A 53,712-nucleotide genomic window follows, 5' to 3' on the forward strand; every position below is an offset into this window, starting at 1 on the left:
AAGCCACGGCTGGCCTTGTTATGATTTTTGGACTGTTCAAGAGAAAAAGCGGCAACATTGCGATTGTGGAGCGCCAGTACGGACTTCTAACCGCGGCGGCGCGCCAGCCATTTCTCTATACTGACCTCGATGTGCCCGACACGGTGATGGGGCGTTTCGAGATGTTGTCGGCGATCCTGATACTTTATTTCCGCCGTACCCGCGCCTCGGCACGCACCGGCCAGGAAATCGCGCAGGAGATCGTCGATGCCTTCTTCGAGGATGTCGACCACTCGATCCGCGAACTCGGCGTCGGCGACGTTAGCGTGCCGAAGAAGATGAAGAAGTTTGCCGGCATGTTCTATGGCCGTCTGGAGTCCTATGCGGCGGCGCTTGAGAACGGCGACAGGCAGGCACTCGCCGACGCACTGCGGCGCAATTTTCATCCGCAGCAAGAAGACGCGCCGCCGATGATCGGCTTGGCACGCTACCTCATTTCCGCCGAAGCCGCGCTCGCGGAAGTCTCGGAAGACCTGGTCGAAACGGGACAGTTGCGCGTTCCGCCGGCAGCGGGCCAGTAGGCGCTCGGCAACGCAGCGGCATCTGCGCATCGGTAAGGACGCGGCGCTGCAGGAAGGATCATTGTCATGACGCAGGAAACCAAACCGGCATTTTCCTACCCGGTAAGGATAGGGCATATTTCGGCCAACCCGGTCAGTGTGCATCTGTCCGCCAACGAGGCCGAGCGGCGGGCGCTTGCGACACTGTGGAAGGTCAATGAGGTCCGCTCGCTTGTCGCCGACCTGCAGATCGGACGCTGGAAGAAGGACGGCGTCAAGATCAAGGGCGAGTTGCGGGCGGAGCTCGTCCAGAGCTGCGTCGTCACGCTGGACCCCGTCGAGGCGGAGATATCCGAACCGGTCGAGGCGATCTTCGTGCCGGAGGGCTCCCGCCTGGCGCGGCAAGCCGACAATGACGGCGGCGAGATGATCCTCGATCCCGGCGGACCGGACATTCCCGATACCTTCTCAGGCGATACGATCGACGTGGGCGTGGTCGTCAGCGAGCATGTGGCGCTTGCGATCGATCCCTATCCCCGCAAGGAGGGCGCTGTCTTCGGCGAGCGCATTGAAAGCACGGCGGCAGATGACAAGCGGCCCAACCCGTTCGCCGTCCTGAAGGATTTGAAAAAGGATTGAAACGCGGTCGGCCGGGCTTACAATTCGGTTGTCACGCAGGCGAAAAGCAGTATTTTGGCCCGACTTCAGCCGAGGGGGCCGTGGTGCCGACGCGCTGCATGCTGGCCAAGTGTCAGAAGGTAGGACGAATCGCCGTTGCGTAAGGATTGCGCAGGGGCGGAATGCGTCGCGTGGCGGGAAGAAGGGATAAGACACGCGTGGTCAGAATTTCACTTGACGTTATGGGGGGCGACTATGGTCCGGAGGTCGTCATCCCGGGTGCTGCCAGGGCACTCGAACGTCACCCGGACATAAAGTTCGTCCTGTTCGGCCAGGAAGCGCGCTGCGCCGAACTCTTGGCCAAGTACCCGAAGCTTCAGGCAAGCAGCACCTTTTATGATTGCGAAATCGCCGTCGGCATGGATGAGAAGCCGAGCCAGGCGCTCAGGCGCGGCCGCGGCAAGTCGACCATGTGGAAAGCGATCGACGCCATCAATGCCGATGAGGCGGATGTGGTGGTCTCGGCCGGCAATACCGGCGCGCTGATGGCCATGTCGGTCTTCTGCCTTCGCACCATGCAGGGCATCCAGCGCCCGGCGATCGCCGCCATCTGGCCGACGCTCAAGGGCGAGAGCATCGTGCTCGATGTCGGCGCGACGATCGGCGCGGACGCACAGCAGCTCATGGACTTCGCCTTGATGGGCGGCGCCATGGCCCGCGCCCTCTTCGAAGTCGAGCGTCCCTCCGTCGGTCTGCTGAATGTCGGCGTCGAGGAGATCAAGGGCCAGGAAGAGGTCAAGGAAGCCGGCAGGCTCATCCGCGAGGCCAATATCGAGGGCATCGAATATTACGGTTTCGTCGAGGGCGACGACATTGGTCGCGGCACCGTCGACGTCGTCGTCACCGAGGGCTTTTCCGGCAACATCGCGCTGAAGGCGGCCGAAGGCACGGCCCGCCAGATCGCCGAGTATCTGCGTTCCGCCATGTCGCGCACCCTTCTTGCGAAGATCGGCTATATCTTCGCCAAGGGGGCCTTCGATCGGCTGCGCGAGAAGATGGACCCGCGCAAGGTCAATGGCGGCGTGTTCCTCGGGCTCAACGGCGTGGTCATCAAGAGCCACGGCGGCACGGATGCCGAAGGCTTCGCCGCCGCGATCGACGTCGGCTACGATATGGTAAAGAACGGCCTGAAGGCCAAGATCGAGGCCGACCTGGCACGCTATCATGGCGCCGAGCCGACCGAAGCCCTGCCGCCGGCATGATTGAAGAGGTTTGATTAGATGATCCGTTCTGTCGTTCGCGGCTTCGGTGCAGCGCTGCCGAAGCGAGTGCTGACCAATAAGGAAATGGAATCCAAGGTCGACACGTCCGACGAATGGATCGTGCAGCGGACCGGCATTCGCCAGCGCCACATCGCCGGCGAGGGCGAGACGACCGCCTCGCTCGGCGAGAAGGCGGCGCGCGCGGCGCTCGAGAGGGCCGGCCTGACCGCCGATGACCTCGACCTGATCATCGTTGCGACCTCGACGCCCGACAACACCTTCCCGGCGACGGCGGTCAATATCCAGAACCGCCTCGGCATGCGCCATGGGGCAGCCTTCGACCTGCAGGCAGTCTGTTCCGGCTTCGTCTATGCGGTCGCCACGGCCGATGCCTATATTCGGGGCGGCCTTGCCAAGCGTGCCCTGGTCATTGGTGCCGAGACATTCTCGCGCATTCTCGACTGGTCGGACCGCACGACCTGCGTGCTCTTCGGTGACGGCGCCGGCGCAATCATCCTCGAAGCGCAGAAAGGCGAGGGCACCACCGCCGATCGCGGCGTGCTGACGGCGCAACTGCGCTCCGACGGCATGCACGGCGACAAGCTCTATGTCGACGGCGGCCCTTCGACGACCGGCACCGTCGGCCATCTCCGCATGGAGGGGCGCGAAGTCTTCAAGCACGCCGTCGGCATGATCACCGACGTGATCGAGGCGGCATTCGAAGCAACGGGAACGTCGGCCGACGATGTCGACTGGCTGGTTCCGCACCAGGCCAATCGCCGGATCATCGACGGTTCGGCGAAGAAGCTCGGCATTCCGAACGAAAAGGTTGTGGTGACCGTTGACCTGCACGGCAATACGTCCGCCGCTTCCATTCCGCTGGCGCTCGACACCGCCGCCTCCGACGGCCGCATCAAGAAGGGTGACCTCGTGATGCTCGAAGCCATGGGCGGTGGCTTCACCTGGGGTTCCGTTCTCATCCGCTGGTAAAAAAATTGAATGACCGCAGGCGCTTGACCGAAAAAGACAAGGGCAATAGTCTTCAATCGCTGATCGGCATGCCAGACATCGGTGGGGGAAGATGAGCGGAAAAACAGTAACGCGAGCAGACTTGGCTGAGTCGGTTTTTCGCAAAGTCGGTTTGTCTCGGACGGAGTCTGCCGAGCTAGTGGAGACTGTTATCGACGAGATCTGCAACGCAATCGTGCGTGGCGAGAGCGTGAAACTGTCTTCTTTCGCAACCTTCCAGGTGCGCGACAAGAACGAACGCATCGGGCGAAACCCGAAGACCGGCGAGGAGGTGCCGATCTCGCCGCGCCGGGTGATGACGTTCAAGGCCTCCAACGTGCTGAAGCAGCGGGTCTTGAAGGCGCATCTTAGCCGAAGGGCCAAGCAGAAGCAGACAGGCACGGCCTCCTGAGGAACGGCCGCAACCACAAATGTGGTTGAAAACCCATCCATAAGCCATTGAAATGGGCCTGATTCGTGCGATCATCGCGCATGATCCAGTCATTGCGACTCGTCACTTCGCTATGGAAATGGGGACGACATGGAAAAGAGCCCGGACGCCTTCCGCACCATCAGCGAGGTCGCAGACGAACTCGATTTGCCTCAGCACGTGTTGCGGTTCTGGGAGACGCGTTTCCAGCAGATCAAACCGATGAAGCGTGGCGGCGGCCGGCGCTACTACCGGCCCGAAGACGTCGATCTGCTCAAGGGCATTCGCCACCTGCTCTATGATCACGGCTACACGATCAAGGGCGTGCAGAAGCTTCTGAAGGCCAATGGCAACAAGTTCGTCGCCGCGATCGCGAGTGGCGATCTGGCCACCGTCGAGGCGCTTGCGGCGTCCAGCCATGAAGAACCGCCGGCGCCGAAGATCGGTGTCGCGGATGAGGATCAGATCGTCGGCCGCGCCAAGGCCCCGGCAAGCCGACGCTTCTTCTCATTTGGCGCCGGCAGCGACGATGCGGAAATTTCGATCGGCAAAGCCTCTGTCGGCAAAGAGGACCGGGCGCTCCTGCAGGAAGCGCTCTATGATCTTCTGGAGTGCAAACGGCTGCTCGACCAAGTGCGGTAACACTTTAGATCACGATGATTTTGGGCCTGATCGCCCCAAAATCATAAACGTGATCAATTCTAAAAACTTAGAGCGGGATGCGGGCGGAAAACCGCCCACACTTTTCCTCATCCCGCTCTGGCGGAGGACGGTCATCGCACCATCAATACCGGGACAACCGGGACGTCGATCATCGCCTTCGTCACACCACCGAATATCTTCTCGCGCACACGCGAATGCCCATAGGCGCCCATCACCATCAGGTCGGCCGACATGTCGAGCGCATGCTGATTGAGAACCTCCTCGACCCGGCGTCCGGCACCCGGAAGCCGATCGACCGTCACTTTGACGCCGTGACGCGCGAGATAGGCGGCAATATCGGCGCCTGGCTCTCCGCCGCTCCTGCCCGAAGCTGCCCCCGAAGCCGGTTTTGGATCGACCAGGACGACATTCACGCCCTCGGCATTTCTCATCATATCCAGCGCTTCGCGGGCCGCCCGTGCCGACTCGATGCTCGCGTTCCACGCCAGGAGAACTTTTCTCGGCCGCAAGGTCGCCGATTGGAGATCGGCGGCGAGCAGGACCGGTCGCGCTGAATGGAAGAGAGTGCCCTCGACGACGCCGGCCCGCAGTCGCTCGTCGCTTCTCAAGCTCGAGCCGATCACGGTGAGATCGGCATACCGCGCCCGTTCTCCGATGTCGTGCTCGAGCCACATCGACTCGGCGTATCGTCCAACCACATCGTAAGATACTCCAAGGCCGTCGAGCACGTTCCTGGCTTCCTTGACCGCCCTGCCAAGGTCCTCGATGTCGCTGGCCCTTTCGTCGAGCCAGGCCGCCGACATGGCGGCAAAGTCTCCCACCGGAGGCAAGGTGGCGATCTTGATAGGCAGAACCGAGAGATGCGCACCGTCCGATGCGCAAAGATTTGCTGCTGCCCGAAGGTCACTTTCGAACTGGCTGACGCCAACGACAAGGAGAATGGTTTTGTAGGACATGGTTGGGTCTCCCGAAGCCTGAGCCTGGAATGCAATTTACTTCCCGGTAACGACGTCGACATTGATCGGGGTCAACAACGCCCATTGGTCGCTGTTACAGGCGAGACCGGAGAGGCGGGATCCTGTCGTGAAAGACCACGGATCGTCCGTCGCCGCATGCCGGCCGTCCCGCATCCTCCTGCAACGCGTCGAGGAGGAAGCTCATCTCGCCGAGCCCAGGGGATTGCGACATGACGACATCCAACGCCGCGTCCCGCCAACGATTGCGCTTCGAGCGGTCCATGGAAAACACCCTTTCACCGTTCAGTCTTCGCTCGTCGGCGGCTGGTGCGCGCCGGCGGCTCGATCGATCTCCGACTGAGTCTCCGGAGCCAACTGCAACTGACGCGCCTGTTTCAGCAGATTTGACGCCAGCTCCGCTGCGCGATATCGCCGAAAAGCAGTCCGGCTTCCGCGATCATGCCTTCGTCGAGTGCGCCGGGTTCGTTCGGATTGAAATCGCCGAGCAGCACAAGCAGCGCCTCGATTCGTCGCCGCTGGTTGTCCGCGAGACCGAGGAGGCGCTCCGTGATTCGGGCACCTTCAAGTCTCTCGAGGTCGCGCAGCGCCTCCTCCATTCGGTCGCGGCATTCGCAGTCGGCCGCGCCGTTCAGCATGACGCCACGCATCCGCTTGACTGCGCGACTGATTTCTTCGCTGGTTTGGGCGAAAGCCGATGCGATCGCGGTTGCAGCGTCGTTCGGTCTCATTCCGCCCCCCGGTGTCCAATGTTGCGGGCGCGGGCCACCCAGGCGGCGCCCTCCTGGCCGTGGTGAAATCCGTTTGAAAGCGGGGCCGCGGGATAGAGCTGCCGAAGCCGGGCAATACCGCCTTCGGCATCCGTGCGGCCGTGTAGAACGTCATCGTAGAGGCTGGCGACCGCCACCATGTCGCAATCCTGCGGCGACAGCCGGAAGCGGCTGACGCCCATTGAGACGAGGTCCAGCAACTCGGTAAGGAGGGACTGGCAGGTGAACGAAACTGTCTGCACCCCATTAAGGGCGAGGAAGGACTGACGGTCGAGAGTCTTCACCGGCAAACCGTCGGGGTCCTCGGCGCAGACGAACTGGCAATTGTCCTTGATGTGCCCTTTGGCGCGGGCATGCGCACAGCGCGCGGAAATGGCGAGCGGCATTCGCCCGAAGGCGTGCACTTCGAACGCGGTGTCCGGTGTCCCGGCGGCGATCTCGGCGATCGAGCTCGCCGGCAGTTCGGGCGGCAAGCATATGCTCGACGCACCCCGCCTTGCCAGCAAGCGGGCCGTCGCTGCGTTATAGATATTGATGAGCGGCCCGATCGAATGGGGTCTGCCTTCGAGCAAAGCGAGGGCGGAAAGGTCGTTCGCCTCGATCGGAAAGTGGCTGTCGGCGACCAGGGAACGCACATATTGGCTCTCGCGTTCGAGCGTCACGAGGGCGAGGGTGGAAAGGACGACATGCTTTCCTGCCGCCTCCAGCCGCTCGATCACTGCCGGCAAATGCGGTTCGGTGAAGTGCAGCCGCTTCGAACAGACGGTTTCACCGATGATCACATGGTGCACCGGCGCCTCGTCGGCAATGCGGTAGTAAAAGTCTCGCCACTTGTCGCCCTCCCAAAGATAGAGGACCGGGCCGAGGCTGAGTGTGGGAGGACCGGAATTCACCATCGCGTTACCTCCAGCGCTTTTCGTAGGCGCCGGACGTCGTGCGCTGCCCCTCGCTCAACAGCCTGAGGCGGGCAAGCAGGGGCCGGCGGTGCTCGGGTTTAGCATCGAGTGCCTTGCGCAGCGTCGAGACGACTTCGGCGACATAGGCCTTGCCGCGCTGCCGGCCCTCGATCTTGAGCGCGCTGACGCCCGCCTCTCTCAGAGCGTCGATCTGGTCCATGACGTCGAGGGAAACCGGATCCTCGAAGGCATAGCCGCTAGCATCGGCGATATCGAAGCGGCCCTTGCAGAGCGTCGGGTAGCCGGCCGCTTCCTCGCGCGGAAAGCGGTTGATCGTATAGGACCCGAGCTCCGAGACGAGGTCGCCGCCATCCTGCCGATAGCGCACATGGCTGGCCGGCGAGCACACACCGTTCATGTTGGGCGATTTGCCGGTAGCGTAGGAGGAGAGCGAGCAGCGGCCCTCGGCCATCACGCAGAGCCCGCCGAAGACGAAGACCTCGATCTCGCAGCGAATCTGACGGGCGAGGCGGCCGATGTCGGAGATCGTCAGCGTGCGCGGCAGCACGACCCGCTTGGCGCCGAAGGCTTCGACCAGAAAATTCACCGCGTCCGGGTTCGATGCAGAGGCTTGCACCGAGACGTGCAGCCGTTGCTCCGGATAGGTCTCGGCGACATGGGCCATCAGGCCGAAATCGGCAAGGATGAGCGCGTCGGCGCCAAGGCGAACGGCATCCGCCGCAGCCTCGTACCACAGGCTCTCGTGGCCGGCGCGCATGAAGGTGTTGAGCGCCACGAAAGTCTGGGTTCCCTTGCGCCGGGCATAGGAAATCGCGTCCTGAAGCTCCTCGCGCGAAAAGTTGAGGCCGGGAAAATTGCGTGCGTTTGTTTCGTCACGGAAGCCGCAATAGACCGCATCGGCGCCGGCATCGACCGCTTCGCGGAAGGCGGCCGGGGTTCCGGCCGGGCAGATCAGTTCCATGCGACCGTCTCCCCGGCAAGCGCGCGCCGACGGATCGCAGCCGCCGTTCGGCTGATAAGCGGGGCGAATGGTCCGGTGGCCGCGCCGAGATCGCGCGGCAGGTCGATGTCCGAGCCGTCGAGGGCATTGCGCAGCGCCAGCATCGCCTCCATGTCCCCGGTGACGGTGAGCGCCCGTGAAAAGAACAGCGCATCGGCGTCGCAGCGGCCTTCGAGAAGCGCCAGCAGCAGGAACAACGGTCCTTCCACTGCGGCATCGGTCGAGGGATCTGCGGCCCGGCGCAATACGGAGATTGCCGGCCGCGCCGGCTCGACCAGGAAGACGAGCGCCAGGTCGGTAGGCCGGAAGGCATAACGCTTCGGTTTGTGCTCGCCAAGGCGCTCGAAGAGCGTCGGATGCCGCTTGAGCAAACTCTTGAACATGAGCTTCACCGCCCCCTCGATCAGGGGAATCGGCACGACGGCAAGGGGCGCGGCCAGCGGGCGTGGGACTTCCATAACTCTCGCCTTTCGCGAAATGACGATTCGGCACTGAGCCTAGCGCGATGTCCGCTGCACAATTTGAGCCAGCGCAAAGACAGAAGTGGTTTCGCGGGCGAGACAGCGCGCATGAATCGCGCAGAGTCACCCATTCGCCGCTTTTCCGGGCTTCAGGAATTCGCCGCCATGCTCGAGCAGCGCGGCCGGTTGCGCCGCATATCGCGACCCGTTTCGCTCGTGCATGAGGTGACGGAGATCCACCGGCGCGTGCTCAAATCAGAGGGGCCGGCATTGCTCTTCGAGAACCCGGTCGATGCCTCCGGCCGCCTTTGCGACATGCCGCTTCTCGTCAATCTCTTCGGCACGCAAGAGAGGATCGAGTGGGGATTCGGCCTTCCGACAGGCGGGCTGCCGGCGCTGGCGGATATGCTGGCGGAGCTGCGCGAACCGAGACCGCCGCAATCGGTGAAGGATGCCTGGAGCAAGCTGCCGCTGTTGAAAGCCGCGGTCGCGATGCGGCCGCGAAGCGTGGCACGGCCGCCGGTGCAGGAGATGGTGTGGCGCGGTGCGGAAGTGGACCTGGCGCGTCTGCCGATCCAATGGTGCTGGCCGGGCGAGCCCGCGCCGCTCGTCACCTGGCCGCTGGTGATCACCCGTGCGCCGGACGATCCGAGCGACGTCAATGTCGGCATCTACCGCATGCAGGTGCTCGGCCCGAACCGGCTCGTCCTGCGGTGGCTGGCGCATCGCGGCGGCGCCCGCCACCATCGCTTATGGCAGCAACGCGGCGAGGACATGCCGGTGGCGGTCGCGATCGGTGCCGATCCGGCGACGATCCTTGCGGCGGTGATGCCCTTGCCCGAGAATATGAGCGAGCTCAATTTCGCCGGACTGTTGAAGGCCGAGCGGCCGCAGGTCGCCCCGGCGATCACCGTTCCGCTGTCGGTCCCGGCCACGGCCGAGATTGTCTTGGAGGGCATTGTCTCGGCTGAGGAGACTGCCGAAGAAGGTCCCTACGGCGACCACACGGGCTATTACAACTCCGTCGAGCGCTTTCCGGTGATGACGCTGTCGGCCATCACCATGCGCCGCAAGCCCTACTATCTTTCGACCTATACGGGCCGCCCGCCGGATGAGCCGTCGAAGCTCGGCGAGGCGATGATGGAGCTCTTCCTGCCGCTGGTGAAGCGGCAATTCCCGGAAATCGTCGACCTCTACCTGCCGCCGGAGGCGTGCTCGTACAGGGCCATGGTGGTCTCGCTCGACAAGCGATATCCGGGTCAGGCGAAGCGGATCATGATGGGCCTGTGGTCGATGCTGCCGCAATTCACCTACACCAAGCTGATCATCGCCGTCGACCCGGATATCGACGTCAGGAATTGGGCCGACGTCATCTGGGCGCTTTCGACCCGCTTCGACGCCAGCCGCGATGTCACCATCCTCAACGACACGCCCATCGACTATCTCGATTTCGCCTCGCCAAAGCCCGGCCTCGGCGGCAAGCTAGGGCTGGATGCGACCCGCAAGCTCGGGGCCGAGACGGAGCGCGAGTGGGGACGTGTTCTCGAAATGCCCGCGGAGATCGTCAGCCGGGTCGATCGCCTGTGGGGGGAACTGGGCCTCGGGCAAAGTTCATGAGCAGCCGGAAGCCCGCAATTTGCGGTTAGAAAGCAGTCGCCAAAAGCAAGGGGTCGGCATAGAACAGCGCAGCATGGCCGCCCGCGAGCAGCCACAGCGTGAGGGCCGCGGTCGCCACGGCTGCGAAGGCGAGCGGCCGATCGCCTCTGATGCGAGTGCGTCCGGAGAGCACCGCCGCGAAAGGCAGGATCGACGTCGCCGCGGCCTCTCGTGACCATTTTTCCCCGAGCCGTCGGCGCGCACGCTTCTCCAGCATCGGTATGCTGGCGAGCGCGAACAGCGCGAAGCCCCCGAAGAGGATCAGCGAGCGCAGGTCACCATTGGCGACCAGATGGCCGAGCGCCCAGATGGCGAAGCCCCAGAGAACAGGATGTCGGGTGATCGCCACGATTGCGCCAGGCATCGCGCCCTGGCGGATCGAGGCCGACAGCGGGTTGACGCTGAAGAGCCCAGCGACCACGAGAAAGACACCGGTCGGGGCGGCGATCAGCGTGACCCAGGCCTGCCAGGCCGCCGGGTCCCAAAGAGGAATGTAGTCGACGTTCAACGCCGAGTAGAACACCCAGCCGAGGACGAGGATAGAGACGAGCGAATAGAGCGAGAAATAGGTCGCCCTGCCGAGGCGTGCTATCAGCCGCTCGCGAATGGCGGGCATCGCCGGAATGGAGTGGAGGAGCAGAAAAACGAACAGCGCCAGTAAGAATTCAGCCATCTGAATTTGCCTCGGAGCTGACCAGAAATGCCCCGCTCCATTCTAGTGTGATGTCTTCGACCGCCGCATCGCTTCGATCGTCGCCTGGTCCGCAGCGACGTGGCGGCGCAGCCCATCGAGAAAGACGCGCAGCATAGAGTCGATCGCCTCCCAGGCAAACTTGCTTCTCCCCGATGCAGCCCCCTGGAGCGTCGCGGCGAGATGCTTGTGCGAGGGCTTTTCGACCGTCTCGACAAGATGCAAGGCCGATATCTGCGTCGCGGTCGCGATGCAATGCGCCCGGTCCATGCGGCCGGCGATCGAATCGACGATGGCCTCTACTGCATCACAGAGGGCGAGCAACTCGCGATATCTTGCCTGAAGGCTGTCGAGCGGCGCGGGCGGGACCAATGATCTTTACTCCCTCATCGGTCGATGAACAGGACGGCGGCGCAGGCGACGGATGCCAGCACGGCGGCGACGGTGCCGGTGCGTTGCAGGACGCCCATCCGGTAGAGCACCAGGGAGAAGATGATGATGATCGGGGTGGCGACCGAGAGGCCGATCTGTGCGTCGTTCATGGCGATCTCCGTTTTCACGGAACATAGCGGGACGGCTGGACTGGTCTTTGATCAAGAGCAAAGAACCGGCCGCTCCTTTTTCCTATCCGCTCAGTAACCGATGCGGAGACGCGGCATGGAAAACGCAACGATGGCCGGCGCCGCCGGCGAAGAGGAAACCGACACCTTCATTCTGTGGGTGCTGATCTGGAGCGAGCTTGCCGCCTTCGGCATTCTCATCGGCGCCTTCCTGGTGGCGTCGATGATCGCGCCGGAGGATTTCGCCGTCGCACGGCTGCACCTCAAACCGGGAATTGCCGCTCTCAACACCCTCGTGCTGCTGACCAGCGGCTGGCAGGCGGCGATCGCGGCGGGGCAGCGCGCGTCCGTCAGCAGGCGGCGCCGGGCATTGGTGCTGGCGGCGCTTCTTGGCTTCGCTTTCGTTGCCATCAAGATCTACGAATACAGCACCGAAATCCGCTTTGCCGGCGAGGCGGCGTTTCATTCCTTCTTCGAACTTTACTTCATCCTCACCGGCTTTCATCTCGTCCACGTTGGCTTCGTCGGCATCGTGCTGCTCATCGTCGCCTGGAGACCGCGTCCGGCCAATGTCGTTCTCGTCACCACCCTCTGGCACGTGATCGATCTCGTCTGGATCGTCATGTTCCCGATACTCTATCTGGTGTGAATAGGATGACCGATCGCACCCCCCGACAGTTGACGAACACCTGGATCATCCTCGTCCTGATGGTTCTTGCTGGTCTGCTGCTTTCGCTTAAAGTCCAGAACTCTGCCGCCCCACTGGTTCTCACGCTCGGCTTCCTGATGCTCGCGGTCCTGAAGGCCCGTCTCGTCGTGCTGGATTTTCTCGGCCTGCGTTCCGGCCCGCGGGTCTTGCGGGTCGGCCTTATCGCCTGGCCGCTCTTCTTTTCGCTTGCCGCTGCGGCAAAAGCTCTCATCGCATCCGTTTCTCACGTCGGTTGAACGGCTCTTCGCCGCTTGTTTGCCGAAACGCAAAGACCGGCCGCGTGCAAACCTTAGAAGGGATCGCGTTTACCGGTGGGCGGGGGACTCCGCGGCCGACCGGCGGGAATTGCGCAGGTCCGCGTGATTGCGGCCTCCGGGAATCGAAAGGACCATGGGATGGCAGAACGCCTTACCAAGACAGGGGCACGTAACGTCTTCTACGGCGGCTCCATCTTCTTCTTCGCAATCTTTGTCGGCCTCACGGCCCACAGCCACTACTACATGAAGACCGAATCCACTGACGAGTCGACGCTGACCGACTCCGTGGCGCGCGGCAAGCACGTCTGGGAGAAGAACTCCTGTATCAACTGCCACACCCTGCTCGGCGAAGGCGCCTATTTCGCGCCGGAGATCGGCAACGTGTGGAAGCGATGGGGCGGCGAGTCCGATCCCGAAGGCGCGCGCGAGACGCTCAAGTCATGGATGGCCGCACAGCCCTCCGGTGCCGAGGGGCGGCGGCAGATGCCGCAATTCAATCTCACCGAGCAGGAACTGAACGACCTTGCCGACTTCCTCGAATGGACGAGCCGCATCAAGACGCAGAACTGGCCTCCGAACGAGGCGGGCTGAGACGGCGGGACAAGGAGAAAAGACATGAAATATCAAACCCAAAAGGTCGCGATGCTGTATTTCTACGGTGCGCTCGGCCTGTTTCTTGCCCAGGTCCTGTTCGGCGTGCTCGCCGGCACCATCTACGTGTTGCCCAACACGCTCTCCGAACTGCTGCCCTTCAACATCGTTCGCATGGTGCATACCAACGCGCTGATCGTTTGGCTGCTGATGGGCTTCATGGGCGCCACCTATTATCTCTTGCCGGAAGAAGCGGAAACCGAACTCTATAGTCCGAAGATCGCGATCGCCCAGTTCTGGATCTTCCTGATCGCCGCGGCCGTTGCCGTCGTCGGCTATCTCTTCCACATCCACGAGGGCCGGGAATTCCTCGAACAGCCCTTTGCGATCAAGGTCGGCATCGTTGTCGTGGCGTTGATGTTTCTCTTCAACATCACCCTGACGGTCCTCAAAGGCCGCAAGACGACGGTCACCAACATCCTGATCTTCGGCCTCTGGGGCGTGGCAATCTTCTTCCTGTTCGCCTTCTACAACCCGATCAATCTCGCACTCGACAAGATGTACTGGTGGTATGTCGTGCATCTTTGGGTCGAAGGCGTGTGGGAGCTGATCATGGCCTCGGTGCTCGCCTTCCTGATGATCAAGCTCAACGGCATCGACCGCGAGGTCGTCGAAAAGTGGCTCTACGTCATCGTCGGCCTGGCGCTCTTCTCCGGCATCCTCGGCACCGGCCACCATTATTACTGGATCGGCGCGCCGGGTTACTGGCAGTGGATCGGCTCGCTGTTCTCGACGCTCGAGGTCGCGCCCTTCTTCACCATGGTGGTCTTCACCTTCGTGATGACCTGGAAGGCCGGCCGCAAGCATCCGAACAAGGCGGCACTGCTCTGGTCGATCGGCTGCTCGGTGATGGCGTTCTTCGGTGCCGGCGTCTGGGGCTTCCTGCACACGCTGTCGTCGGTCAACTACTACACCCACGGCACGCAGGTCACCGCCGCCCACGGGCACCTCGCCTTCTTCGGTGCCTATGTGATGCTCAACCTTGCGATCATGGCCTATGCAATTCCGGAGATCCGCGGGCGGGCGCCCTATAACCAGTGGCTGTCGATCGTCAGCTTCTGGGCCATGTGCAGCGCGATGTCGGTAATGACCTTCGCACTCACCTTCGCCGGCGTCGTTCAGGTTCACCTGCAGCGGGTCCTCGGCGAGAGCTTCATGGCCGTGCAGGATCAACTGGCGCTCTTCTACTGGGTGCGCCTCGGCTCCGGCGTCGTCGTCCTGATCTCGGCGCTGATGTTCATCTGGGCGGTCCTGGTCCCCGGCCGAAGCCGGAGTCTGGCTCCCAGCCAGGCCGTTCAACCTGCCGAATGAGGTCCAGCGGGCGGTCCGATGACGGGCCGCCCGCCCTTTCTCCTCTCAATTGATTTCGGAGTCTCCCCCCATGAACATCGCCTTGAAAAGCCCGCTGACTGCGGAACACGACATCCCGGCCTATTCTCCCTCGGGTCAGGAATGTGCGCTCTTCGAAAGCGCCTGGGTTCGCCAGCTGCCGCTGCTCTTGAAGGGGCCGACCGGCTGCGGCAAGACGCGCTTCGTCGCCCACATGGCCGCAAGACTCGGCCTGCCGCTCGCAACCGTATCGTGCCATGACGACCTTGCCGCCGCGGACCTGACCGGCCGCTATCTCCTCAAAGGCGGTGATACCGTGTGGGTCGACGGGCCGCTGACGCGCGCCGTCCGTGAGGGCGGCATCTGCTATCTCGACGAGATCGTCGAGGCCCGCAAGGACGTCGCCGTCGTGCTCCATCCGCTCACCGACGACCGGCGCATCCTGCCGCTGGAACGCACCGGCGAGGTGCTCGAGGCGCCGCCCGGCTTCATGCTGGTCGTCTCCTATAACCCCGGCTACCAGAACCTCCTGAAAACCCTGAAGCCGAGCACGCGCCAGCGTTTCGTCGCCATCGAGTTCGACTTCCTGCCGCGGGATCGCGAGATCGCCGTCGTCTCTGAGGAAAGCGGCCTCGACGAAGCCCGGGTCGCGCCGCTCGTCGATCTCGCCCACCGGCTGCGGGCCTTGAAAGGCCACGACCTCGAGGAAGGCGTGTCGACGCGCCTCATCGTCTACTGCGCGAGCCTGGTCGATAGCGGCCTGTCGCTGCGCGACGCGGTGATCGCGACGATGATCGAGCCGTTGGCGGACGAGCCGGACGTCAAGGCGGCGCTGATCGAGGTCGCCGACGCGATCATCCGCTAGAGCGGGATGAGGAAAGTGTGCGCGGTTTTTCGCCCGCATCCCGCTCCAATTCTCTAAAGGACCGACGAATGCTGGATTTTCTCGAACTCGAAGAAACCGTCGGCCGCGCCTGGCACCGCCTCGTCGGCAATACGCGCACCTGGCCGCGATTTCCGGACGAGGCCGTCAGGCTCGAAGAGGTTCAGGCCGTCCTTGCCGTCTACTTCCGCGGTCTCGGCGGTGAGCGGGCGGTGCAGATCGCGCCTGCCCGCGGCCGCACCTCGACGCATCGTCTGCGGTTGCGCCAGCGCATGGGGCTCGGCGAGGAAAAGCTTGTGCAGCCGGCGCGCGACCACGCAACGCTGATGCTACCGGCGGAAATCGATTTCTTGCCTCTGCGTCGGCTCAACCGCGATCTCTACTTCTGGCTGGCGGCGACGATGGCGGTCATGCCGCTCTCGCCGGTCCGTGACGGCGATCCTCTCGCCCGTGATCTGTCAAGCCTCGCTCGGGCAGAAGAGACGGTGAGGGCAGTACTCACGACCTTCCCGGCGCTGCGTCCGCGCTATCGGCGTCTCTGCAGGGCAGTGCTCGACGTACGGCAACGGCGGTCGCTTCCGGCGGTCGAGCAGCATGTCGAAAATCGAATCCTGGACATGCTGAAAAGAGGTGCCGGACGGATCGAGGAGGTGATGCCGGTGATCTTTCCCAGTCGTGCGCCGCCCGGCTACCTGCCGATGCTGCCGGTGCCGCTTTGGCCCGACGCGCTGCTGCGTGAAGAGACGGAGCGGCGAAACGGCGAAGACGAGCCGGCGCGCGGTGGCGGCAGGGCGGAGGGACCGGAGACGACGCGCCATGTGGCGACGCGCGAGGCGCAGCGGCAGTCGGAGCGGAGCCCCTTCATTCTCAATCGCTTCGAGAAGATCCTCGCCATGGCCGAGATGGTCAATGTCGATCGCCCCGCGGACGACAGCGACGATCACGACGCCAGCGCGGCCGACGAGCTCGACGACATGACGCTCGGCGAGCGTCATGGTCGTCCGGCGGCGCGCTTTCGCTTCGACCTCGACCTGCCGCCAGAAGCGCTCGACCGGACCCCGCTCATGGCGGAACTTACCTATCCCGAATGGGACTATCGCAGCGGCAGCTACCTCAAGGATCATTGCCGAGTGCTTGCCGCGCCGGCTTCGGCAGCAGGCACGGTCGGCGAAGCGGACCCGGCGACGAAGAGCCTGATCCGGCGCGTGCGTCGCCAGTTCGAAGTCTTGCGGCCGCGTCACGAGATGCTGCGGGCACAGATCGACGGAGCCGATCTCGATCTCGATGCGGTTGTGCGGGCTCGAACCGACCTTAGGGCCGGGGGGCAGGGCAGCAACCGCATCCACATGATGAGCCGTCCGCAGGCGCACGATCTCGCAGTGACGATCCTTGTCGACGTGTCGCTTTCAACCGACGCCTGGTTCGACGATCTGCGCGTCCTCGACGTCGAGAAGCAGGCGCTTCTGGTTCTGGCGCACGGGCTCTCCGCCTGTGGCGATGCCCACGAAATCCTCACCTTCACCTCGCGGCGGCGGGACTGGGTGCGGATCGAGACGGTCAAGGCTTTCGACGAGGCGATGAGCGCAACGATCGAGGCACGCATCGCGGCGCTGAAGCCCGGTTACTATACCCGCATCGGCACCGCCATCCGGCACGCAGCAGCGGGGCTTGTCGAACGGCCGAACCGCCGCAAGCTCCTGATCGTCCTCACCGACGGCAAGCCGAACGACGTCGATCACTACGAGGGACGCTTCGCGCTCGAGGACAGCCGCCGGGCTGTCGGCGAAGCACGCCGCTCGGGGATCAGCGTATTCGGGGTGACGGTGGATCGCGAGGCGAAATCCTATGTCCCGGTGATCTTCGGGCAGAACGGCTATGCCGTCGTCAGCAATATCGGCCGGCTGCCTCAGGCCCTGCCGGCAATCTATCGCGGCCTCGTAAGATAGACGGGGGCAGGTCGCGAGGTGGAAGGCCCGGCATGCGCGTACATGCCGGGCCTTTCTGTCTGAGGCGACATCTCATCCGACTGCAGCGTTCGGGCCGACTGGGTATGCACGCCGAAACATGACGCCACCGATGCCGCAGGGAGCACCTCTGGGAACACCCCCCTCTGGCCTGCCAGCCATCTCCCCCACAAAGGGGGGAGATCGGCTAAAGCACCGATCTGCCTTGCAAAATTCAACTTCGCCCAAGGCGAAGCGTGGATGATGGGCGAGACATTGCCGGTGTCGAATCTCCCTCCTTGTGGGGGAGATGCCCGGCAGGGCAGAGGGGGTATCAACGCCCGCCTTTCCTGGCAGGCTACGCCGCCTTGCTGTGGGTTCGCGCCGATTGCTCCAGATAGGCGTCGAAGGCGGCGGCGACGGCTCGAATCAGGAATCGTCCTTCGTCGTGCAACCGTATGACCCCGCCGACGTTTTCGAGGACGCCGTCGCTCTCCAGCATTGCGAGCTTGGCGTTGCCGTGGAGCAGCATCTGCGGATCGAAGCCGTGTGCGGCGGCGATGGCGGGCACGTCGACGCGGAAGTCGCACATCAGCCGCTCGATGACATTTGCCCGCAGCCGGTCCTCCGCCGTCAGGCTGTAGCCCTTCACGGTAGCAAGACGGCCGGAGGCGATCCGCTGTGCGTAGACACCGGGGGGTATCTCGTTCTGGACATAGCCGGCCGTCATCCGGCCGATTGCCGAGGCGCCGAAGCCGATGAGGGTCTCGCAGGCATCGGTGGTGTAGCCCTGGAAATTGCGGTGCAACTGCCCATTTTCCTGCGCGAGCGCCAGGCTGTCGTCCGGCCGGGCGAAATGGTCGAGGCCGATACGGCGATAGCCGGCCGCAATCAGGGTTGCGGCGATCGCCTCCGCCTGGGCAACGCGGCCTTCCGCGTTGGCGAGCGCGGCCTCGTCGATCAGCTTCTGATGCTTCTTGAAGGAAGGAATATGGGCATAGCCGAAGACGGCGAAACGGTCCGGCCCCATGGCGATTGCGGCTTCGGCCGTCGCGATGCAGGACTCGACCGTCTGGTGCGGCAGGCCGTAGATGAGATCGAAATTGATGCTGTCGACACCGGCCCGCCGCAGCCGGGAAACCGCCTCCAACGTTTGCTCCTCGCTCTGGACCCGGTTGATCGCCATCTGGACGACCGGGTCAAAGCTCTGCACCCCGAGACTTGCCCGGCGGACCCCGGCTTCTCCGAGAGCCGTCGCCATCTCCTGCTCGAGCGTCCGGGGATCGATTTCCACCGCGATCTCGGCGGTATCGGCGAAGTCGAAACGCTCGCGCAGAAGCCGGACAAGCGCCAGCATTTCCTCCGGCCGCATGATTGTCGGCGTTCCCCCGCCGAAATGCACATGGTCGATGTTGAGTGGTGCCTTCGTCCTTGCGGCGACGACGCCTATCTCCTCGCGGAGCATGTCGAGATAGTCGAGGATCGGCTGGTCGCGCTGTGTGATCGTCGTGTGGCAGCCGCAGTACCAGCACATCGAGCGACAGAAAGGTATGTGCAGGTAAAGCGATGCCGGCTTGTCGAGCGGCGTCGCGGCAAGCCAGTCGCCATAGGTGCCGACGTCGATCGCGGGCGAGAAGCGCGGCGCCGTCGGGTAGCTCGTGTAACGCGGCAGGCGCGCCTCGCCATATTTCGCGACTAGGGACGGTTGCATGAGAAATTCCTTCCGGTGCGGGAGAACGGTTCGAGCGCCATCCTAGAGGTGCACCGGGTTCCTCTCTTTGACCAATGTCAAGGAGCGGGACGAAGGCGTTCTCGCGAATTGTTTGCTCGGCGTCAAAGTCGCGGAGCAGGTCCGAGGCTACGGTCAGCCAAGTTCCTGTATGGTGAAGCCGCCGCCGTACCGGAACGAACGAGGGGCGGCCACCAAGAGAATTGCCAGGAAAATGACGGACACAAAGCCATCCATCGACGTTCGCACCGTTCCGCCGCGCGAGCGTCATCCCCGGATTTTCGGTATGCTCGGCGCGCTCCTTCCGGGGGGGGCGATGCAGATCACCAGTGACCACGATCCGCGCCCCCTTCACTACCAGTTGGAGACGAATTTTCCGGGCCAGTTCGGCTGGGATTATCTGGAAGAAGGGCCGGAGGTATGGCGCGTTGAGATAGCCCGCCTGGAAGATGGGGCAGGCTGCGAATGCTGCTGCGGGTCGGATCATTGATCCGCTTCATTTGAATGCGGTGATCTCGTAACCAGAGCGGAATGAGGAGAAATGTGCGCGGTTTTCCGCCCGCATCCCGCTCTAGCTTTTTAGAATTGATCACATTTTATGATTTTGGGTCGAACAGACCCAAAATCATCGTGATCCAGGGGTGAGGCGAAATGCCAGGCGCCACGCTTTCCCGATGGACGATGTCCTACTTCGCTGCCGCCTGCCTCTTCCTGGTGATCGGCCAGGGCATAATGGTGGCCGGTTACGGCTATCCGTTTGCGGACGTCGATGCCCCGGAAACGCTGGCGCTGGTCCACGTTCTCGCCATCGGCTGGCTCGGCCTGCTGATGGTCGGAGCACTCCTGCAATTCGTGCCGGTGCTGGTCGCCGCGCCGCTTCGTGGCGGGCGGCTTGCCCTGCCGGTGCTGCTTCTGCTTGTCAGCGGACTTCTCTTGCTCGTCGGCGGCTTTGGTACCATGGCCGACCTAGGCGAGCTTTCGCCCGCCATGCTGCCGCTCGGCGCGTTGCTCCTGGTCACCGGCTTCGGGCTTGCGGCCGCGATGCTTGCAGCGACGCTCGTTGCAGCGCGGCCGCTGCCGCTGCCGGCCCGTTTCGTCGGGCTTGGCCTGCTTGCGCTGGTGGCGACGGTTCTGATCGGCGCCGTCTTCGCACTCGTTCTTTCAGGCACCGTCGCGAGTGATTTCGCTACCACGCTGCTCATCCACGGCGTGCCGTCGCACGCAGCCCTCGGTCTCGGCGGCTGGCTGACCCTCACCGCCGTAGGGGTCAGCTACCGGCTGCTGCCGATGTTCATGCTCGCGCCCGAGGAGGCGCGCGGCACGTCGCGCCTCGTCTGGTGGGCCGGCAGCGCCGCATTGGCGCTGGTCGTGGGCCGTATCACCTGGCTTGTCCTTGATGACTCGGCCGCGCAGGGACCGCTCGCGTTTGCAGCGCTTCTTGCTGGTATCGCCACTCTTCTCTACTGCGCCGATGTGATCCGTCTGTTTCGCGAGCGCCGGCGCAAGGCGGTGGAGCTCAATATTCGCGCAAGCTATGCAGCATTTGTGGCTCTCTTTCTGTCTGTGGTGTTGTTTATCGTTCCGGGTGCCAGGGCGGCGGCCGGTGAGGGGGGCGCGGCTCTTGTCTATCTCTTCGTCTTCGGCTGGCTCACCGGACTGGGGCTCGCGCAGCTCTACAAGATCGTTCCCTTCCTGACCTGGCTCGAATGCTATGGCTCGGTTCTCGGTCGCGTCGCGGTTCCGCGTGTGCAGGATCTCGTCCGCGAGCGCCGATCGAGCCTGTGGTTCTGCCTCTATTACGGAGCCGTCGCGGCGGCCACGGGTGCGCTTTTTGCCGAGAGCGCCCTATGGTTTCGCGCGGCGCTGCTGCTGCAACTCATCGCAACTGTCGGCCTGATCGCGGAACTCGTCCGCGCCCGGATGCTTTCATCCGTTGCCGAGCCGCTGCGTTTCCCGATCGGGGCGCCCAGACCCCATCTCTTTCTTCCAATCGCTCGACAACAGGAGTGACCGATGAACCCTGCACCCCGAGAACTCGACGTTCGCCCCATTTTGAGGAGCGGCGGCGAACCGTTCCAGGCCATCATGGAGGCCGTAAGCGGGCTGAAGCCCGGGCAGGGCTTGCGGCTGTTCGCCCCATTCCGCCCGCTACCGCTCTTCAAGGTGATGGAGAGCCGCGGCTTCGGCCACGCGGCGAAGGAGATAGAGGGCGGCGACTGGGAGGTTCTGTTCACGCCGAACGCGACGGGCACGCCGGTGGAAGCGTCCGCCGACGCTGAGAATGCGGACACCTGGCCCGACCCGGCCGAACACCTCGACCTGACCGAGCTGGACCCGCCGGAGCCGATGGTGCGCATCCTGGCCGCCGCCGAACGGCTCCAGCCGGGCGAGGTTCTGTTCGCCCTGCTTTCGCGCGAGCCGATATTTCTCTTTCCGGAGCTTGCGAAACGCGGCCACCAGTGGGCGGGAAATTTCGACGAAACGCGCACGACCTTCCGCATATTCGTTCGCGCCGGAAAGAAAGGCTGATGCCATGACCGAAGCGACGAACGAGACCGTCTGCGGCGCGATCCGCGACGCGCTGCGCATGATCATCGATCCCGAACTTGGCCGCAACATCGTCGATCTCGGCCTCATCTACGACGTTTCCGTCGATGATGGCGGCATCGCCCATGTGACGATGACGACGACCACGAGGGGTTGCCCGGCCAGCGAATATCTGAAGGAGGCAGTCCGGAATTGCGTCTGGTATGTGCCGGGTGTCGAATATGCCGAAGTGCGGCTGACCTACGAGCCGGCCTGGACGCCGGAGATGATGGCGAACTGAGGCTTCACCAGTGCGGAGAAACGGAAACGGCCCGGAATTCCGGGCCGTTTTTGCTGTGGCAAACGTATCGTAATCAATGCAACGCGCGGCGCTTGCGCACCAGAATAGGCCCGTATTCGAGGCAGAACAGCGCGAAAGCCAGGATCCAGAGGCCACCGGATGCGGCGTAGAGCATAGTCGCGGCCTCAGGCAGCATTTCTGCCAGCGGCCGCAGCACGGCCGCGAGCAAGACCGCGGCGTAGGAGGCGACCGTCGGGCGCGAAGCCGTCAGCGCATGGCCGGTATGGCCGCGGCTGGCGCGGGTCATCACCGCGAGCATCATGGAGGCGATGGCGCCGACGGTCAGCACATGCATGACGGAGTGCTCTTCGACGAAGCCGAGCGCGGCGAAGCCGATCGCGGCAAAGCCCAATGGGATGAAGGCATAGGCAACGTGCAGGACGACGAGCAGCATTTCCGGCCAGGTGGCCCAGCCCCGCCAGCGGCCGAGCCGGATGACGTGCAGCAACGCGGCGACAAGGCCGGTAAGCGCTGTGGCCGGATGCTCGGGAAAGAGCGTCCACGATGCGAGCGCGGCAATGCCTGCGAGGATGGCCACCGTGTCGAAGCCATTATAAGGAACGGGAAAGTCGGTGCGGCCGAAGCGGTTCAACCAGTTGCGGGTGAAGCTCGGCAGAATTCGTCCGCCGACGATTGTAACGAGGACAACATAGGCGGAGATGCCGAGGCGCATGGCAATATGCGCATGGTCTCCGGTGATCACCGCCACGTGAAAGCAGGCATTGGCGAGGGACAGTGCCAACAGCCCGCCAAGCACCTTCAGGTCCTTCCACTTGCGGCCGGCGATTACCTCGCGGGCGCAGATGAAAAGCAGCGCAGGAAGGAAGAGGCTATCGATTGCGGCAGCGGCCGGAACGCCGATCGTATCCGGGGAAAGCAGGGCCGCGCGCCCCGCCAGCCAGAGCGCGAACAGTCCGGCGAGCGGCCAGCCGGAGACCGGCAGCCGGCCCGTCCAGTTCGGCACCGCCGTCAGGAGAAAGCCGGCAAGAACGGCGGACGCGAAACCGAACAGCATCTCGTGCGCATGCCAGGCGTGAGCGCCGTAGCTGCCGCCAGGTTCGACATGGCCGGCGAGCGCGGCGATCCACAGGCCCATGGCGGAGACAGCCCAAAGCGCCGCTCCGAGGAAAAACGGCCGGAAACCGTATGAGAAAAGCACGGGCCCCGTCCGTCCCAGGCCCCGCGGCACGTGGCCGGGCCGCTCCGCCACCTTCGATCCATTCATGATTCAACTCCTGAGGTTTAGCTCGCATCTGAGTACCGGAGTTGCGAAGGGTCTTCTTTGACAATTGGCAAAGACACGGCCCGGTGCATGCCGCGCCTGCCGGGAGATCTGTCGCTGCTGCCCGTCAAAATGTCGCACCCGTGCAATCTGACTATTTGTTCCACCTCAAAGAGGATGGCCGCGACCCTCCTAGGATGAGAACGACCGGGCGATATTCGCTCCGTCCTTTTCAAGGAGAGGTTCCATGTCTGAGCAATTCCAGATGACACGCCGCAGCATGCTGGCCGGCGCGGCGATTGCGGGCGCGCTGACCCCGCTCGTCGGCGCAGCCTCCGCACAGGCGGAAGAGGCGGTCGCCAAGATCGCCCCCGTAGACATTGCTTCGCTGCCGCGCGTGAAGGTCGATCTCGTCAAGCCGCCCTTCGTCCACGCCCACACGCAGAAGGCCGAAGGCGGTCCGAAGGTCGTCGAGTTCACCCTGACGATCGAGGAGAAGAAGATCGTCGTCGACGACCAGGGCACGGAAGTCCAGGCGATGACCTTCGACGGCTCGGTTCCCGGTCCGATGATGGTCGTGCACCAGGACGACTATGTCGAACTGACCCTCATCAACCCCGAAACCAATACGTTGCAGCACAATATCGACTTCCACTCGGCAACCGGCGCGCTCGGCGGCGGCGCGCTGACGGTCGTCAATCCGGGCGAGTCCACGGTCCTGCGCTTCAAGGCGACCAAGGCGGGCGTCTTCGTCTACCACTGCGCACCTCCCGGCATGGTCCCGTGGCACGTCACCTCGGGGATGAACGGCGCGATCATGGTGCTGCCGCGCGAGGGACTGACCGACGGCCAGGGCAAGTCGCTGACCTACGACAAGGTCTATTATGTCGGCGAGCAGGACTTCTACGTGCCGCGTGACGCGCAGGGAAATTACAAGAAATACGAGAGCGCCGGCGATGCCTACGCGGATACGCTGGAAGTCATGCGGACACTGACCCCGACCCACATCGTCTTCAACGGTGCGGTGGGGGCGCTCACCGGCGACAACGCGCTGAAGGCAGCCGTCGGCGAAAAGGTTCTGATCGTCCATTCGCAAGCCAACCGCGACACCCGCCCGCATCTGATCGGCGGCCATGGCGACTATGTCTGGGCGACGGGCAAGTTCCGCAATCCTCCGGATCGCGATCAGGAAACCTGGTTCATTCCCGGCGGCACGGCGGGCGCGGCCTTCTACACTTTCGAGCAGCCCGGCATCTACGCCTATGTGAACCACAACCTGATCGAAGCCTTCGAGCTTGGCGCCGCTGCCCACTTCACCGTCACCGGCGACTGGAACGACGATCTCATGACCTCCGTTCGCGCGCCGTCGGGCACCTGAGACCGCCGCGCGCGGCCTGCGCCGGCGGGAATTCCGCCAGCGCAGGCCCTGATATCGCCGCATGATCCTTGGGCGGAAACGAGCAAAGAAGGATCGTCGCAAGGAGGCCGTCATGGCCGCGCTTTCAGAAAAACGAGACGCTACGTCCTTATCGCTGGCAATCCCTTCCGTCCTCTTCCTGCTTCTCGCCGGCCTTCTCGCAAAGCAGACGGGCCTCGTGTTCGACGCTCCGGTCGGCACGCCGCTCGACGAGCCGCCGATCGTCGTTATCGCTCCGCGGGATTTCAGCTACCGCGTCGCCGGCGAATTCTTCAAGAATGGTTATGCGGTCGACGGGCCGATGATGACGGTGCGCATGAGCGTGCCGCTCACCATCATGAAATACCAGGTGACGGCCGCCGACTATGCGCGCTGTGTTACGGCAGGGGCCTGTCCGCCCGCTGAACCTGAGCATGTGCCGGCGGATCCGGCGCTGACACCGGCGACGGGCGTCAGCTTCGATGACGCGGAGGCCTACGCCGCCTGGATCAGCCGCAGCACCGGAGCGGTCTGGGTGCTTCCGACGGACGAGCAACTCGCCTTTGCGGCCGGCAGCCGTTTCCCCGACGATGCGCTCGGCGTCGATTCCGACACATCCAACCCGGCCCTGCGCTGGCTCGCCGATTACCGGCGCGAGACGGCCCGCAAGGCTTCACGCGAGCCGAAACCGCAGTCGCTCGGACACTTCGGGGAAAGCGAGACCGGACTTTCTGACTTCGCCGGCAATGTCTGGGAATGGACGACGACCTGCAGCCGCCGCGTCACTCTGGATCGCTCCGGATCCGTCATCAGCGATGCCGCCTCCTGCGGGATCTACATCGCGACCGGCAAGCACCGTGCCGCGCTGAGCTCCTTCGTCCGCAATCCCAAGGGTGGCGGCTGCGCCGTTGGCGCTCCTCCCGACAATGTCGGCTTCCGCCTGGTGAAGGATAGCCGCTGGTATGCGCCGCTTCTCCAGACGCTGAGGGCGAAGGGCCTGAGCATATGATCTCCGTTATGCGCGGCCGCCGTGAACCTCGGCTTTCTTCCTCCTGCCTGCCATGATAGGACCTTCAAGGGGTGCAGGTGAGCGAGCGCGTGGCGCTCCGATAGGGGAGATGGAATGAAGATCGACCGGAGCGTGGTGAGGTCGCTTCCCCTGTTCGACAGGATGACCGACGCCGATCTGGACAGGTTGCTGGGTCATGCCACGGCGAAACGGCTTCCGCCGGGCGACGCCGTGTTCGAGCAGGGTCAGACGGCCACCAGCTTTTTCCTTCTCCTGCATGGGCGGCTGAAAGTGACCCAGGTCACCGAGGATGGCCAGCAGATCATTGTGCGCGTCGTCCATCCGGGCGACCTCTTCGGTTTCGCCAAGGCACTGCAGCGTTCGGACTATCCAGGCACCGCGACGGCGGTCACCGAAAGCGTCGCCCTATCCTGGCCGACGGACCTGTGGCCGCAATTCGTCGAGCAGAATCCGCGTCTGGCCATCAGTACCATGCAGACGATCGGACAGCGGCTGGAAGAGGCACACACGCGAATCCGCGAAATGTCCACGCAGGAAGTCGAACGGCGCGTCGCCCATGCGGTGCTGCGCCTTTCCCGTCAGGCGGGCAAGCAGGAAAAAGGCGGCATCCGCATCGACTTTCCGATTTCACGTCAGGATATCGCCGAGATGACCGGCACCACGCTCCACACCGTGTCGCGCATCTTGAGCGCCTGGGAGGCGAAGGGTCTGGTCGAAGGCGGGCGCCAGAAGCTGATCATCTGCGATCTGCCCGGACTGGCGCAGCTTGCCGACGGCGGGCGGGACTGAGCCGAACAACATCGCAGTTGTTTGACAGACATCAAAGACCGGATGCCGTTGCTGTCTTATCTCCTTTCTGCAGGAACCGAACAGGGTTCTGAAACCTAAGGAGAATTTCAGTGCGCATAATCGCAAAGGGCGCTGCAGTCGCCGCCATTCTTGCCGCCTTTACCGGTACCGCATTCGCCGCCGACTTCGAGGTTCATATGCTGAACAAGGGCGCGGAAGGGTCGATGGTATTCGAGCCGGCATTCGTCAAGGTCAATCCGGGCGACAGCGTCACTTTCGTGCCGACCGACAAGGGGCACAATGTCGAGACCATCAAGGACATGATCCCCGACGGCGCCACGCCCTTCAAGAGCAAGATGAACGAGACATACAAGGTGGCGTTCGACGCGCCTGGTATCTACGCCGTCAAATGCGCGCCGCATGTCGGCATGGGCATGGTCGGCGTCGTGGTCGTCGGTGACGCGCCTGCCAATGTCGAGAAGGTCAAGGGCGTCAAACTACCGAAGAAGGCTCAGGAACGCCTCGACGCCGCTCTTGCCGCTGCTCTTCAATAGTCAATCGACAGTATGACAAACGTATAATGGGTCCCGGCGCAATACAATCCAAGTGCGCCGGGCTGAAACTTGATATTTCAGGAATACTAAATGTGCGCGATACTTCGTCTCGCCACCGTCAAGTAATTGACGAAAATCAATTCGGTAAGTCAAGAATTATCGAACGGATAAATTATTTCGGCTCTCCCTTTATTTTTGGATTCACCGCGCTAGACTTGTGAATGGCGCGTGCGTTCGAGGAGGGAGACGCGAGATGTCTGATGTCGATCGGACCACGGCGGGCCCGTTGCGGTCGCAGCGGAAAACCGAGTTCCTTACCTTTCTCGTCTTGGCGTTCGGCATCTGGCCGATCGTGGCCGTGGGCGTGGTCGGTGCCTACGGCTTTCTCGTCTGGATGTTCCAGATCATCTTCGGACCACCCGGTCCGCCAGTGCATTGAGGGTGGCATGGGCGAGGGCATCGACACATCGAGGCGGAATTTTCTGCGTGGCAGGTACGAAGGGTATGGCCAACGCGTCCGCCCCCCTGGGGTGCCCGCCGCGAGCCTCGAAGCGTGCACGGGGTGCGGGAAATGCGTCGACGCCTGTCCGACGCACATCATCCGGTTGATCGCGGATCGCCCGGCGCTCGATTTCTCCGTCGCCGAGTGCACCTTCTGCGGCCAATGCGCGGAACTCTGTCCCGAGCCGGTTTTCACCGGCCGACCACAGTCCTTTCCACATGTCGCGATGATCGGCGAGAGCTGTCTCGCCAGGAACGGCACCGACTGCCAGGCCTGTCGCGACGGCTGTCCGACGGAGGCGATCCGGTTCCGTCCGCGTGCCGGCGGACCGTTCCTGCCCGAGCTCAGGGAGGAGGCCTGTACCGGCTGCGGCGCCTGTCTCGCTGTCTGCCCCGTGGGGGCCACAGGCATTCGCGAATTCGACAGGGAGCGCGCACATGTCTGATGCGAGTGCGTTCTATCACATTTCCAGCGCCGTCGTCGTGACGATGCCGCCTATGCAGGAGCGCGTCCTCGCTCGGCTCGCAGAGATGCAGAACGTCGAGGTTTACGCGCATCAGGACGGAAAGATCGTCGTTGTGATCGAGGGAACGAGCACTGGAATGCTCGGTGAAATCCTGTCGCGCATCTCGGTGCTCGAGGGCGTGGTGGCAGCCAATATGGTGTTTGAGCATGTCGAAGCTGAAGGAGACGATCGCCATGACCGGCGAACTGACGCGGCGTGAAATCTTGAAGGCGCATGCCGCCGGCATCGCCGCAGCGACGGCAGGCATCGCGCTTCCCGCCGCGGCGCAGCCCGTGCCGGGCGGTGTGGAAGCGCTGCAGATCAAATGGGCGAAGGCACCATGCCGCTTCTGCGGCACGGGCTGCGGCGTCATGGTGGGCGTCAAGGAGGGGCAGGTCGTCGCCACCCACGGCGACATGCAGGCCGAGGTCAACCGTGGCCTCAACTGCATCAAGGGCTACTTCCTTTCAAAGATCATGTACGGCGCCGATCGGTTGCAAACGCCCTTGCTGCGCAAGCGCAACGGCGCCTATGCCAAGGACGGCGAGTTCGAGCCCGTCAGCTGGGACGAAGCCTTCGACGTCATGGCGGAACAGGCGAAGAGGGTGCTGAAGGATAAGGGACCGACCGCCGTCGGAATGTTCGGCTCCGGCCAATGGACGATCTTCGAAGGATATGCGGCCACCAAGCTGATGCGCGCCGGCTTCCGCTCCAACAATCTCGATCCCAATGCCCGCCACTGCATGGCTTCGGCCGCCGTCGCCTTCATGCGCACCTTCGGCATGGACGAGCCGATGGGATGCTACGACGATTTCGAGCATGCCGACGCCTTCGTGCTCTGGGGCTCGAACATGGCGGAGATGCACCCGATCCTGTGGACGCGTCTTGCCGATCGAAGGCTTGGACATGAGCATGTCAAGGTGGCGGTGCTCTCGACCTTCACGCATCGCAGCATGGATCTCGCCGACATTCCGATCGTCTTCAAGCCCGGCACCGATCTGGCGATCCTCAACTACATCGCCAATCACATCATCCAGACGGGCCGGGTGAACGAGGATTTCGTCAAGAAGCATACGACCTTCATGGTTGGCGCCACCGACATCGGCTATGGCCTGAGGCCGGACAATCCGCTTGAGGTCAAGGCGAAGAACGCCAAGGACGCGGCGAAGATGACGCCGAGCGACTTCGAGAGCTTCAAGACTTTCGTTTCGGAATACACGCTCGACAAGACCGTCGAACTGACGGGCGTCGAGGCCGGGTTCCTCGAGCAATTGGCTGACCTCTATGCCGATCCCAACCGCAAGGTGATGTCGCTCTGGACCATGGGGTTCAACCAGCATGTGCGGGGCGTCTGGGTCAACCAGATGGTCTATAACCTCCATCTCCTGACCGGAAAGATCTCCGAGCCCGGCAACAGCCCATTCTCGCTGACCGGCCAGCCTTCGGCCTGCGGTACGGCGCGCGAGGTCGGCACCTTCGCCCACCGGCTGCCGGCCGACATGACGGTGACCAATCCGGAGCACCGCGAGCACGCCGAGGAGATCTGGCGCGTTCCCCACGGCCTCATTCCGGAGAAGCCCGGTTACCACGCCGTCGAGCAGGACCGGATGCTGAAGGACGGCAAGCTCAATTTCTATTGGGTTCAGGTCAACAACAACGTCCAGGCGGCTCCCAATACGCAGAACGAGACCTATCAGGGCTATCGCAACCCGGACAATTTCATCGTGGTCTCCGACGTCTATCCGACGATCACGGCGATGAGCGCCGACCTGATCCTGCCGGCCGCCATGTGGGTTGAGAAGGAAGGCGCCTATGGCAATGCCGAGCGCCGCACCCATGTCTGGCACCAGCTCGTCAACGCGCCTGGAGAAGCGCGGTCCGATCTCTGGCAGATGGTGGAATTCTCGAAGCGCTTCACAACCGACGAGGTCTGGCCGGCCGATATCCTCGATGCCAACCCAGGCTATCGCGGCAAGACCCTCTACGACGTGCTCTTCAAGAACGGCAATGTCGACCGTTTCCCGGCAAGCGAAATCAACAAGGAATACGCCAACCGCGAGGCTGAAGCCTTCGGCTTCTACATCCAGAAGGGCCTGTTCGAGGAATACGCCTCCTTCGGGCGCGGGCACGGGCATGACCTGGCGCCCTATGACCGTTACCACGAGGAACGGGGGCTCCGCTGGCCCGTTGTCGACGGCAAGGAGACGCTGTGGCGTTACCGGGAAGGCTATGATCCCTATGTGAAGCCGGGGGAGGGCGTGAAGTTCTACGGCCGCCCGGACGGCAGGGCGGTGATCCTTGCCGTCCCCTACGAACCGCCGGCGGAATCGCCCGACGACGAATACAACGTCTGGCTGGTGACGGGCCGCGTCCTCGAGCATTGGCACTCGGGCTCGATGACGATGCGGGTGCCGGAACTCTACAAGGCGTTCCCCGGGGCGGTCTGCTTCATGAATGCGGGCGACGCCCGCGATCGCGGCATCAACCAGGGCGCCGAGGTGCGGATCGTTTCCCGTCGCGGCGAGATTCGCGCCCGCGTCGAGACGCGCGGCCGCAACCGCATGCCGCCGGGCGTCATCTTCGTACCCTGGTTCGACGCCAGCAGGCTGATCAACAAGGTGACCCTCGACGCAACCGATCCCATCTCCAAACAGACGGATTTCAAAAAATGCGCGGTCAAAATCGTCTCTGTCGCATGATGAGAAGCCCCGGGTCATGGCTCGGGGCGCTGTTGGTGATCCTGTTCGTTGCAACGGGGGCCATAGCCCAGATGGTGCCAGGCGAAAGGGTGCCGAAGCTCTCCGGGCCACCGCAGGAGATGGGTGAGGTGGAGGCGGAGCCGATCCCGAAATGGGTCGTGGACGACGCCCGCAAGGAGCGCGCCTATCCCGACCAGCCGCCGATCATTCCGCACTCGATCGAGGGTTATCAGCTTTCGGTCAACACCAACCGGTGCCTTTCCTGCCACAAACGGGAACTGACGCAAGAGTCGGGCGCGCCGATGATCAGCGTCACCCATTACATGACGCGCGAAGGCCAGATGCTCGCCGACGTTTCGCCGCGGCGCTATTTCTGCACGGCCTGCCATGTTCCGCAGGCCGATGTGCGTCCGCTCGTCGGCAACACGTTCAAGGATATGAGCGACATGGGCGTCAAGCAGGCGGGGAGCGAGTAGGCCATGGCTCGGATAAAGCGTGTCCTGCTCTGGGCGTGGAAGGTTCTCACCACGCCGGCCGCAACCCTCAGCCTCGCCTTCCTGACGCTCGGCGGCTTCGTTGGCGGCGTCATGTTTTGGGGCGCTTTCAACACCGCATTGGAGCTCACCAATACGGAAACCTTCTGCGTCTCCTGCCATGAGATGCGGGCCAACGTCTATGAGGAACTGACGCGCACCATTCATTTCTCCAATCGCTCGGGTGTCAGGGCGTCCTGCCCGGACTGCCACGTGCCGCATGAATGGACGGACAAGATCGCCCGCAAGATGCAAGCCTCGAAGGAGGTCTGGGGCAAGATCTTCGGGACCATCAATACCCGCGAGAAATTCCTCGACCACCGCCTCGAACTCGCCAAGCATGAATGGGCGAGGTTGAAGGCCAACGACAGCCTCGAGTGCCGCAACTGCCACTCGTCGGCGGCGATGGACCTTTCCAAGCAGACGCAGCGCGCCGCCGAGATCCACACCCGCTACCTGCTGCCGGGAAAGGCCACCTGCATCGACTGCCACAAGGGGATTGCCCACGAACTGCCGAATATGCAGGGCGTCGAGCCTGGCTGGAAGCTGCCGCCGGAACTCGAGGGAGAGACGCTGCCGTCGACATCCGCCATCGACGACCTCAAGCGGGCCATGAATGACATCCACAGGACAGCGTTTGAAAACTAGGCTCGGCACCTAAGGCGCGAGGCCTCTCGTCGGCGTCGACCACAGCCCCTTCGCTGAACTCCTACTTCAGGGATGGATTTCGGCCTCGCCTACAAGCTTCACGATCTCGAAGTCGGAGATCAGGATGTCGATCCGCACATGCCATGTACCGGGCAGGGGGATGAGGATCTGGTCTATGCGCCAATTCTCGCCCGCGGTTCGCCGCGCGGATCTGCGGATGGCTTCGACGCCAGCCGAGGGGTGCGCCAGAACGAGCGTGACCTCCTTGGCATTCAAAGCCTCGAAGTCGCCGGTCGAAAGGTCGATGGATGCCTCGACCTGCCCCGCGCCTCGTGGCGAGAGCTGGACATTCGCCATGGCCTTGTCCGTGTGGATATGGACGACCGTCGGCTGGGCGGCGGCGAGCGCCAAAGCGCGCGGCGGCGGCGTGAAGCGCCATACGGCGACCACCCCGAAGATCAAGATGACGATCGCGGTTTCGGCGGCGACGGACAGCGCAAGGCGCCGCATTGCCGAAGGGTCCCGGTGCTCGGCCGGCTCTGTCCAACGCCAGCGATTCAAGGCGGCGAGGACGAAGACCAGGACGAGCAGAGCCAGTTTGACGAGAAACACCTCCCCATAGGCGGTCGTAAATAGTGCCAACGGTTCCTGGACCTGGACCACGCCCAACAGGAGACCGGTGACGATGAGGCAGCCGAGCAGTGGCGGGATTGTTCCGGAGAAGCGGCGAAGCATGCCGGTGGACGACGGCGTGCGGCGTGCGAGTGCCAACCCGAGTGGGACAAGCGCTCCTGCCCAGAACGCGACGGTCACTCCGTGAAGGAAAACTGCCGTCCGTGTTAGCCACAGCGGTTCCGCGACGCTGGCATGGCCGCTTAGCGCCAGCGCCAGACCTGTGCCCGTAAGTGCCGCGAGCGAAAGCAGGCGCCCGCGGCGGCCGTTCGCGACAAGCGCCAGGATCGCGATCACCGAGGCGAGCAAGGCGAAGACGGCGGTTCGACCAAAGCTCGTGTTCATCGCCGCTTGCCAGGTCGCCGCATCCGAAATGCGTTCGAATGGTACGCCAAGAGCGTCAAGTCCTTGGAAACCGACCGACAGCGCCGCTCCGACGAGCCCGATGCCGAGAAGCACGAGGCTTGCAAGCGACCCGGAGCGTTCGCTCCGCCCGAGCCACGTCACTGCAAACGCTCCGCCGATCCCGAGAACGAGGCCGAGATAGAGGGCGATCTTCGCCAACCAAACGGCTGTGCGGACCGGCCAATCGATCTGTCCCGCGGCTTCAGGTGATGTTGCGCTCGGCATTCCGATCGAAAAGACGACGGAGCCGCCGATCGGATGGCCGTCTTCGGAGATCACGCGCCAGCTCAGCACATGTGTGCCCTGGGCGAGATCGTGCGGAGAGCCGACGTCGAGCCTACGGTCGCGCAGCACGAAACGCTCGAGGCTGGTGCTCGAACCGTCCGGCTTGACCAGTCTGAGTGCAAGCGGCGAGACGGGCTCGCTGAACGTCATGGAGAACGTCGCAGGCGCCTCGGTGAGCACTGCATTGTCGACCGGGCTGGTCTCCACGAGCGAAGCATGGGCGAAGGCGGCAACAGCGAACCAGAACCAGGCGGAGCAGGCCAGTATCATGGTGGTCGCGATGCGAGCCGGGGGAGGTCGGTGTCCGTCAAAGTGTGGCTTGCGCGCCGCGAGGCGCGCTTCGATTCTCCTCTCGCTGTTCAGTGTCCACCCGCCTTTTCGAGCAGCTTCAGCCCGGGAGCCGGAAATTCGAGGTCGTCGCTGCTCTGGGCTTCGGCCGGAATCTCGATCCACCGTTCGACCGCTCCCGCCGGGCATTCCTGCACGATCGGGAAATAGAGCATCTTGCCCACCGGCAGGTCCGGCGTCAGGTAGACGCGCACCACGAACTCGTCATACTCGTCGTCTGCCAGGTTGCCGCCCTTCCAAAGCACTTCCTTGACGCCCTCCTTCGTTGGCGTGCCGTGATAGTCGTAGGCCTTCGCATAGGCACCGGTGACCTTTTCCAGGCTCCAGCCGGACTTCGGCATCGGTTTCACGGCGATGACACCTTCCGGAATCTGGACGCGGACCACGTTGGTCGGCTTGCCGTCGCAACCATGCGGCACGCGGAAGACGGCTTTGTGGCTCGCACCGACGGGGGCCTCTTGCGCTTCAAGGGTCGTGTGAGCGATCGCCGCTCCCGCACCGAGGGCGACCAGGGCGGCGGCCATGGATAGTTTCTTAAGCATTGGAGTTTCTCCTTATTGGGCACCGGTTTGCAGCCGGCGACGTTTCGTGCGGATCAGCGTCGCTGTTCCGGTAAAATTGTCGAAGCGGTTGGATGCGCGATCGTGCGTGCCGCCCCCAGTTGGCTGAATGCGAAGGGCAAAAGGCAGGGGCGAGAGGCACGCAGATGCTTCAAGCGGCCAGCGGCGGGGCCCGGGCGCTGCCCGGATTGTGCTCGCTCTTGCGGACGAGAAACCCGCAATGCGAGGTCAACGCAGTCCGCGAAGACGGCGGTGGCGCAAGGAGCGATGCACCCTCGGAAGGCGTGGCCGGCAGCGGCGGCGACATGCAGCATCCGGGAGTGCAGCATTCGGGCGGCCGGTTGCGATCGCCGCCGTGTTCGGTGTCGGAATGGTTTGCGCCGGTAATGCAGAGCGGATTGCCGACTGAATCGAATTGCCGGAGATCCGGCCGCGGGCCGGCGGACGCGGCGGCAACGGATTGGAGGACGAGCATCAAGACGGCAACCAGTGCCAATCCCTGCCTCGATCCGATCCGTCGTCTCGCCATCCGTCGATTCCCTATCGGGCTCTCCGATCATCCACGGGTTGGCAGATAGCCCGGACGCCACCGCCCGTCCTTGTTCCAGATCAACCATCCCTGCCGGCGGTTGAGATAGGAAGCTGCCGCAGCGCAGTCGGATGCGTTTCCGGATCGGCGCGGCGATCGCCGTCCTGTCGCATTGACAGATAAACTGCGACCACCACAGGATGCGGAGCAACGCTCCGTCAGGTTCATGCCCCGACAAGGAGAAATCGGTTGAACCTTTCCATGCGCCTTGTTCTTCTCGGGTTCGGTTGGGTCATGGTCGGCATCGGCGTGGCGGGCATATTCCTGCCGCTTCTGCCGACGACCCCCTTCCTGCTTTTGGCCGCCTGGCTCTTTGCGCGATCGTCTCCGCGACTTGAACGATGGCTGTTCGATCATCCCTTGTTCGGGCGGCCACTGCGCGACTGGCAAGAGGATGGTGCGATTTCCCGGGGCGCGCAGATATGTGCGTTGTCGCTGATGGCGCTTGGCTTCGCAATCTTCTGGCTCCGCCTACAACCCTCGATGCTCACAGCATCCGTCATCGCGGCGATCATGCTCGCCGTCGGCGTGTTCATTGCCTCCCGTCCTGAGCCGCGGCAGTAATGGTCCGGGTCCGACCCGAGCCGCTGCCGGAAGCAGCGTTCCACAGGTAACACGTAAGGCGCGTACTCCATGCAACAATATACTGGGCCGATCCGACCCCTCGACTGATGTGGCCGGGCGGCTGGCATTCGCAACCACGGGAGGAAGCCATGCAAATAGCTGACCACATTGAACGCACGAGAACGGATCGGTCGGCGCCCGAAGTCCTGGATCGGCTTCAGGCGATCTATCAACGTCGCCAGAAGGAGGAATGGCGCGCAACGGTGGATCGGCTGGATGCGCTGCGCCAGTCGTTCGGGGAAGAGCGGCGGCAGATCTTTCCGCCCGCGCTGCGCGACAGGATCGCCAGCGCTGCAAGGGGCGGAAGACGGGATGATCCCCGCGGGCCCGGTCTACGCTACAAGTCGCTGATCGAAGCCAGAAATGCCGAGGTTGACCTGAAGGCGGTCAAGGGGCTGCACGACCGTGCCTATGACAAGTTTGGTCAGTTGGTGAATGGCTACAGTGCCTTTCATTTTCATGAATCGGTGGTCGGAAGCCTCGCCGATGCCTTGGTTCAGCCGCCGATCGTGTACGCCCCGCCCGATCCCGACAAGGAAAAGCTGTTCTACCCGCATTTCGGCGGCTGCTGGGACCGGCTTGATCAGAACCAGGCGACCGGCGACGGAGCGATCGTCGAGAACCGTTCCTATCTGGATTGCGCCGCCCGCATGGGATCCAAGCTGGTCGCCCGGAACGATGACGCGTCCGACGTGGACCTGCTTTGCGCCTACCGGGAAAACGGCTATCTCGTCCCCTTCAAGACGCTTCGCACCGGCATACTCCAGGTCAAGGCCGATCTGTCGGCCCTCATTTGCCGCCATCATATTTCGACCTATGACGAGTTCGGCTGGTCCGACTTCCACGCCACGACGCGCGGCAGGCTCGTGATGGCCGTGTTCTGGAACTGGGATGACGTCGATCCAGCCAACGAGGTGAGCAACCAGTGGTTCATCTCGGGTCTCGACTGCCGCGGCGACGGCGAAAGCTTCCCCGGTACGAGCGTTCAGGCGGTTCCCGGTGAAAGACGAATCATCAACCTGTTCACCGAGATGGCCTTCCCGGCCGGCCGCGAACTCTGGGTCTATGTCGGCGTTGCCGATCGTATCTGGGCCCTGCTCAACGACGTCAGCATCGATATCTCGATCGACTCGGCCTGGCTGCTGAACTCGCTGGCAATTCGTTCGATCTGAAATGAACGACACAGTGGAAATCCGCCCCCTGTGGCGGGAACAGAATAAGCCTTGTTTTTCAAGGAATTAAATGGTCGGAGCGGCGGGATTCGAACCCACGACCCCTTGACCCCCAGTCAAGTGCGCTACCGGGCTGCGCTACGCTCCGACCCGCTTTTTTACAAGCCCGCTCTCCTTAGTCGGAACATAGGAAGGGCGCAAGGGGAAAATGGATTTTCGGCCGCCCTTCCGCAGCTTTGAGGAAGGCGGTGTGACGCCGGACGCCCGGAGCGAACGGTTTTGTGATTTGGTGGGCGGCAGAGGCGAAGCTACACTACGCCTGCAACAACAGGAGAAGCCCTATGAAGCGCATCCTCGTACTTGCAGCCGCCCTCGCGCTTTCCGCGACGGCAGCAACAGCCGCGTGTCTCGGCCACAACGACACCACGGCCTCGGCGGATCCGGTAAACAGGGAGATCACCACGGCCAGCGTGACGAAGACCGAACAGTCCAAGCCGGCCGACGAGCTTCTCCTGCAGCAGAAGCTGCAGCAAGAAGAAGCAACCGCCGAAGACTAAGCCAGGAGAGCGGCGAATGCGGGCCTCGCCGGGCGCTCTATGGCGCCTTCGAGGCCCGATTTCCGAGCCACAGCGCCGCGCGCCTTATCAGGCGCGCAAAGGTCGCTGTAGCACTTTGAATTACTGCATGTCTCCTTAAATCGAGGTCGATTTAAGGAGACATGCAGTAGACCCGATCATCCCTCTGCCGAGGACGCTTTGGTGCCTCACCGCTGCGGCGCTGTGCGAGCGAACGGCTTCTACTGGTTTCCTTGTCGACAGGCGGCTTCAACGCAAGGCGAGCCTTTCGGCACGAACCTGCCGCCGATTGCGGTATTCGAGCGCGGCGCATCCCCAGACAATGCCGAGCAGCATGTAGAAATGCCGCCAGTGATCGGTGTCGATGACATTGCCGATCCCGACATGGCCGACGAGTGTCACCCAGGCGATCATCAGATATGGCTGCCAGGGCCGGTCGAGCAGCAGAAGCCGGAAGCCGACCGTAAGCGTCCAGACGATGAGCGTCACATAAGTGACGAAGCCCACCCAGCCATAGGAGGTCAGGCTCTTCAGCCACACGTTGTGCTCGTCTTCCAAGAAGATCGTGCCGAACGTCAGCGGGCCGATGCCGAGCGGCCTTTCCATCGCCATCAGAAAGCCGATCCGGTGCCGGTCGAAACGCCCCAGGTGCCCGCCGTCGTAATCCTGCACCAGTTGGGAGCGGCTTGAAAAGAGCGTCGCCACCTGCTCCGATTGCAGGGCGACGGCAAGTGCCGCCATGACGAAGAGGGCGCCGCAGAGTGCGAGCACGAGTATTCTCAGCCGGAACAGGCCGCTCCGCTCCTTGAGGAGCATGACGAACACCAGCGCGACGACGCAAAAGAGATTGAGCGCCCAGGCCGCTCGGGAGAAGGAGAGGAAGACGCCGAGGGTCAAGACAATAAGACCGGCGATTTTCAACGGAGCACGCCGGATCGGCTGCGTCAGCAGGCCGTGCACCAGATAGAGCACCGGCGCGACGAGAAACGGCCCGAAGACGTTCGGATCCTGGAACGCTCCCTTGGCGCGGTCATAAAGGGTGAAGTTAGCCGCACCCGGTATCGCACCGAAATAGCCGAGAATGCCGAGAAGGGCGGTGATGACGGCAGCCGAGACCCAGGCGTTGAAGATGAGCCGCAGTCGCTGGTGGCGGTCTTCGATGATCGCGGCGAAGAAGACTGCTGTCAGGACCAGGAAGCCGGAGACTGCCATGTACATCGGTGCAGTGCCGAGTTCGGCCATCACCGTCAGCGACAGGATGCCGCCGACCATGAAAAGGATGAGCAGGGCGAGCAGGGGGGCAATGGCGCGCGAAATCTTCAGCCCGAAGAGCGACCAGAGGCCGATGAGGCCCGCCATGAAGACTTCATATGGAGCGGGCTCTGCGATGACGAAGCCCGACAGGAAAACGCCGGCGGCGACGAGGCCCGAACCGATGATCGAAACCGCGGCGAGCTGTGGCCGAACGATGGCGACCTGGGAGGCGTCAGCGGAGATCAATAGGCGTTTTCCGTATTGAGCAGCCGGATCGGCGTCAGAAACAGAATCTTGAGGTCGAGAAGCAGCGACCAGTTCTCGATGTAGTAGAGGTCGAAGGCGGTGCGGAAGCGGATCTTCTCGTCATTGTCGATCTCACCGCGCCAGCCGTTGATCTGCGCCCAGCCGGTGACGCCGGGCTTGACCCGGTGGCGGGCGAAATAGCCCTCTACGACATCCGAATAGGTGCGGTTGTGCGTTTGGGCGAGGACGGCATGCGGGCGCGGTCCGACAAGCGAGAGCTCGCCCTTCAGCACGTTGAAGAGCTGCGGCAGCTCGTCGACCGAGGACTTGCGCAGGAAGCGGCCGACCGGCGTGACGCGGGGATCCCTCTTGGTTACCGCATTGCAGGCGGTCGGATCGCTCATATGCGTATACATCGACCGGAACTTGTAGACTTCGATGATCTCGTTGTTGAAGCCGTGGCGGTGTTGCTTGAAGATGATCGGGCCGGGAGAGGTGAGCTTGACCGCCATCGCGGCGATCAGCATCACGGGCCAGAGCAGGGCGAGCGCCACGACGCTGAAGAAGACGTCGAAGCATCGTTTGGCGACGGAATCCCAATCGGCGATCGGCTTGTCGAAAATGTCGAGCATCGGCACCTGGCCGACATGGGAGTAGCTGCGAGGCCGAAAGCGCAGATTGTTGGCATGGGCGGCGAGACGAATGTCGACCGGCAGCACCCAGAGCTTCCTCAGAAGTTCGAGAATGCGCTTCTCAGCCGTCAAAGGCAGCGAGAAGATCAGCATGTCGATCCGGGCGAGCCGCGCGAACTCCACGAGCTCGTCGACGGTCCCGAGCTTGGGGTAGCCGGCAATCACATGTGGCGAGCGCCGCTCGTCGCGGTCGTCGAAAATGCCGCAAATGCGGATGTCGTTGTCCGGCTGGTGCTCGATGGTGCGGATCAGGTCTCTTGCCGGAGTGCCGCCGCCGACGATCACCGCACGGCGCTCCATGGTGCCGTTTCGCGACCAATGCCGGATCGAGTAGGCGATGAAGGCACGTTCGGCGACGAGAAAGAGCGCACCGGCGACGAACCAACCGCCAACCCAGACGCGCGAATAGAGATGTCCAGATTTCAGGAAGAAAAGAACGAGCGCGATGGTACCGAAGGTCGCCACCCAGGCGGCCAGAACGCGCGGCGTCATCCGCAGCCAGGCCCTGAGCGCCGGCACCTGGTAGGTGTCGGCGATCTGCATGGCGATCACGGCGAGCGCTGAGCCGAAGGCGAGGATGGCGAGGTAGACAGGCAAGTCCTGAAGCGTCGGACGGACATATTGCGTATTGATGGCATAGCCGATCGCAAAGAGGGCGCAGAGATCGAGCAGCCGGATGAGGCCGGTGATCATCGACGGAGTATAGGTATCGGCCTGGAACTGGAGTGCGATCTGGCGGGCCAGCGGATTGAGCGGCGTCAGCCTCTTGTCGGCCTCTTTTCGGTCGGGAGACGTCGTTCCGATCTCGGAGACCTTCTTGCGAAGCGCCTTGGTATCGAAGGTCTCGGGCCTGTCAAACTGGTTCATGGTGGCTTTCCGGAGCGCTGTCCCGAAGTCCGGATAGCAGAAAGCCACTAAGAAACGCTTACGTTGTACGAAGCCGCGGCTCGGCGAAGAGCGATTCCCCGGTGAGTTCACGATAGAGCAGCATGACGCGTCTGGTCATAACGGCAGCCGAGAAGTGGGACTTGAAGCGTTCCGCGTCGGGCATCGTCCGGGCTGCCCAGTCCTGGTCGACGGCCGCGGCCGTCATGACCTCGGCAAGTGCCCTTGCATCTGCCGGCTCGACGAGCGCTCCGCTGTCGGCACCCAGCACTTCCGGCATGCCGCCGACGCGGGACGCGATGACCGGCTTTCCGGCGGCGAGCGCTTCGAGAAGGATGTAAGGCATCGCTTCGGCGCGAGAGGGAATGACGACGGTGCGGGCAAGCGCAAAGGCGTCGCGCGCCTTCATCGCCGGATGCATCCTGATGCGATCGCCGAGGCCCATGCGCGCGATCGCTTCCTCATATTGGGATTGCTGCGGACCATCGCCGACCATCAGCCCCGATAAAGGCCGCCCCGCAAGCCGCTCGGCCCCTGCGAAACCCTCGATAAAGAGATCGGGACCCTTCAGGTCACGCATCATGCCGATATAGAGGAAATCGACGACGTCCGGCCCGGTAGCGACCGGCGCGAACTCCGAGTCGCCAATGCCGTTGTAGATCAACTCGTTGCGCCCGGCGGGCCGCCCGACCTTGGCGAAATAGGTCTGTCGCTCGAAATCGCAGACGAAGACGAGCGCGTCGGTGAGGCGCTCCTGCAGGCGCTCCATCCGGAAGATGGCGCTGCCGGCGAGCGATCCCCGCTCGTAGTGAAGGCTGCCCCCATGGGGCGAATAGAGGCGGGCTACGCGATACTTGTTGACCCGCAGCGCTGAACCGATGATGCGCGCCAGCACGCCGCCCTTGGCGCCGTGCCCGTGCAGCACATCCGGTTGCAAGCTTCTGATTTGCTTGTAGCTGCGCCAGAGCGCGCCGATGTCCGATGCACCGATCGTGCGGTGGATCGGCGTGCGGACGATGCCGAGCGCCAGAAAGGGACGGACCTCGTCGAAAAGCGCGTCCTCATAGGACCCGCCGGTGGTGCTGTCGCAGAGAATTCCGACGTGATGGCCCGCTTCCGCATGCGCCTCGGCGAGATCTCGAACATGGCGGAAGATGCCGCCGATCGGCGATCTGAAGCAATGGAGAATGCGCAAGGGGCGTTCGGTGAGCATGGTCTCAGAACAGCCGTTCGCGAACATAGATCGTGTCGCCTGCAAGCACCGGATCGGTGATCGGCACGCGACCCGTTATGATGCGGCCATTGACCTTGCGGGTGATGTGGCATTCGCCTGGTTTGCACGGGGAGTGAAGCCGCCAGCGACCGCGATGGCGTTCTGCACGGTCATTCCCGGAACGTAACTGTATTGTCCGGATTGGCCAACTTCGCCCATGATGAAGACCGAGCGGTAGCGGTCCACCTCGATGGTCACGTCCGGATCGCGCAGAAAGCCTTCGCGCAGCTTGGAGGCGATCATCCCCTCGAGTTCCGGAAGCGTATGGCCGCGTGACGGCACTGCACCGATCAGTGGGAAAGCGACGTAGCCGGCCTGGTCGACCGTGTAGGTGCCGCTAAGGGCAGCCTGTTCGAATACGGTGACACGAAGGCGGTCGCCGCTGTCCAGCCTGTAGGGCTGGATGGTCGCCTCGCTGAAGCCCTTTGGCGCCGGCTGATAGCTGGTGCAACCGCTGGCGAGCGCCGACAATATTGCCACGGCGAAAGCGCGTGCTGTCTTTGTGCCTGCGATCGACATGCGGGTTCTCGTTGGCTCCGGAAATGATCACCTCTCCGCGTTGTTATCGATCCGTTAGGGTTAATAGCCGGTAAACTCCCGGTGGAATTTCGATGCGGCCGTGATCCGCACCATTCCAAGGCGCCAACATCCAACAGTTGTGCCTGCAATTAACACTTGCGTTACCATGTTCCTTTACCTTCCGGCTGAATGCGGAAGCTTTTGGGGTGTGGCATGTCGGGTGCCGGTGGTCAGCAGGATGTGGATATCGATCTCGGCGGGCTGTTTCGCGCCATCTGGCAGCGTCGCACCCGGGTTTTGCTCGCGACAGTCGGTGCCGCGGCGCTCGCCTTTGGGGTGGCGAAGCTGGTCGCGCCGGCCTATGAGAGTGAAACGCGTGTCCTGATCGAATCGCGCGAGCCGGAATTCAGCAGTCCGAACCAGCCTTCTCAGACGGGTTCGGACCGGATGTTCGACGAGTCCGGCATCGCCAGCCAGGTGCAAGTGCTGCGCTCCGCCGACCTCATCAAGCAGGTCGCCCGCAACATGAAGCTGCACGAGCTGGAGGAGTTCGATCCGTCCGCGCAGCCCTCCGCGGCCTCCGATCTTCTGGTCATGCTGGGGCTCAGGAAGAACCCGCTCGAATTGCCGCCGGAAGAGCGGATCCTGAAAGAGTTCAATACGAAGCTGCAGGTCTATCAGGTCGAGAAGTCGCGCGTGATCGCCATTGCGTTCACGTCGAAGGATCCTAAGCTCGCCGCTGCCATTCCCGACGAAATGGCCAAGGTCTATCTCTCGCTGCAGAGCGGCGCAAAGCTCGACTCCAACTCCGAAGCCAGCCGCTGGCTGGAGCCGGAGATCGCCAATCTCCGGGAAAAGGTTCGCGAGGCGGAGGCGAAGGTCGCTGCCTATCGTGCCGAATCCGGCCTGCTTCCGACCGGCGAGACGGAGAATTTCGCGACCCGGCAGCTCACCGACATTTCAACGGAATTGGCGCGGGGCCGGGCGGAAAGGGCGAATACGGCAGCGCGCGCCGAAGGCGTGCGTGCGGCACTTGCCGATGGACGCCCGGTCGATACGATCACCGACATCGTCGGCTCGCCGATGATCCAGCGGCTGAAGGAGAACCAGGCCGCCCTGCAGGCGCAACTCGCCGATTTGTCGACGGCGCTGCTCGACGGTCATCCTCGACTGAAGGGGCTGAAATCACAGCTCGAAGGCATTCAGGCGCAGATTCGCGCGGAGACGCGAAAGATCCTCTCCAGTCTCGACAACGAGGCGAAGGTGGGTCAACTGCGCGAGCAGCAGTTGCTTCAGCAGTTGAACGCGCTGAAGGCCCAGTCGGCGCAGGCCGGCGAGGAAGAGGTCGGGCTCCGCGCGCTGGAGCGCGAGGCGGCGGCCCAGCGCCAGCTTCTGGAGACCTATCTCGCCCGTTACCGGGAAGCGACATCGCGAACCGTCGCGAACGCCACGCCGGCAGATGCCCGGGTGATTTCGAATGCGGTGGTCCCTACCGTTGCGAGCTTTCCGAAGGTGGCGCCGATCACGATCGTTGCGGCGCTGGCAAGCTTCCTGATCACCTGCGTCGTCATCATGCTGGGCGAGCTTTTCAGCGGCAGGGCGCTGAGGCCGGGGTCGGATTCCGGAAGGATGCCCGAGACTGCGGTTTCGGCAACGACGCTTGCCGTGGACGAAGCGCCGGCATCCATTGCCACGGTCGAAGAGCCCACCGAGGAGTCACGAGTGGCACAAGAGCCGAGCATCGCTGCCGAGCACGACTTCTCGATCGAGTCGGTGGCCGAGCATCTGCTCGGCAACGGCATCCGGGTCGCCGTTGCGGTCTCGCCGGGAGGGGACGAGGGATCGACGGCAACGGTGATGCTGGCGCGTCTGCTCGCCGAGGAGGAACACAAGGTCGTGCTCATCGATCTCTCCGGTTCGGCCTGCCCGACGCGGCTGATGGCCCAGTCGCTGCATCTGCCTGGAATTACGAACCTGCTGTCGGGCGAGGTCGCCTTCACGCAGACCATCCATGCGGACAGATTTTCCGAGGCGCATATCATCCCTCAGGGCGATGCCGATCCCCACGTGGCGATGCGCGGTATCGAGCGCCTGCAGATGATCATCGACGCGCTGACGAATGCCTATGATCTGGTGCTGGTCGAATGCGGTGCGGCGGACCCGGCTGCCGTCGCCAAGGTGGCTAGAGGCGAGGAGGTAGAGATCATCGTGTCGGCTCCTTCGGTGAGCGAGGAAAAGATCATCGAAGAACTGACAAGCTTCGGAGAGGCTGGTTACCGCGACATCGTGCTGATGACCGGCAGCGGCGACGGCGGCCCGGAGCTTCCCGACCGCCGCGCGGCCTGAGGCAGATCGCGGTCGCGGCCACGACCGGTTCGAAGCCGCTCTCAATCGTCCGCGGGTTCTGCGGTGGCCTGCAACACCCGGCGCCGTCCGCGCTGCACGAAGGTATAGAGGGTCCTGTTCGCCTTTATGGTGCGCTTGGCGCGGACCACGGCGCGGTGCAGGCCGGCTGCCGCATTTCCGCGCAACGTCAGCGGCAGGGTAATGTCCCGCAAGGGGGTTTCTATCGTACACCACGATCGCTTGTAGGGTTGATCGCCGATGCCGAAGTCGAAGAGCGTGACACCTTCGCCGCAGAGGCGTTCGATCACCCGGTAGAACAGCAACTCGCCGGGGCTGCTGTCGGCGGCGATCGTGTCGTCGATCGAACCGAACTGGCAGATGACGTGATCGCCTTTTCGCGACAGGCCGGTGACGGCGATGATCCGGCCCTTGTGCTCGCCCCTGAGGCGGATCGCGTTGAGTTCAAGCAGCCTGTCGCCATCCGATTGCCGGTCGATCAACAGACGAAAAAAGGCACGTATCTCCGAATTGTCGAAAACATCCGGCAGGCCCTGGGCTTCCAGCCGTGCGGCTTTCTGCCGGAAGAACGTGTCGAGCAGCGCATGCGCTTCCGCCGGGTCGCGGGCAACCACATAGTCGTAGCCACCGAGTTCGGCGAGGCGTCTTTCGGAGAGGCGCATCTTCTTGCGCCGGCGTTTCGCGTTGAGCTGGGCGAGCGTGCGCTCCATGTCGCCGAGGAGCCCGAGCTGGAAGGAGGCGTTCGGATTGGCGATCCCGGGCAGGGCGGCGAGTGGGTGGGGCAGGCCGCGCCAAACCGCCGGCGCTTTCTCGAATGTAACGACATCGGCGTGACTGCGGAGCACGCGACGGATTCCTTCGGTCAGAACGCGGATGAGTTCGCCCCGCGGCACGCGTTCGAGCTCGGCGGCAAACAGTCCGGTGTTGAGGTTGCTGTGTTCGGTCGCGATCAGCCTGGCGGTGCGGAAGAAGCGACCTTTCTCGATCTCGAACGGCAGGAGGAAAAGCAGTTGCTTGCCAAGAGTGCCGCGCACGATCCGCAATTGGCTCTTATGCGCGCTCTTCCAGGCCGCGCACCAGTCGAAGCTCTGATGCAGGGAGTTCAGCTTGTTTGCGTCGAGCGCACGCCAGTCCGCCTCGATCTCCGCCAGATCGCGATGAACGGAGAGGGCAATCCGTTCGGCTGGGCGAGTTTCGACGGCCGCGCGCGCTCGGCGGTCGCGTGGCGATTGCCGGCTCGACGCGGCAAGGGTGAAATAGGAATTGGCCATGTCTCGGATCGTTCAGCATGCGTCGTGTTTCTATTGGAGCGCAAAAGTTGCCAGAACGCATTAATTCCAGCGTGGCTTCGTCGGCCATCGTCATACGCGGTTAGCAAAGCATGAAGCGAGTGGACCATCCGCGCCTTGGAAATCGTCGTTGAGGCCTTACATCACGCAACCGATATGAACGTGACGAAGAACTCCAATTTTGTGGAACTGCCGATCATGCCTGGTGATGCCTTGCCTGACCCCGCTGCCCAGTTTCCGGTCGCCGAGTTTCCGCGGATAGGATTTCTCAAGAATCTCGTGCATTCGCCCCTGATCGAGGTCGGTGAATACAGCTACTATGACGATCCGGAAGGACCTGAATATTTTGAGGAGAAGTGCGTCCTCCATCACTACGACTTCGTCGGAGATCGGCTGGTGATCGGGCGTTTCTGCGCGCTTGCGACGGGCGTTCAGTTCATCATGAACGGCGCCAATCACGCCCTCGGCGGCTTTTCGACCTTTCCCTTCGGCATCTTTCCGGGTGCGTGGCGCGACGGCTTCGATCCGGCCGCCTATGCGACCGGCTATCGTGGCGACACGATCGTCGGCAACGATGTGTGGATCGGCATGGAGGCGACGGTCTTGCCGGGCGTCACCATCGGTGACGGCGCGATCGTCGCGGCAAAATCCGTGGTGACGAAGGAGGTCCCTCCCTACGCCATCGTTGCCGGTAATCCGGCAAGGGTCGTCAAGATGCGGTTCCCGGCGGCGGCCGTCGAGCGCTTGCTGGCGATCGCCTGGTGGAACTGGCCGGTCGACAAGGTGACGCGCAACATCGCGGCAATCACCGGCGCCGACATCATGGCCCTTGAAACTGCGCAGTAGCCTCAGTCGAGAAAGCCGGTCGCCAGCACCGTTGCCCATTCGGGCCGGTTGCGTTCGGCGGCGAGGCGCGACATCGCCATATGGTCATAGCGCACGCAGCGGAAGCTGACATTCCAACCGCTCCCGTTATCCTCCATGATGGCATAGCGCGCGTCAGGTGAGCCCGTTTCGACCTTATGCGCCACGGGTCGATCATCGTCGTATCCCGGGCAGCCGACGCTGCCGGGATTGACGAGGAGGCGCCCGCCCGAAAGCCGCACGGCCCGAGGGATGTGCGTGTGGCCGCAGAGGATCACCGGGTAGTCGACCTCCGCGGCAAAACCTTCGATCGCTCTGCGCGCCGCCATGTGGACGACGCCGTCGGCTGTCAACGCCTCCATCCAGTAGGTTTCGTCGCTTGTCGGCGTGCCGTGGCAGAGGAAGAGCGTGTCGCGATAGACAAGCGTTTCCGGAAGTGTAGCCAGCCAATCCCTGTGGCGCGGTTCGAGTTCGTCGTGGGCCGCCCGGTCGGACAGTCCCATTTCGGCCGGGTCAAGTGCGAGAAGATAGCGATCATGATTGCCGCGGATCGCCGGCATCTTGCGTTCGATCAGAATATCGGCCGTGCGCGCGGCATTGAGCGGGCCGCTCAGATGGTCGCCGAGATTGACGACCTCGTCGATCCCCTGTGCGTCGATATCCGCCAGCACCGCCTCGAGTGCCAGGTCGTTGCCGTGAATATCGGCGATGACGGCGATCTTCATGGTGCGCCTCCACTGCTCAACGATTGTTTGCCGGTTTTTCCATCCATTTGATGATCAGCATCGCAGGAAGGATCCACAGAAGTCCGGTGAAGAGGAAATAGAGGAGATGCACCCACCAGGGCGACGTGCCGAGGAGGAGTGAGGCGAAGGTCACCGCCGCCAGCGCGTAGACGGTTACAAGAATGATGATGAGGACGGTGCCGATCAGTTTTCTGAGGCGTACGGGCATCGGATTTCTTTCGGAGAGCGGCAACCGAACGGGATCAATTTGGAATTGGCCGCGACGGCATGCCGCAAAGGGTTCGGCCTTGTTTTGCACGGCGCTCTGGTGCAAATCAACGGCTTTCGACTGGCTTTGGCTGGCAACCCGTTCATTGGGAGGGCTGCAGCCGGCAAACGAGGAAGACGTCATGGCGCATGCCGACCTGGCAACGGAACAGTCGCTGCGGAGCGAGATCGACAAAACTGAGCACCATCGCCGTCAGATCCGCGGCTGGCTCGTTGTCGTGCTGTTTGCCCTGTTTGCCCTGGTGATCGTCGGCGGCGCGACACGCCTGACCGAATCCGGCCTGTCGATCACCGAATGGAAGCCGATCCACGGCGTTGTTCCACCGTTGTCGGCCGAGGAATGGGAGGAGGAGTTCCGTCTCTACCAGCGCATTCCCCAGTATGAGCAGATGAACAAGGGAATGACGGTCGAGGCGTTCAAGACGATCTTCTGGTGGGAATGGGCGCACCGACTTCTCGCCCGCTCCATCGGCGTGACCTTCGCCCTGCCGCTGTTCTTCTTCTGGGTGGCGGGCCGGGTCGAGCGGCGACTGCGGCTGCCGCTCCTCGGCATTCTGGCGCTCGGCGGTTTTCAAGGCTTCATCGGCTGGTGGATGGTTTCCTCGGGCCTCGTCGAACGAACCGAAGTCAGCCAGTACCGGCTGGCCACCCACCTGGTCATCGCCTGTCTGATCTTTGCCGCCTGCATGTGGATCTACCGCGGGCTTTCCCCGCATACCGGCGACGCGGCGCCGACCAGGAGATCGCAGACGATGGCCGGCATCATCGCGGCCATGAGCCTCTTCCAGATCTATCTTGGAGCGCTCGTCGCCGGTCTCGATGCCGGCCTGAGCTACAACACCTGGCCACTGATGGATGGCGCAATCGTGCCGGGTGATCTCTTCCTCCAGCAGCCCGTCTGGATCAATCTCTTCGAGAATCCGAAGACGGTGCAATTCCTGCACCGCGCCGGCGCCTACCTGCTGTTTGCGCTGGCCTTCGCGCATATGGTCGTGTCGCTGCGTGCTGCGCCGGGCACCACGCACGCACGCCGTTCGGTGCTTCTCTTTGTTCTGGTCACCATCCAGGCCGTGATCGGCATCACCACGCTTGTTCTGCAGGTGCCGATTGGCTGGGGTGTGCTGCACCAGGCGGGCGCGCTCGTCGTGCTCGGCTTCGCGATCGCCCATTGGCGCGGCTTCGTCGGCGAATATCCGAGGCCGACGGCAATCGAGGTTCGCGACTGACCAATCTTCGCGTTGGACAAACGAAAACCCCGGCAGAGGTGACTGCCGGGGTTTTCGTTTGCATAACATTTGTCAGGCCGACAGCATCAGATCCATGTTCTGGACGGCGGCACCCGAGGCGCCCTTGCCGAGATTGTCGAGCAGCGCAACAAGGTTGACATGGGCGCCGCCGCTGGTCCCGAAGACGAAGAGCTTCATCGTGTCCTTGCCGGCAAGCTCGGTTGCGTCGATACGGGCGATCTGCGCGCTTTCTGCAAGCGGAACCACCTCGACGATCGACTGGCCGGCGTAGTGCTCGACAAGCGCGGCATGGATGCTTTCCAGTGTCGCGCCGGGCGCCAGGTCGTCGAGATAGAGCGGCACCTGCACGATCATGCCCTGCGCGAACTTGCCGACCGATGGCGAGAAAATGGGCGCGCGCTCGAGCATGCCATGCATTTTCATTTCCGGCACGTGCTTGTGCTTGAGCGGGAGGCCGTACAGGAAATGCGGCGCGCTGATGTGTTCGGCGTGGTTCTCGTCCTCGATCTGCGCGATCATCTGCTTGCCGCCGCCGGTATAGCCGGAGACCGCGTTGACGGTTACCGGGTAGCCGTCCGGCAGGATGCCTGCCTGGCGCAGTGGCCGGATCACGCCGATCGCGCCGGTTGGATAGCAGCCGGGATTGGAGACGTGGCGAGCGCCACGGATCTTGGCAGGCTGCGCCTTGTCCATCTCGGCAAAGCCATAGGCCCAGTCGGGTGCGACGCGATGTGCGGTCGACGTATCGATGATGCGGACGCGATTGTTGCCGGCGACCATGGCGACCGCTTCGCGCGACGCGTCGTCCGGCAGGCAGAGGATGGCGATGTCCGCGCCATTCAACAGGTCTTCACGCATTGCCGCATTGCGGCGTTCCGCTTCCGGGATCGACAGGAGTTCGAGATCCGCGCGACCGGCCATGCGCGCGCAGATCTGCAAGCCCGTCGTGCCGTGTTCGCCATCGATGAAGATCTTCGGTTTCATGATTTCCCTGCTCCTGCAGACGGTTACGGCGTTTTCCGGAATCAATCTGGCATAGACTTGAATCAGTTTCTTGAACGGCAGCGATCAGCCGCGCCGTTCCGCGAGCCATTCGGCCCTGAGGCCCAGCATATACATGGCGATGGTCGAGCCAGCAATGGCGGTAAGATCGGCATGGTCATAGGCTGGCGCCACCTCGACCACGTCGCTTCCGGCGATATGCAAAGCTCCCAGCTTGCGCAGCACCGAGAGGATCTTGGCGCTGGACGGACCGCCGGCGACCGGCGTGCCGGTGCCCGGCGCGTAGGCCGGATCGAGGCAATCGATGTCGAAGGTCAAATAGGCCGAATGGCTGCCGACATGCCGCAGGATCGTTTCGGCGATCTCCTCGGCGCGCATCTCCTCGACTTCGTAGCCATAGACGATCCGGATGCCGCAGTCCTCAGGGGCATGTGTGCGGATGCCGATCTGGATCGAACGCTCGACGTCGATCAGCCCCTCGCGCGCGGCCCGGCCGACGAAGGAGCCGTGGTCGATCCGACCCTTCTCGTCCGGCCAGGTATCCTGATGCGCGTCGAACTGAACCAGGGCGAGGGGGCCATGGAGCGCCGCATGCGCCCTGAGGATCGGGTAGGTGACGAAGTGGTCGCCACCAAGCGTCAGCAGATAGGCCCCCGATTTCAGGATCTTTGCCGCCTCCCGCTCGATGGTCGCGGGCGTCCTGGCGTGGTTGCCATAGTCGAGCAGACAGTCGCCGTAGTCGATCGTCGCCATGTCGGCGAAGAGATCACGCTGGAACGGATATTGCGGATCGTTGTCGAAGATCGCCGATGCACGGCGGATCGCCTGCGGTCCGAAGCGGGCACCGGGCCGGTTCGAAGTGGCGGCATCGAAGGGAATACCCCAGACGACGGCGTCGGCGCCTTTGAGCTGCTTGCTATATCTGCGACGCATGAAGGAAAGCACGCCGGCATGGGTCGGGTCCGTGGCGGCGCCATGAAGCGAGCGGGCGGTGATGGCGTGGTCGATGGTCTTCGGGGCCATGTTCAGCCCTCTGCCTTCCTGGAGCCATAGGCGCGTTCGACGCGCGCCACGCGCACCTCGTAGTGGCTGTACCATTCGGCACGGCCCTGCTTTTGAGCGGCGAGATGATCAACATTTCTTTTCCAGGCTCGGATGGAGCTTTCATCGCTCCAGTAGGCGTTTGTAATACCGAAGCCGTCAGCGCCGCGCGCGCTTTCGACGCCAAGAAAGCCAGGCTGCTTCCGCGCCAGTTCTTCCATGGCTTCGGCCATGTCTCCATAGCCGTTGTCGCCGTCGGTTCGGGCCGAAGAGAAGCAAACGACGTAATAGGGCGGGGCAGGCAGGTTGGCGAAGGACATTCCGACACTCCGTGATCGATCCGCAAAAGAAAAAGGCGGAGCTTGAAGCCCCGCCTTTCGATCTTCGCAATCCCTGAGCGCGATTAACGCTTCGAGAACTGGAACGAACGGCGTGCCTTGGCGCGGCCGTACTTCTTGCGCTCGACGACGCGGCTGTCGCGGGTGAGGAAGCCGCCACGCTTCAGAACGGGGCGCAGGCCCGGTTCGAAGTAGGTCAGCGCCTTGGCGATACCGTGACGAACGGCACCGGCCTGGCCGGAGAGACCGCCGCCGGCAACAGTAGCGTCGACGTCGAACTGGCCGTCACGGGCAGCCGCGACGATCGGCTGCTGCAGGATCATCTGCAGAACCGGACGGGCGAAGTAAGCCGAGAACGGCTTGCCGTTGACGGTGATCTTGCCGGAGCCGGCCTTGACCCAAACGCGGGCAACGGCGTCCTTGCGCTTGCCGGTCGCGTAGGAGCGGCCCTGCGCGTCGACCTTCTTGACGTGAACCGGAGCGGCCGGTTCCGCGGTCGTGGCAATTTCCTTGAGAGCGGAAAGGTCAGCCATTATCAGGCGCTCCTTGTGTTCTTGCTGTTCAGCTTGGCGACGTCGAGGACGGCCGGCTGCTGTGCTTCATGCGGGTGGTTCGTGCCTGCGTAGACACGCAGGTTCTTCATCTGCCGGCGGCCGAGCGGGCCACGCGGAACCATGCGCTCAACGGCCTTCTCGATGACGCGCTCCGGGAAGCGGCCTTCGATGATCTGGCGCGCGGTGCGCTCCTTGATGCCGCCCGGATAGCCGGTGTGCCAGTAGTACTTCTTGTCGGTGTACTTCTTGCCGGTGAGAACGGCCTTCTCGGCATTGATGACGATGACGTTGTCGCCGTCGTCAACGTGGGGCGTGAAGGTGGCCTTATGCTTGCCGCGCAGGCGGTTTGCGATGATGGAAGCGAGGCGACCGACAACGAGGCCTTCGGCGTCGATGAGGATCCACTTCTTCTCCACCTCTGCAGGCTTCTGAACGAAGGTTGCCATATCTAAACTCTTTCGTTGGACCCGGTACCAGGCCGGGCGTTTCTTGTTGCTTGCTTTGGCCCCGATGAGGCCAAAAAAGAAGGCGGCCCGAAAGGGACCGCGATCTGCGGCAGCTTATACGGAAGCGCGAAAACGAGGTCAAGAGCAGAGTTTTGTATGTCGATAAAGAAGTTGCAGCAAAATCAGCATCTTAGTCGTGTGGTTTTACTATACCACACATTAACGGGGTGGAATCGAATAGGTCGCGGTGGCGTGCGCTACCAGTTCGCCGGACCAGACGGGCGCAATTGAGGCATCGAGAACGGCGAGCCGCTTGCCAAGTTTCAGGATCCGGCAGGTGCATTCGAGCGGTTCGGGATCGGGCTTGCGCAGAAAGTTTATGTTGAGGTTGGTGGTGACGGCTAGCGCCACTGGACCGATATGGGCGATCAGCGCGATATAGGCCGAGACGTCGGCAAGCGCGAACAGCGTCGGGCCGGAAACTGTCCCGCCAGGACGGATATGGCGCTCGTTCGGGTCGAGCCGCATCGTCGCAAAACCAGGCCCGGTGTCGGTCACGGCGAAGATCTTGCCGTCCGTGTGCACCTGCGGAAAATCGGAGTCGAGAAAGCGGTTGAGCTCCTCGACGGTCATGATCGGTTGCAAGGTCATGCGCATCCCTCCATTCCTGGCTGCCGTTACAGGACGTCCGCGTCCGTCGTGCAAGGCGGAAAATGGTCTTAGGCGGAAATCCCGCCGGGGTTGAAAGACCGTTGGCGGCGGCGTACCACGGGAGCCGACCTACGGTGAACGGGAGAAGACCATGGCGGATGTCGTTGCATTCAAGAAGGAAGAGCCGAACGGCCTGCTGCTGCGTGAGGCGAACGGCCCGGTCTTGCGGTTGACACTCAACAACCCTCCAGCCAACGCACTGTCGATTGCGCTGATGCAGGCGCTCGCGGCCGAACTCGATGCCGTTGCCGGCGTCAAGGAGATCAAGGTCGTTGTCATCGCGGCGACGGGCAAGGTGTTTTCCGCCGGTCACGACCTGAAGGAGATGACGCTGCATCGCGCCGACGAGGATGCCGGTAGAGCCTTTTTCGAAGCCGCCATCCGTCTGGCGGCCGACATCATGTTGAAGATCGCGAAGCTGCCGCAGGCGGTCATCGCCGAAATCGACGGTCTTGCGACCGCGGCCGGCTGCCAACTGGTGGCAAGCTGCGATCTGGCGATCTGCACGGACAGTTCGACCTTCTGCACGCCGGGCGTGAACATCGGCCTCTTCTGTTCGACGCCGATGGTGGCGCTGTCGCGTGCCGCGCATCGCAAGCAGGCGATGGAGATGCTGCTGACGGGCGAGACGATCGATGCCTCCACCGCCAAGGATTTCGGCCTCGTCAACCGCATCGTGCCGCAGCAATATCTGCGCCAGGTGGTCGACAAATACGCCGCCGTCATCGCCTCGAAGTCGCCGCAGGCGCTGAAGATCGGCAAGGAAGCCTTCTACCGCCAGGCCGAAATGCCGGTGGCCGACGCTTATGACTATGCGGTCGGCGTGATGGTCGAGAACATGCTGGCAAATGACGCGCAGGAGGGGATCGGCGCCTTTCTCGGCAAGCGCTTGCCGGAATGGAAGGAAGACTAAGTCGTGCGGACGGCGA

60 protein-coding genes, 1 tRNA gene and 1 pseudogene are annotated in these 53,712 nt (G+C 63.2%); 34 read left to right on the plus strand and 28 right to left on the minus strand.

The window, feature by feature from the left end:
• The first annotated feature begins 20 nt into the window (after positions 1-20).
• From N181_RS07270 to N181_RS07295, 6 genes are all read left to right on the plus strand, one after another.
• On the plus strand, positions 21-560 hold the full coding sequence (locus tag N181_RS07270; protein ID WP_014327906.1) for a ubiquinol-cytochrome C chaperone family protein: 540 nt from the start codon (positions 21-23) through the stop codon (positions 558-560).
• A gap of 66 nt (positions 561-626) precedes the next feature.
• Positions 627-1,178, plus strand: a complete 552-nt coding sequence (locus N181_RS07275; protein WP_014327907.1) for a YceD family protein — start codon at positions 627-629, stop codon at positions 1,176-1,178.
• A gap of 197 nt (positions 1,179-1,375) precedes the next feature.
• Positions 1,376-2,419: a phosphate acyltransferase PlsX gene (gene plsX / locus N181_RS07280; RefSeq protein WP_037391069.1), complete on the plus strand. Its 1,044-nt coding sequence runs from the start codon at positions 1,376-1,378 to the stop codon at positions 2,417-2,419.
• A gap of 18 nt (positions 2,420-2,437) precedes the next feature.
• The gene (locus N181_RS07285; RefSeq protein ID WP_014327909.1) at positions 2,438-3,409 is read left to right on the plus strand and encodes a beta-ketoacyl-ACP synthase III; all 972 of its coding nucleotides are present in this window, start codon (positions 2,438-2,440) and stop codon (positions 3,407-3,409) included.
• A gap of 91 nt (positions 3,410-3,500) precedes the next feature.
• A complete protein-coding gene (locus tag N181_RS07290) occupies positions 3,501-3,839 on the plus strand; it encodes an integration host factor subunit alpha (RefSeq protein WP_012707547.1) in 339 nt (112 codons plus the stop codon).
• 129 nt (positions 3,840-3,968) lie between these two features.
• Positions 3,969-4,499: a MerR family transcriptional regulator gene (locus tag N181_RS07295; RefSeq protein WP_012707548.1), complete on the plus strand. Its 531-nt coding sequence runs from the start codon at positions 3,969-3,971 to the stop codon at positions 4,497-4,499.
• Between the two features lie 131 nt (positions 4,500-4,630).
• On the opposite strand, the gene N181_RS07300 is transcribed toward N181_RS07295, so the two are convergent.
• The 6 genes from N181_RS07300 to ubiT all read right to left on the minus strand — a co-directional run bounded on the left by N181_RS07300 (position 4,631) and on the right by ubiT (position 8,639).
• On the minus strand, positions 4,631-5,476 hold the full coding sequence (locus N181_RS07300; RefSeq protein ID WP_014327910.1) for a universal stress protein: 846 nt from the start codon (positions 5,474-5,476) through the stop codon (positions 4,631-4,633).
• A gap of 94 nt (positions 5,477-5,570) precedes the next feature.
• Entirely contained in the window at positions 5,571-5,759 is a 189-nt protein-coding gene (locus tag N181_RS07305) for a hypothetical protein (RefSeq protein WP_037391068.1), read from the minus strand.
• Between the two features lie 112 nt (positions 5,760-5,871).
• Positions 5,872-6,225: a hypothetical protein gene (locus N181_RS07310; protein WP_234885854.1), complete on the minus strand. Its 354-nt coding sequence runs from the start codon at positions 6,223-6,225 to the stop codon at positions 5,872-5,874.
• Positions 6,222-7,160 carry a ubiquinone anaerobic biosynthesis protein UbiV gene (ubiV, locus tag N181_RS07315; RefSeq protein ID WP_014327914.1) on the minus strand — a complete coding sequence of 313 codons (939 nt, stop codon included), beginning with the start codon at positions 7,158-7,160 and terminating at the stop codon, positions 6,222-6,224. Before ubiV ends, N181_RS07310 begins: the two co-directional genes overlap by 4 nt.
• A 4-nt stretch (positions 7,161-7,164) precedes the next feature.
• Positions 7,165-8,142, minus strand: a complete 978-nt coding sequence (gene ubiU, locus N181_RS07320; RefSeq protein WP_037391060.1) for a ubiquinone anaerobic biosynthesis protein UbiU — start codon at positions 8,140-8,142, stop codon at positions 7,165-7,167.
• On the minus strand, positions 8,133-8,639 hold the full coding sequence (gene ubiT, locus N181_RS07325; RefSeq protein ID WP_014327916.1) for a ubiquinone anaerobic biosynthesis accessory factor UbiT: 507 nt from the start codon (positions 8,637-8,639) through the stop codon (positions 8,133-8,135). The genes ubiU and ubiT overlap by 10 nt, the downstream gene beginning before the upstream one ends.
• Positions 8,640-8,750: 111 nt before the next feature.
• Here ubiT and N181_RS07330 point away from each other — a divergent pair, with 111 nt between their 5' ends.
• Positions 8,751-10,259, plus strand: a complete 1,509-nt coding sequence (locus N181_RS07330; RefSeq protein ID WP_037434506.1) for a UbiD family decarboxylase — start codon at positions 8,751-8,753, stop codon at positions 10,257-10,259.
• A gap of 25 nt (positions 10,260-10,284) precedes the next feature.
• Here the strand turns inward: N181_RS07330 and N181_RS07335 are convergent, their stop codons facing one another.
• From N181_RS07335 to N181_RS33975, 3 genes are read right to left on the minus strand one after another with little or no spacing between them, the layout of a single operon-like run.
• Entirely contained in the window at positions 10,285-10,971 is a 687-nt protein-coding gene (locus N181_RS07335; protein WP_014327918.1) for an NnrU family protein, read from the minus strand.
• A gap of 42 nt (positions 10,972-11,013) precedes the next feature.
• Positions 11,014-11,361, minus strand: coding sequence for a hypothetical protein (locus tag N181_RS07340; protein ID WP_037391052.1), 348 nt, complete (start codon positions 11,359-11,361; stop codon positions 11,014-11,016).
• 14 nt (positions 11,362-11,375) lie between these two features.
• Positions 11,376-11,531, minus strand: coding sequence for a hypothetical protein (locus N181_RS33975; RefSeq protein WP_014327920.1), 156 nt, complete (start codon positions 11,529-11,531; stop codon positions 11,376-11,378).
• Positions 11,532-11,646: 115 nt separating this feature from the next.
• Here N181_RS33975 and N181_RS07345 point away from each other — a divergent pair, with 115 nt between their 5' ends.
• The 6 genes from N181_RS07345 (at position 11,647) to N181_RS07370 (ending at position 17,324) form a co-directional block, all read left to right on the plus strand.
• Positions 11,647-12,198: a cytochrome c oxidase subunit 3 gene (locus N181_RS07345; protein WP_037391050.1), complete on the plus strand. Its 552-nt coding sequence runs from the start codon at positions 11,647-11,649 to the stop codon at positions 12,196-12,198.
• Between the two features lie 5 nt (positions 12,199-12,203).
• Positions 12,204-12,494 carry a cytochrome C oxidase subunit IV family protein gene (locus N181_RS07350; RefSeq protein WP_014327922.1) on the plus strand — a complete coding sequence of 97 codons (291 nt, stop codon included), beginning with the start codon at positions 12,204-12,206 and terminating at the stop codon, positions 12,492-12,494.
• A gap of 159 nt (positions 12,495-12,653) precedes the next feature.
• Complete coding sequence (locus N181_RS07355) at positions 12,654-13,106, plus strand: c-type cytochrome (RefSeq protein ID WP_012707559.1); 453 nt, start codon at positions 12,654-12,656, stop codon at positions 13,104-13,106.
• Between the two features lie 24 nt (positions 13,107-13,130).
• Entirely contained in the window at positions 13,131-14,477 is a 1,347-nt protein-coding gene (locus N181_RS07360; protein WP_014327923.1) for a nitric-oxide reductase large subunit, read from the plus strand.
• A gap of 70 nt (positions 14,478-14,547) precedes the next feature.
• Positions 14,548-15,360 carry a CbbQ/NirQ/NorQ/GpvN family protein gene (locus N181_RS07365; protein WP_014327924.1) on the plus strand — a complete coding sequence of 271 codons (813 nt, stop codon included), beginning with the start codon at positions 14,548-14,550 and terminating at the stop codon, positions 15,358-15,360.
• Positions 15,361-15,428: 68 nt separating this feature from the next.
• Positions 15,429-17,324, plus strand: coding sequence for a nitric oxide reductase activation protein NorD (locus tag N181_RS07370; RefSeq protein WP_037391049.1), 1,896 nt, complete (start codon positions 15,429-15,431; stop codon positions 17,322-17,324).
• Between the two features lie 355 nt (positions 17,325-17,679).
• Here the strand turns inward: N181_RS07370 and hemN are convergent, their stop codons facing one another.
• Entirely contained in the window at positions 17,680-19,032 is a 1,353-nt protein-coding gene (gene hemN, locus N181_RS07375; protein WP_037434504.1) for an oxygen-independent coproporphyrinogen III oxidase, read from the minus strand.
• A gap of 232 nt (positions 19,033-19,264) precedes the next feature.
• Between hemN and N181_RS07380 the strand changes: the two genes are divergently transcribed.
• The 4 genes from N181_RS07380 (at position 19,265) to N181_RS07395 (ending at position 21,877) form a co-directional block, all read left to right on the plus strand.
• A complete protein-coding gene (locus N181_RS07380; protein ID WP_037391056.1) occupies positions 19,265-19,540 on the plus strand; it encodes a DUF2249 domain-containing protein in 276 nt (91 codons plus the stop codon).
• Positions 19,541-19,701: 161 nt separating this feature from the next.
• Positions 19,702-21,060: a hypothetical protein gene (locus N181_RS07385; protein WP_014327928.1), complete on the plus strand. Its 1,359-nt coding sequence runs from the start codon at positions 19,702-19,704 to the stop codon at positions 21,058-21,060.
• A 3-nt stretch (positions 21,061-21,063) separates the two neighbouring features.
• On the plus strand, positions 21,064-21,579 hold the full coding sequence (locus tag N181_RS07390; RefSeq protein WP_014327929.1) for a DUF2249 domain-containing protein: 516 nt from the start codon (positions 21,064-21,066) through the stop codon (positions 21,577-21,579).
• 4 nt (positions 21,580-21,583) lie between these two features.
• Entirely contained in the window at positions 21,584-21,877 is a 294-nt protein-coding gene (locus N181_RS07395; protein WP_014327930.1) for a metal-sulfur cluster assembly factor, read from the plus strand.
• Between the two features lie 73 nt (positions 21,878-21,950).
• On the opposite strand, the gene N181_RS07400 is transcribed toward N181_RS07395, so the two are convergent.
• Entirely contained in the window at positions 21,951-23,162 is a 1,212-nt protein-coding gene (locus N181_RS07400) for an NnrS family protein (RefSeq protein ID WP_014327931.1), read from the minus strand.
• Positions 23,163-23,406: 244 nt separating this feature from the next.
• On the opposite strand from N181_RS07400, the gene nirK reads away from it, so the two are divergent.
• The 10 genes from nirK (at position 23,407) to N181_RS07450 (ending at position 31,815) form a co-directional block, all read left to right on the plus strand.
• Positions 23,407-24,537 carry a copper-containing nitrite reductase gene (nirK, locus tag N181_RS07405; protein WP_014327932.1) on the plus strand — a complete coding sequence of 377 codons (1,131 nt, stop codon included), beginning with the start codon at positions 23,407-23,409 and terminating at the stop codon, positions 24,535-24,537.
• A 112-nt stretch (positions 24,538-24,649) separates the two neighbouring features.
• On the plus strand, positions 24,650-25,564 hold the full coding sequence (locus N181_RS07410; protein WP_014327933.1) for an SUMF1/EgtB/PvdO family nonheme iron enzyme: 915 nt from the start codon (positions 24,650-24,652) through the stop codon (positions 25,562-25,564).
• Positions 25,565-25,678: 114 nt separating this feature from the next.
• Positions 25,679-26,374, plus strand: coding sequence for a Crp/Fnr family transcriptional regulator (locus N181_RS07415; protein WP_037391034.1), 696 nt, complete (start codon positions 25,679-25,681; stop codon positions 26,372-26,374).
• A gap of 110 nt (positions 26,375-26,484) precedes the next feature.
• Positions 26,485-26,928 (plus strand): pseudoazurin, encoded by a 444-nt coding sequence (locus N181_RS07420; RefSeq protein ID WP_014327935.1) that lies wholly within the window; start codon positions 26,485-26,487, stop codon positions 26,926-26,928.
• 253 nt (positions 26,929-27,181) lie between these two features.
• A complete protein-coding gene (gene napE, locus N181_RS07425) occupies positions 27,182-27,367 on the plus strand; it encodes a periplasmic nitrate reductase, NapE protein (protein ID WP_014327936.1) in 186 nt (61 codons plus the stop codon).
• Positions 27,368-27,374: 7 nt separating this feature from the next.
• Positions 27,375-27,875 carry a ferredoxin-type protein NapF gene (locus tag N181_RS07430; RefSeq protein WP_037391030.1) on the plus strand — a complete coding sequence of 167 codons (501 nt, stop codon included), beginning with the start codon at positions 27,375-27,377 and terminating at the stop codon, positions 27,873-27,875.
• Positions 27,868-28,155 carry a chaperone NapD gene (locus N181_RS07435; RefSeq protein WP_014327937.1) on the plus strand — a complete coding sequence of 96 codons (288 nt, stop codon included), beginning with the start codon at positions 27,868-27,870 and terminating at the stop codon, positions 28,153-28,155. The genes N181_RS07430 and N181_RS07435 overlap by 8 nt, the downstream gene beginning before the upstream one ends.
• Complete coding sequence (napA, locus tag N181_RS07440; RefSeq protein WP_014327938.1) at positions 28,130-30,634, plus strand: periplasmic nitrate reductase subunit alpha; 2,505 nt, start codon at positions 28,130-28,132, stop codon at positions 30,632-30,634. Before N181_RS07435 ends, napA begins: the two co-directional genes overlap by 26 nt.
• Complete coding sequence (locus N181_RS07445) at positions 30,604-31,110, plus strand: nitrate reductase cytochrome c-type subunit (RefSeq protein WP_014327939.1); 507 nt, start codon at positions 30,604-30,606, stop codon at positions 31,108-31,110. Before napA ends, N181_RS07445 begins: the two co-directional genes overlap by 31 nt.
• A 3-nt stretch (positions 31,111-31,113) precedes the next feature.
• A complete protein-coding gene (locus tag N181_RS07450) occupies positions 31,114-31,815 on the plus strand; it encodes a NapC/NirT family cytochrome c (RefSeq protein ID WP_014327940.1) in 702 nt (233 codons plus the stop codon).
• 66 nt (positions 31,816-31,881) lie between these two features.
• Here the strand turns inward: N181_RS07450 and N181_RS07455 are convergent, their stop codons facing one another.
• From N181_RS07455 to N181_RS33980, 3 genes are all read right to left on the minus strand, one after another.
• Positions 31,882-33,630: a copper resistance CopC/CopD family protein gene (locus N181_RS07455; protein WP_037434492.1), complete on the minus strand. Its 1,749-nt coding sequence runs from the start codon at positions 33,628-33,630 to the stop codon at positions 31,882-31,884.
• Positions 33,537-34,067, minus strand: coding sequence for a YcnI family copper-binding membrane protein (locus N181_RS07460; protein ID WP_014327942.1), 531 nt, complete (start codon positions 34,065-34,067; stop codon positions 33,537-33,539). Before N181_RS07460 ends, N181_RS07455 begins: the two co-directional genes overlap by 94 nt.
• A gap of 169 nt (positions 34,068-34,236) precedes the next feature.
• On the minus strand, positions 34,237-34,614 hold the full coding sequence (locus N181_RS33980) for a hypothetical protein (protein ID WP_014327943.1): 378 nt from the start codon (positions 34,612-34,614) through the stop codon (positions 34,237-34,239).
• 249 nt (positions 34,615-34,863) lie between these two features.
• Between N181_RS33980 and N181_RS07470 the strand changes: the two genes are divergently transcribed.
• Positions 34,864-35,238 (plus strand): YbaN family protein, encoded by a 375-nt coding sequence (locus N181_RS07470; RefSeq protein WP_014327944.1) that lies wholly within the window; start codon positions 34,864-34,866, stop codon positions 35,236-35,238.
• A 149-nt stretch (positions 35,239-35,387) separates the two neighbouring features.
• A complete protein-coding gene (locus N181_RS07475) occupies positions 35,388-36,470 on the plus strand; it encodes a hypothetical protein (protein WP_014327947.1) in 1,083 nt (360 codons plus the stop codon).
• 71 nt (positions 36,471-36,541) lie between these two features.
• Here N181_RS07475 and N181_RS07480 read toward each other — a convergent pair.
• Positions 36,542-36,618 (minus strand) — tRNA-Pro (locus N181_RS07480).
• Positions 36,619-36,811: 193 nt separating this feature from the next.
• Between N181_RS07480 and N181_RS07485 the strand changes: the two genes are divergently transcribed.
• Positions 36,812-37,027, plus strand: coding sequence for a hypothetical protein (locus tag N181_RS07485; RefSeq protein WP_014327948.1), 216 nt, complete (start codon positions 36,812-36,814; stop codon positions 37,025-37,027).
• A 267-nt stretch (positions 37,028-37,294) separates the two neighbouring features.
• Here N181_RS07485 and N181_RS07490 read toward each other — a convergent pair whose 3' ends face one another.
• The 4 genes and pseudogenes from N181_RS07490 to N181_RS07505 form a co-directional block, all read right to left on the minus strand.
• Entirely contained in the window at positions 37,295-38,545 is a 1,251-nt protein-coding gene (locus N181_RS07490) for an O-antigen ligase family protein (protein WP_014327949.1), read from the minus strand.
• Positions 38,542-40,104, minus strand: coding sequence for an undecaprenyl-phosphate glucose phosphotransferase (locus N181_RS07495; protein ID WP_014327950.1), 1,563 nt, complete (start codon positions 40,102-40,104; stop codon positions 38,542-38,544). The genes N181_RS07490 and N181_RS07495 overlap by 4 nt, the downstream gene beginning before the upstream one ends.
• A gap of 58 nt (positions 40,105-40,162) precedes the next feature.
• Complete coding sequence (locus N181_RS07500) at positions 40,163-41,335, minus strand: glycosyltransferase family 4 protein (RefSeq protein WP_037391038.1); 1,173 nt, start codon at positions 41,333-41,335, stop codon at positions 40,163-40,165.
• Between the two features lie 4 nt (positions 41,336-41,339).
• Positions 41,340-41,914, minus strand: a pseudogene (locus N181_RS07505) (polysaccharide biosynthesis/export family protein).
• Between the two features lie 213 nt (positions 41,915-42,127).
• Here N181_RS07505 and N181_RS07510 point away from each other — a divergent pair.
• Positions 42,128-44,260 carry a GumC family protein gene (locus N181_RS07510; protein ID WP_037391023.1) on the plus strand — a complete coding sequence of 711 codons (2,133 nt, stop codon included), beginning with the start codon at positions 42,128-42,130 and terminating at the stop codon, positions 44,258-44,260.
• A gap of 41 nt (positions 44,261-44,301) precedes the next feature.
• On the opposite strand, the gene N181_RS07515 is transcribed toward N181_RS07510, so the two are convergent.
• Positions 44,302-45,549, minus strand: a complete 1,248-nt coding sequence (locus N181_RS07515) for a GNAT family N-acetyltransferase (RefSeq protein WP_014327954.1) — start codon at positions 45,547-45,549, stop codon at positions 44,302-44,304.
• Positions 45,550-45,765: 216 nt separating this feature from the next.
• Between N181_RS07515 and N181_RS07520 the strand changes: the two genes are divergently transcribed.
• Entirely contained in the window at positions 45,766-46,413 is a 648-nt protein-coding gene (locus tag N181_RS07520; protein ID WP_037391018.1) for a CatB-related O-acetyltransferase, read from the plus strand.
• 2 nt (positions 46,414-46,415) lie between these two features.
• Here the strand turns inward: N181_RS07520 and N181_RS07525 are convergent, their stop codons facing one another.
• Both N181_RS07525 and N181_RS07530 read right to left on the minus strand, forming a co-directional pair.
• A complete protein-coding gene (locus N181_RS07525; protein WP_037434489.1) occupies positions 46,416-47,156 on the minus strand; it encodes a metallophosphoesterase family protein in 741 nt (246 codons plus the stop codon).
• Positions 47,157-47,172: 16 nt separating this feature from the next.
• The gene (locus tag N181_RS07530; protein WP_037391015.1) at positions 47,173-47,385 is read right to left on the minus strand and encodes a DUF2842 domain-containing protein; all 213 of its coding nucleotides are present in this window, start codon (positions 47,383-47,385) and stop codon (positions 47,173-47,175) included.
• Between the two features lie 181 nt (positions 47,386-47,566).
• Here N181_RS07530 and N181_RS07535 point away from each other — a divergent pair, with 181 nt between their 5' ends.
• Positions 47,567-48,670, plus strand: a complete 1,104-nt coding sequence (locus N181_RS07535; protein WP_060563310.1) for a COX15/CtaA family protein — start codon at positions 47,567-47,569, stop codon at positions 48,668-48,670.
• Positions 48,671-48,742: 72 nt separating this feature from the next.
• Here N181_RS07535 and argC read toward each other — a convergent pair whose 3' ends face one another.
• The 6 genes from argC to N181_RS07565 all read right to left on the minus strand — a co-directional run bounded on the left by argC (position 48,743) and on the right by N181_RS07565 (position 52,723).
• A complete protein-coding gene (gene argC / locus N181_RS07540; protein ID WP_037391008.1) occupies positions 48,743-49,675 on the minus strand; it encodes an N-acetyl-gamma-glutamyl-phosphate reductase in 933 nt (310 codons plus the stop codon).
• 84 nt (positions 49,676-49,759) lie between these two features.
• Entirely contained in the window at positions 49,760-50,716 is a 957-nt protein-coding gene (gene speB / locus N181_RS07545; RefSeq protein WP_060563311.1) for an agmatinase, read from the minus strand.
• A gap of 2 nt (positions 50,717-50,718) precedes the next feature.
• A complete protein-coding gene (locus N181_RS07550) occupies positions 50,719-51,054 on the minus strand; it encodes an antibiotic biosynthesis monooxygenase family protein (RefSeq protein ID WP_037391006.1) in 336 nt (111 codons plus the stop codon).
• Between the two features lie 83 nt (positions 51,055-51,137).
• Positions 51,138-51,605, minus strand: a complete 468-nt coding sequence (gene rpsI / locus N181_RS07555) for a 30S ribosomal protein S9 (RefSeq protein ID WP_014327962.1) — start codon at positions 51,603-51,605, stop codon at positions 51,138-51,140.
• Between the two features lie 2 nt (positions 51,606-51,607).
• The gene (gene rplM / locus N181_RS07560; protein ID WP_012707596.1) at positions 51,608-52,072 is read right to left on the minus strand and encodes a 50S ribosomal protein L13; all 465 of its coding nucleotides are present in this window, start codon (positions 52,070-52,072) and stop codon (positions 51,608-51,610) included.
• A 219-nt stretch (positions 52,073-52,291) separates the two neighbouring features.
• Positions 52,292-52,723 (minus strand): PaaI family thioesterase, encoded by a 432-nt coding sequence (locus tag N181_RS07565; protein ID WP_037391003.1) that lies wholly within the window; start codon positions 52,721-52,723, stop codon positions 52,292-52,294.
• 151 nt (positions 52,724-52,874) lie between these two features.
• Between N181_RS07565 and N181_RS07570 the strand changes: the two genes are divergently transcribed.
• Entirely contained in the window at positions 52,875-53,696 is an 822-nt protein-coding gene (locus tag N181_RS07570) for an enoyl-CoA hydratase (RefSeq protein ID WP_037391002.1), read from the plus strand.
• The last annotated feature ends 16 nt before the right edge of the window (positions 53,697-53,712 follow it).

The organism is Sinorhizobium fredii USDA 205 (assembly GCF_001461695.1).
Taxonomy (GTDB): Bacteria; Pseudomonadota; Alphaproteobacteria; order Rhizobiales; family Rhizobiaceae; genus Sinorhizobium; species Sinorhizobium fredii.

What these genes read in the sequence shown, in the direction of transcription:
- napA (WP_014327938.1), top strand. Translation starts at nt 28,130, where the DNA reads ATGACCGGCGAACTGACGCGGCGTGAAATCTTGAAGGCGCATGCCGCC.
- N181_RS07515 (WP_014327954.1), bottom strand. Translation starts at nt 45,549, where the DNA reads ATGGCCAATTCCTATTTCACCCTTGCCGCGTCGAGCCGGCAATCGCCA.
- N181_RS07435 (WP_014327937.1), top strand. Translation starts at nt 27,868, where the DNA reads ATGTCTGATGCGAGTGCGTTCTATCACATTTCCAGCGCCGTCGTCGTG.
- N181_RS07300 (WP_014327910.1), bottom strand. Translation starts at nt 5,476, where the DNA reads ATGTCCTACAAAACCATTCTCCTTGTCGTTGGCGTCAGCCAGTTCGAA.
- argC (WP_037391008.1), bottom strand. Translation starts at nt 49,675, where the DNA reads ATGAAACCGAAGATCTTCATCGATGGCGAACACGGCACGACGGGCTTG.
- N181_RS07550 (WP_037391006.1), bottom strand. Translation starts at nt 51,054, where the DNA reads ATGTCCTTCGCCAACCTGCCTGCCCCGCCCTATTACGTCGTTTGCTTC.
- ubiU (WP_037391060.1), bottom strand. Translation starts at nt 8,142, where the DNA reads ATGGAACTGATCTGCCCGGCCGGAACCCCGGCCGCCTTCCGCGAAGCG.
- N181_RS07535 (WP_060563310.1), top strand. Translation starts at nt 47,567, where the DNA reads ATGGCGCATGCCGACCTGGCAACGGAACAGTCGCTGCGGAGCGAGATC.
- N181_RS07330 (WP_037434506.1), top strand. Translation starts at nt 8,751, where the DNA reads ATGAATCGCGCAGAGTCACCCATTCGCCGCTTTTCCGGGCTTCAGGAA.
- N181_RS07385 (WP_014327928.1), top strand. Translation starts at nt 19,702, where the DNA reads ATGCCAGGCGCCACGCTTTCCCGATGGACGATGTCCTACTTCGCTGCC.
- napE (WP_014327936.1), top strand. Translation starts at nt 27,182, where the DNA reads ATGTCTGATGTCGATCGGACCACGGCGGGCCCGTTGCGGTCGCAGCGG.
- N181_RS07285 (WP_014327909.1), top strand. Translation starts at nt 2,438, where the DNA reads ATGATCCGTTCTGTCGTTCGCGGCTTCGGTGCAGCGCTGCCGAAGCGA.
- hemN (WP_037434504.1), bottom strand. Translation starts at nt 19,032, where the DNA reads ATGCAACCGTCCCTAGTCGCGAAATATGGCGAGGCGCGCCTGCCGCGT.
- N181_RS07390 (WP_014327929.1), top strand. Translation starts at nt 21,064, where the DNA reads ATGAACCCTGCACCCCGAGAACTCGACGTTCGCCCCATTTTGAGGAGC.
- N181_RS07355 (WP_012707559.1), top strand. Translation starts at nt 12,654, where the DNA reads ATGGCAGAACGCCTTACCAAGACAGGGGCACGTAACGTCTTCTACGGC.
- N181_RS07275 (WP_014327907.1), top strand. Translation starts at nt 627, where the DNA reads ATGACGCAGGAAACCAAACCGGCATTTTCCTACCCGGTAAGGATAGGG.
- N181_RS07395 (WP_014327930.1), top strand. Translation starts at nt 21,584, where the DNA reads ATGACCGAAGCGACGAACGAGACCGTCTGCGGCGCGATCCGCGACGCG.
- N181_RS07495 (WP_014327950.1), bottom strand. Translation starts at nt 40,104, where the DNA reads ATGAACCAGTTTGACAGGCCCGAGACCTTCGATACCAAGGCGCTTCGC.
- ubiV (WP_014327914.1), bottom strand. Translation starts at nt 7,160, where the DNA reads ATGGTGAATTCCGGTCCTCCCACACTCAGCCTCGGCCCGGTCCTCTAT.
- N181_RS07570 (WP_037391002.1), top strand. Translation starts at nt 52,875, where the DNA reads ATGGCGGATGTCGTTGCATTCAAGAAGGAAGAGCCGAACGGCCTGCTG.
- N181_RS07450 (WP_014327940.1), top strand. Translation starts at nt 31,114, where the DNA reads ATGGCTCGGATAAAGCGTGTCCTGCTCTGGGCGTGGAAGGTTCTCACC.
- N181_RS07350 (WP_014327922.1), top strand. Translation starts at nt 12,204, where the DNA reads ATGACCGATCGCACCCCCCGACAGTTGACGAACACCTGGATCATCCTC.
- N181_RS07510 (WP_037391023.1), top strand. Translation starts at nt 42,128, where the DNA reads ATGTCGGGTGCCGGTGGTCAGCAGGATGTGGATATCGATCTCGGCGGG.
- N181_RS07365 (WP_014327924.1), top strand. Translation starts at nt 14,548, where the DNA reads ATGAACATCGCCTTGAAAAGCCCGCTGACTGCGGAACACGACATCCCG.
- N181_RS07310 (WP_234885854.1), bottom strand. Translation starts at nt 6,225, where the DNA reads ATGAGACCGAACGACGCTGCAACCGCGATCGCATCGGCTTTCGCCCAA.
- N181_RS07500 (WP_037391038.1), bottom strand. Translation starts at nt 41,335, where the DNA reads ATGCTCACCGAACGCCCCTTGCGCATTCTCCATTGCTTCAGATCGCCG.
- rplM (WP_012707596.1), bottom strand. Translation starts at nt 52,072, where the DNA reads ATGGCAACCTTCGTTCAGAAGCCTGCAGAGGTGGAGAAGAAGTGGATC.
- N181_RS07295 (WP_012707548.1), top strand. Translation starts at nt 3,969, where the DNA reads ATGGAAAAGAGCCCGGACGCCTTCCGCACCATCAGCGAGGTCGCAGAC.
- N181_RS07370 (WP_037391049.1), top strand. Translation starts at nt 15,429, where the DNA reads ATGCTGGATTTTCTCGAACTCGAAGAAACCGTCGGCCGCGCCTGGCAC.
- N181_RS07460 (WP_014327942.1), bottom strand. Translation starts at nt 34,067, where the DNA reads ATGCTTAAGAAACTATCCATGGCCGCCGCCCTGGTCGCCCTCGGTGCG.
- speB (WP_060563311.1), bottom strand. Translation starts at nt 50,716, where the DNA reads ATGGCCCCGAAGACCATCGACCACGCCATCACCGCCCGCTCGCTTCAT.
- N181_RS07485 (WP_014327948.1), top strand. Translation starts at nt 36,812, where the DNA reads ATGAAGCGCATCCTCGTACTTGCAGCCGCCCTCGCGCTTTCCGCGACG.
- N181_RS07400 (WP_014327931.1), bottom strand. Translation starts at nt 23,162, where the DNA reads ATGAATGGATCGAAGGTGGCGGAGCGGCCCGGCCACGTGCCGCGGGGC.
- N181_RS33980 (WP_014327943.1), bottom strand. Translation starts at nt 34,614, where the DNA reads ATGGCGAGACGACGGATCGGATCGAGGCAGGGATTGGCACTGGTTGCC.
- N181_RS07360 (WP_014327923.1), top strand. Translation starts at nt 13,131, where the DNA reads ATGAAATATCAAACCCAAAAGGTCGCGATGCTGTATTTCTACGGTGCG.
- nirK (WP_014327932.1), top strand. Translation starts at nt 23,407, where the DNA reads ATGTCTGAGCAATTCCAGATGACACGCCGCAGCATGCTGGCCGGCGCG.
- N181_RS07525 (WP_037434489.1), bottom strand. Translation starts at nt 47,156, where the DNA reads ATGAAGATCGCCGTCATCGCCGATATTCACGGCAACGACCTGGCACTC.
- N181_RS07380 (WP_037391056.1), top strand. Translation starts at nt 19,265, where the DNA reads ATGACGGACACAAAGCCATCCATCGACGTTCGCACCGTTCCGCCGCGC.
- N181_RS07290 (WP_012707547.1), top strand. Translation starts at nt 3,501, where the DNA reads ATGAGCGGAAAAACAGTAACGCGAGCAGACTTGGCTGAGTCGGTTTTT.
- N181_RS07345 (WP_037391050.1), top strand. Translation starts at nt 11,647, where the DNA reads ATGGAAAACGCAACGATGGCCGGCGCCGCCGGCGAAGAGGAAACCGAC.
- N181_RS07335 (WP_014327918.1), bottom strand. Translation starts at nt 10,971, where the DNA reads ATGGCTGAATTCTTACTGGCGCTGTTCGTTTTTCTGCTCCTCCACTCC.
- N181_RS07415 (WP_037391034.1), top strand. Translation starts at nt 25,679, where the DNA reads ATGAAGATCGACCGGAGCGTGGTGAGGTCGCTTCCCCTGTTCGACAGG.
- N181_RS07445 (WP_014327939.1), top strand. Translation starts at nt 30,604, where the DNA reads ATGCGCGGTCAAAATCGTCTCTGTCGCATGATGAGAAGCCCCGGGTCA.
- ubiT (WP_014327916.1), bottom strand. Translation starts at nt 8,639, where the DNA reads ATGGAAGTCCCACGCCCGCTGGCCGCGCCCCTTGCCGTCGTGCCGATT.
- N181_RS07410 (WP_014327933.1), top strand. Translation starts at nt 24,650, where the DNA reads ATGGCCGCGCTTTCAGAAAAACGAGACGCTACGTCCTTATCGCTGGCA.
- N181_RS33975 (WP_014327920.1), bottom strand. Translation starts at nt 11,531, where the DNA reads ATGAACGACGCACAGATCGGCCTCTCGGTCGCCACCCCGATCATCATC.
- N181_RS07430 (WP_037391030.1), top strand. Translation starts at nt 27,375, where the DNA reads ATGGGCGAGGGCATCGACACATCGAGGCGGAATTTTCTGCGTGGCAGG.
- rpsI (WP_014327962.1), bottom strand. Translation starts at nt 51,605, where the DNA reads ATGGCTGACCTTTCCGCTCTCAAGGAAATTGCCACGACCGCGGAACCG.
- N181_RS07305 (WP_037391068.1), bottom strand. Translation starts at nt 5,759, where the DNA reads ATGGACCGCTCGAAGCGCAATCGTTGGCGGGACGCGGCGTTGGATGTC.
- N181_RS07530 (WP_037391015.1), bottom strand. Translation starts at nt 47,385, where the DNA reads ATGCCCGTACGCCTCAGAAAACTGATCGGCACCGTCCTCATCATCATT.
- N181_RS07270 (WP_014327906.1), top strand. Translation starts at nt 21, where the DNA reads ATGATTTTTGGACTGTTCAAGAGAAAAAGCGGCAACATTGCGATTGTG.
- N181_RS07475 (WP_014327947.1), top strand. Translation starts at nt 35,388, where the DNA reads ATGCAAATAGCTGACCACATTGAACGCACGAGAACGGATCGGTCGGCG.
- N181_RS07565 (WP_037391003.1), bottom strand. Translation starts at nt 52,723, where the DNA reads ATGACCTTGCAACCGATCATGACCGTCGAGGAGCTCAACCGCTTTCTC.
- N181_RS07520 (WP_037391018.1), top strand. Translation starts at nt 45,766, where the DNA reads ATGCCTGGTGATGCCTTGCCTGACCCCGCTGCCCAGTTTCCGGTCGCC.